Below are 57,671 nucleotides of genomic sequence, written 5' to 3' on the forward strand. Positions count from 1 at the left end.
TTGACCAAGTATCCAAGGAGCTTCTGCAGGCGGCCAGGGTTGATGGTGCTTCCGAGCTTAGAACGTTTATGCAAATTGTTACACCACTGTCTATTCCCATCTTCACAACGGTTGGTGTTATGACCTTTATTCCAGTATGGAATGAGTTTCTTTGGCCGCTTGTTGTTAATAGCTCGCCGAAATATTGGACTTTTACAGTTGCGCTCAACGACCTGCAGAATCAGCCAAGTGTGCTGCAGAACATGTTGATGGCCAGCGCGTTCATATCCATGTTTCCGCTGTTGCTTATTTTCCTTTTTGCACAGAAGTATATCGAGAAGGGCGTTGCATTCTCAGGCGTGAAAGGTTAATTGTTAATCGTTCGATGCACCGCGGAAAGTGAATCTCAGAGCAAGGAGGTAGGTTTGCGATATGAAAGGGAAGATTGCGATCGTGACAGGTGCTGCTGGTGGCATAGGCAGGGGCGTCGTTGAAGTGCTACTGCGTGAGGGATGTCGAGTTGCTATGCTGGATTGGAATGAGGCTGCCGGTCATGCTGCCATGCAGGAGTTGACTGTTGCAGGCGGAGAAGCTTTCTTTGTCCGTGCAGATGTATCCAGTAAGGCGGATATAGAGAAGGCGGTCAAGCAGACCGCCTCACAGCTTGGAGACATCGATATTCTAGTCAACAATGTAGGCACGCATTATTACAGGCAGGTGGATCAGATTCCTTCTGAGGAATTGGATCGGGTGTTCCGAACGGATCTGAAGGGACAGTTTCTGCTTATTCAACAAGTGCTTCCTTACATGAAACGAAAACAGTCCGGCGCCATTATCAATATTGCATCCGTGCATGCCCAGGTCACACTTCCAGGCTTCAGCTCTTATGCTGCAATCAAGGGCGGAGTTGCGGCCATGTCAAGGAGTCTGGCACTGGAGCTCGCGCCATTCGGTATTCGAGTCAATTGTGTTCTGCCTGGATTGACTCGGAATATCGGAATGGAGCGATACTTGCGTTCCATTGCTCCTGAGGAACGAGTGAGAAAGGAAGCTGAGCTGACTCGTAACATTCCGATAGGAAGAATGGCAGAGCCCGCCGAAATTGGCGAGCTAGTTGCCTTTCTTGCAAGTGAGAAATCATCGTATATGACGGGTTCTTCTATTGTCATTGACGGAGGAGTTTCAGTTCGGTTGCATAATGATTACTAAACTACGATACAAGACACTTCAGTGCTGTGTGCTGGAGTGTATTATTTTACGAAATATAATTTATATATAAAATTATATTTGACATAAAAAAATAATGAAATATAATTGAAGTAATTCAACGCAAGGGGGAATGCAGGATGCGTATAACAAATGTTCAGGTGCATGTCATGAAGTCGCTGCTGGAAGAACCTTTTTATTTCTCTCAAGGATGGGTGAAGCAACGTTCATCAGTACTCGTAGAAGTGGAGACGGATGAGGGTATTACAGGATGGGGGGAGTGCTTATGTCACGGCTTGCAGCCGCCGGAGATCGCTGCAGCATTTATTCGGCATGCCTATGCCCCCCTACTAATCGGAAGAGATCCATATGATACGGATGTGTTGTGGGAGGAAATGTACAATTTATCTCGTCCTTACGGTCAAGGCGGGTCAGCCGTTAATGCGATAAGTGGCATTGATATTGCTCTCTGGGATATTAAGGGCAAGAGCTGCGGTCTTCCTGTCAGCAAGCTACTCGGAGGTACATTCCGCACACAGGTCATTCCGTATGCGACGGGCTTCTACCGGACGGAGAAGGGAAAATATCCAACTGATGGTGTGAAAGAGGCCTTGCAGCATAAGGCGAATGGACTTCGTGCCATGAAGCTTAAGATTGGATTTGGCATTGAAGAGGATCTGACTTTGATTCGCTCCATTAGGGAAGCAGTTGGAGAGGACATTCTGCTAATGGCAGATGCCAACGGTGCTTATAACGCCGGATTAGCTAGAAGATTACTGTTGGAATCCGCGTCATCAAACCTATATTTTATGGAAGAATTGCTTGCCCCTGAAGACATAGAAGGCTACAAAGCGATTCGACATTTGACGGGAACACTAATTGCTTCGGGTGAAAATCTGTTTGGAAAGATCGGGTATCGAAACTGGATTGCGCAAGGCGCGCTTGATATCGTGCAGCCTGATCTGTGTTCTTCTGGTGGATTCACGGAATGCAAGAAGATCGCAACACTTGCTCAGGCTTGGAATACGATGATAATTCCGCATGTATGGGGTTCAGGAGTTGGTCTTGCAGCATCTCTTCAGTTTATTGCTTCACTGGCTCCTGCACCTTTGGGTCTTTTTCCGGAAGAACCGATGCTGGAATACGATCAATCCTCCCACCCATTCCGAGCGGATTTAATCGGACATGCCATTACCATGCAAGATGGAATGGTATCAATACCCGATGGACCTGGCATCGGAGTGGAAATTAATCGTGAGATTGTTGAGAAATATGCTGTGAAGGTTTGAAATGAGCAGTGAATTGGTGAAACTTGAAGGAAGGTATAGAATGAAACTGATCGTTATTGATTGCGGCACAACCAATTGCCGCATGAGACTGTTGGATGGCGATACACTGCTAGCAAGTATTACGAAGCAAGTAGGGGCAGGAGATACAGCACAATCTGGCAGCAACAATGGATTGAAGCGGGCATTGAAGGAAAGCTACGAAGAGCTAGCGGCTGCTGAGCCAGAGCTTATAAGTGAAGTCCATGACATTGTAGCTTCTGGGATGATAACTTCAAGCGCGGGATTGATGGAGATTAAGCACCTTCCAGGACCGATTAAGCTGTCTGATTTCGCAGGCTCGATTAGGCGATTCGCATTCCCGGAATTGTTCCCTCAGCCTGTATTGTTCATACCTGGCGTAAGATTCAGCGGGGAAAAAGAGACGGATCGCGATATGATTCGCGGCGAGGAGACCGAACTGTATGGTTATATGGAGCATATAGCACCGAAGGAAACGGGGGTCAAGGGACGTCTGTTCATGCATTACGGTTCTCACCACAAATGGATCAAAACTTGGGAACGATCCATCGTAAGCTGCAGCACGTCTATATCGGGCGAACTGATGATGGCTGTCATGCAGCATACGCTTCTGAAGGACAATACGTTATCACTTGACGAAGTGGTGCCAGATTCGGAATGGGTACGGAAAGGGCTGGAGACGGCTAGGCAATACGGTACTGGTCGAGCTTTCTTCCAAATGCGAATGCTGAACGTGCTGGACAAACATGACAAACAGGTTTCGACTAGCTTCCTGCTCGGGGTTATTGTTGCCCAGGATCTGACAATGCTGACCGATGAGATGCTGTGTGACGTGGAGGTTATCGTCTTATATGGAAGAAGTTTGTTTCCTTCCATCGTTGTACCCATTTTACAAGAATTTTACCCGAGCATTGCCATTCGGGTTGTGCCAGAGGAAGAGTCTAGCCGGTTAAGTGTTCGCGGTGCGGCGAGTTTATATCGGCAATATAAAGAGGAGATGAGCATATGTTAACTGTACAGCAACAAATCGAAACGAGTAAAGTAGTTGCCATTCTTCGAAATGTACCGCTAGACAGATTGCCGAGAGTTATGGAAGCACTTTATGAGGGTGGTATTCGTGTAGCCGAAATTACGTTAAATTCGGAAGGTGCCCTTGATGGCATTCGTATGATGAGGAAAACATACGAGGGAAGGATGGCGATTGGCGCTGGGACCGTTGTATCGATGGAGAACGTTAAGCAAGCCATTGACGCAGGTGCTGAATTTCTGATTTCCCCCCATACGGACGAGCGAGTTATAGAAGCAGCACTATCTCACTCCGCTATTCCTATTCCCGGAGCAATGACACCGACTGAGATTGTTCGCGCCACTGGAGCTGGGGCACGGTTTGTGAAGCTGTATCCATGCACTTCCTTCGGTCCAAGCTATATGAAGGAGCTTATGGCGCCCTTGAATACCGTCAAATTTATCCCGGTGGGAGGCATAACTGCCGATCTCGCAGCTTCATACATTAAAGCTGGAGCTATTGCGGTCGGAGCCGGAAGTGGTTTGGTTTCACATGGTGATGTGATGTCACATAACTATGCCGCCATCACATCAAATGCACGGAAACTTGTTCACAATATTGAATCTCTGGATTGAACAGTGGTAGGATAGATATATGCAACGTATGGAGGAATCGTTCACGCGATTCCTCTTTTGGCATGAATGGGACAAGAGGAGGTGTTGTTGCTCATGCAGCATAGCGTCTTATTCCGAACGGATCGAGTGCCTTTCGTGGACAATGTAGGTTTGTTCAGGACGAATGCGTTATGGTCTCATATGGACCGTGTGCTGCCTCACGACGTCATGATTTTTGTCAGGGAAGGGCTTGTTCACATTATTGAAGATGATATCGAGTACTCTATATCTCCTGGAGAGGTGTTTTTGATGAAAAGGGGAATCCGTCATTATGGCTTAAGAAAAACGTTGCCAGGTTCGGAGTGGTATTGGATCACGTTCGGCACTCCCGAGACGGAAGAGACAGGCTTGGAGAATGTGGATATGCGGGGGGAAAGCCTAATGATTGACCATCTGCCTCAAGCCATAGATCTGAAATGGTTGAAGGTAAGCGATTTTCAGGGCACCTGTGTCCGACTGAACAAGCTTCTTCATCACTACACGATGGGAACAGTCTATGACAAGCTGAAGTTGAATATTGGCACTCTTGATTTGCTTCTTGAATTATACCGGGATGTAACCGATTCCAATAAAAAGCGACATAAACTGCTAGATGATGTTAAAACGTTCGTGTATCGGCATCTCCACGAAGATATTCGCTCCGAGCAGCTAGCAGAGTCTTTGCAAATGAACTATTCGTATATGAGCAGAGTGTTCTCCAAAGAAGCGGGTATGTCCATCCGAAGATTCATTATGGAAGCGAAAGTGAAGGAAGCGATTCGCTTGTTCAGTGAAAGCAACCTCAATATCTCTCAGATCAGCGGAAAGCTAGGCTACAACAATCCGTATTATTTTACTCGGATATTCAAGCAGGTGACGGGATATAGCCCCACGGATTATCTTAAGAAGGGGTATTACGACAAAGGGATCTTTCAATAAACTTGGGTCTGTCCAAAAAGTCAATGGAGATTTGAACTGCTACCCGTCAAATAGACAACACAAAAATTAAAAGTCAGTTAAACGGCCTTGATCCTGAATTCCATGGGACTGAGGCCGTTTAGTTTAGCTTGTAGTCATTCGTAGAGCCGATATGACCAGCTTCGATCTCATGAATAATTGCAACTTTCTCTGAGGCTATATGCTCTTTTTTAGACGTAGAAATGCTCCCCTACAGTAACAGGTTTTATTGTTTCACCTGTCTACCGTATGGGGAGCATGTCAGATTGTTGGATAGCCTCAGTTTTCTGTTGCAATTAAAGGACTAATTGGGCATCCACAGCATATTGAACCTCATTAAATGAGAGGAAGCCAGACGGACATGTCGGTTTGTCCACGATTATTCCATGCATAATAAGGAACAAGCGTTATTTCGATCTCCGTCATATCAAGTGACTCAAAAGGAGTGTATAGTGTATTAGAATAATCCTTTTGTGCGATCTTCAAGGCAGTACCCTGCAATCGAGTGATGCCTCCAAGCAGTTCACGATCATAGCAAGCCTCGAATTGTGTGCTGATCGGTATGCGAATTTGATCGATGGCAACATCTTCAGGCAGATCTATACTTTCCAGGCAGTAGACAAATGGTCCATACATGAAGGCAACCTGTCCGCGATCTTCCTCTACCATCGGATTGGCTGCAATTCGTTTCACTCGCATAGGCAGTAGAAGCTCAATCTGATCATTGGCCTGCCACTTGCGTTTCAATTCGTGATAGGTGCCAGCTTCTACATCTCCCTGTTGAACACCATTGACCTTCACCGTTGCACCATCAGCCCACTGTGGAATGCGGAGATGGATGGACGTTTCAGTGTTCAGTGAGTTGTTAATCGTAATCGAAATCGTCTCCTCTGCAGGGAAGTCAGATTTCATCGTCAGGCTTAGTGTTTCACCGGATGACAGTGTTGTATTTAACTCATTACCACTATACAGATGAATATATAAACCATCGTTCGATTGTCCGTAAGCCCATTGATGGAGTCTGGCTATCGTACGAAGCACCTGTGGAGGGCAGCAATAACAGGTGTGTGTGAACCATCTTGCAGTTCTGAAATGTTGAGTTTGTGGTGAATGATGGTTGAATAGCTTGCCGCCTCTTGTCTCCAATGGATTTGTATAACAGAAATGATGGCCGTCAAGTGTCATGGAGCCTAGCAGGCTATTGTATACAACCTTCTCGAACGCATCCATATACTTCGGCTCCTGCGTTAGATTGAACATACGCATCGCCCACATAGCATTACCGATATTCGCACACGTCTCTGTATAAGCAGAGCGGTTGGGCAGATGATAGTCGGTGCCGAATGCTTCCCATATCTTGTCCCCATTTGGAGATAAACCATTGTAGATAGAACCGATACCGCCCGTAAGATACATCTTCTTGGTGTACATGTTGTTCCATATCTTTTCCAGAGCGCGCATAACTGCTTCTTCGCCCGTGTGAGAATATACATCTGCAGCGCCAGCGTACAGATAGACGGCTGTTACAGCATGTCCGGTTGCTTCTGTCTCTTCCCGTAGTGGAGTGCGATCCTGATTTTGATCCTCGCCGCCGTAACCTGCGCCTCTCATGGTCATAAAGATATCAGCGAGCTTAAGATACGTCTCATTGCCCGTAATGCGATAAAGATCTACAAGTCCCATAATATTGGAAGGATTCCAGCCATAATGGATGAGATGCTTCGGACACGGATTGAAGATTTCATTCAAATAATTGGCGGCCTTCACCGCAACATCTAGAAAGTTCGACTTGCCGGTTGCTGTGTGATGTACGCATGCGGCAGTTAGCAAATGACCAAAGTTATAATCTTCATGGTAGATGCGCTGTCCCCAGCGCTTCTTATGGCTCAATTGAATGTTGGTGCTGATATAGCCGTCGGGATCTTGTGCCTTGGCGATAAAGCCAATGTATTTATCCATTTTTTGATCCAACGCAGCATCCTTCGTAATGGAATAAACATGTGCGCAAGCTTCAAGGAATTTATAACAATCCCCATCGGACCAATCCTCGCCGTAATGCCGGTCTGATTTGAGTCCAGCAGCTACCTCAAAGTTAGGCAAATATGCGCCGTTTCCCTTGACATGAAGGGCCTTCTCCATGGATTCAATCATCTCTTCATGGCATAGATGGAAGCGATCCGCCCAGAACCCTGTGGTCCATTTGACATCGGTCATATTTAATGGTTTTACTCTTCTCATATCCTTTTCCACGATATAACCTCCTGTTAAATCTGAATTGTCGTTCTGTCTTCATTTTATCGATATTTTGGTACAAACAGCCATGCATTATACCATACAATTCTAGTACTTCTTTTACTACTTGAAAGGGGTGGCGTTGATTCATTTCGGCAGTTGTTACCTTCGGCCAATTATCACGCATCACATGAATTCACTAGTTCTATTAAAGAGAAAACGTGGGGACTATTAGTATTTGCCATACTCGGACCAGCTATTGTGTTTTACCGCAAACTCTAGTGTGCTATTAAAAAAACGTTGACATCCTCAAGTGACACAGCTATCATTTAAATATATATTATCATTTTATAAATGAAATGGAGCTGGAGGAAGCATGTACAAACATTATATTGGTGGTAGCTTGGTCGAAGGGCTTGGTTTGACATTAACTGTACAGAATCCGGCAACTGAGCAAAAAGTGGGTACTCTGCTTAAAGCAACGGGGGAGCAAGCGCAAGCGGCACTCGAAGCAGCTCAGCAAGCCTTTCCTATATGGTCCGGTTATTCGCTTAAGCAGCGTGGAGAATGGATGGAACGTCTGGCCAGGGCTATAGAGGATAATCGAGAGAAGATTCTGGATGTGCTAATGAATGAGACGGGCAAGCCGCTTGCTCAAGCAATCGAGGATATGGAAATGCTACCTAGATGCTTGAGGTATTACTATGAGGAAGCAAAACGATTGCATGGCCGTATTATCGAAGATGAGGATCGAGGCTTCATGAGCTTGATGAACAGGCAGCCTGTGGGCGTTGTCGTCGGCTATTTGGCCTGGAATTTCCCGCTGCTTAATCTGGGCTATAAGCTTGGACCTGTGCTTGCATCAGGCTGTACCTGTGTCATTAAGCCATCTCCGTTGACACCGCTTACAACTCTGCTGATCGGACAAATCGCGGAAGAAATTGGATTTCCTGCAGGTGTTATTAATCTGATTACGGGCGATACTATTGAACTGTCGTCAGTGATGAACACGAGCACTATCCCCCGCATGCTCACTTTAATCGGATCGACGTCAGCTGGCAAAGCGATAGTGGGGCAATCTGCGACATCAATTAAACGATTCTCCCTGGAGCTCGGAGGCAATGCGCCTGCCATTGTTCTTGCTGATGCGGATGTGGAAGCGGCAAGCGAACAATTGATTAATTTGAAATTCGGCAATGCCGGTCAGATCTGTGTGTCGCCAAACAGAGTATTTGTACATGAATCCATATATGAGGCATTTGTGGCGAAGGCCGTCGAGAAGGCTAACAAGTTTACACTTGGATGGGGACGTGATCCTAAGGCGATGATGGGACCGATGATAACGGAGGATCATCGATCCAGAGTTCAGGAACTGCTGGCAAGCGCAATTGCTGAAGGAGCAACGATTGTAGCAGGTGGGGGGATTCCTGAAGGATTTAGTAAAGGATTCTATTTAGAGCCGACCATAATTACCAATGTGACGCCGGCTATGCGAATCTGTCAAGAGGAAATCTTTGGCCCAGTTATGCCTATCATGCCGTTTAATAATCGTGATCAGGTTATTCAAGAGGCGAATAATACCGAATTTGGTCTTGCATCCTATGTATTCGGCACAGATATTAATGATATTCTTAATATAGCCGATTCGCTCGAGGTTGGCACCGTGTGCGTGAATGGACCGCATTACTCGGTGGAGCTTCCTCATGGCGGCGTGAAAGAAAGCGGAATTGGCAAGGACTGCTCTGTTTACAGCTTGGAAGAATATTATTCGGTGAAACGAATTACGATTCGGAAGGAGAAAGTGTAATGTCTGAGAGTAACAAACCGAATATTCTGTTTCTAATGACCGATCAGCAACGGAATGATACCTTTTCATGCATCAATCCGGAGGTCGTGACGCCACATATGGATCAACTAATTGCAGACAGTGTGTTTTTCTCTAATGCTCGCTGCGCAAATCCATCGTGTGTGCCATCCAGAGCGGCTATCATGACGGGAAAATTTCCTTCGGAGTGTGAGTGTCCGACCTTTATCACTCACCTTCCGGCTCACGAGACAACCTTTATGTCACGTTTGCAGGAAGCGGGCTATCATACGGCAGTTATTGGCAAACAGCATTTTGCTGGCTCGCCCATTAAGCGGGGATATGATGAAGAGATGATTATTGACGGACATAGCGCCTTGTACCCGGATGATACGATTCAGCCATATTTAGATTATTTGACAGATAATGGAATTGATAGAAAGCGTGTGATGAGCAAAACGTTAATTAGCGGAGGCACGTGGGAGGTGGATACCAAGTATCATCTGGATGATTATATTGGTGAACTTGGCAAGGCATGGATGAAGAAGAAGGGTGCTGCCGAGGATGAGGGCGACAAGCCGTGGTTCCTCACCTTATCGTTCTCCGGACCACATCATCCTTACGACTGCGAAGGAACAGAATTTGCGGAGCTCTATGATTACGAGAAGCTTTCGGTTCCTAAAACAAGCTACGCTGATTTGGATGAGAAGCCACCGCACTTCAAGCAGATGGGTTCTTATGCAGATATTTATCTCAAGCATTTCTCTGAAGAGACATTCAAGAAGACAAAACGCTCCTATTATGCAAATATAAGTTTGATCGATCAAAAAGTTGGAGAGCTTATCCGCATTATGAAGGAAAACAATTTATATGACAATACGTTAATCATCTATACTTCTGATCATGGGGATTTCATGGGGGACTTCGGCATGGTGGAGAAATTGCAATGTCTCTCTGATAGCTTGATGCGCGTACCACTTTTCATAAAACCACCGATTCAAGGATTTTCTGGTTTTGAAGTGAAGGATGATGTGTTGAATATTGACATAGCGGCAACTTGTCTTGAGGTTGCGGGGGCAGAAGTGCCCGCAAGCCTCTCCAATTATCCGTATACTTGCTACTGGGACGATAGTAAACAGAAGAAGGTGCGGGATGCGATCTACATGGAGGCTGGTTCCATTAGAGGGTGTATACATCAAGGAATCAAAACGGTTCATTATTTGGATCGCAGCTACGGTGAGCTGTACGATTTGAACAAGGATCCTCAAGAGAGCCACAACCTGTGGAATGATCCGGAGTATACCGAGCACAAGCTCGAAGGCTATCGCATCATTGTTAATCATATGTACCGGGCCATACCGAAATCTGATATTCCATGGAATGTGGGGACACCAGACATTTAGCTTATTTTGTAGGACCAATAGGTAAGAATGACATCATATCCAGTAAGAGGGTTTCCCTTATTGGATATGATTGTTTTTAAGGGATATTGTGCGAATGCAAAATAATTATGTGAAATTACTAGAACCGCTCTCGAATCGATACTTGTGATTCAAGTTTTCAAGTAAAGGAGCAGCAATAGTATGAGAATGAAGCTGGGTAAGTTGTCCTTGTTCTATAGATATTTGTTTTCCTACGCACTCTTACTTATACTTCCAATTCTTGTTACCGGTTTTTTTGTTTATCAATACTTTGTGGGGATGCTTCAGACGCAAGTGCTCCAATCCAATCATAGTATGTTGGAGCAAGTCAGAGATACGATGGATAGTCAGTTGTTGGAAATGAAGAATATTGCCATCCAGTTGTCGAACAAACGAGAATTCGATCCGGATCATCTTGGGCAAGCTTATGCTGTCTATGAGGCGAAAGAGAAGATCAGTCTCTATGCTGAAGCGAATACTTTCTTTACTGAGGTCGCATATAAGGCACATGGGATACCATTGCTCATTTCGTCGAAGAGCACATATCTCTTACCTGTGTTCCATCATATATATTTGATGGAGCAACTGGATTACGGACAATTTGAGGAGATGCTGAAGACATCTGAGATTCATGTTCAGGCTGCTGGTTTCATGGAAGGAGAACTTGATGCATCCAAGGATCTGTATATTTCTTATACCGTTCCAGTTCCGAAGGTTGGTTCTTTTAATGAAACGAAGGGCATACTGATCTATCTCATCAAAGAAAAGGAAATAAGACGGATGCTGGAGTCCTTCCTTCCATATGAGAAAAGTAATGTATATATTGTGGACCAGTATGGCCAGCTTATCACTTCGTTGTCCAATAAAATAGATTTGCCAAAGGAACTGCTTCATTCAGAGTTGGAGTTAAACGGGATCAGACAACTTGGTGGTGAACCCTATTATGTATCGAGAATCACATCCCCTTCCAGCGGCTGGACGTATATAACTGTCGTTTCGGAAACACAGCTTATGAAACCTGTTAATGAACTGAAATATAAAGCGACGATTGTATTGCTGCTTATTCTTATTATTGGCTCCAGTATCATCTATATCAACATGCATGTTCATTATAATCCGTTGCGCAGATTGATTGGCATTGTGGACGAGAAGTTACGTTTGACGGAGTGGAATTCATATCAAGGACTCGACAAGCTTCGGTCGGCATTCGATTATATGAGCAATCGGAGTCTTACCTTAGAGAAAGAGGTAGAGCTAAGCAAAGCAGCGCGCAGACAGCAATTGCTGACCCAACTGCTGCAAGGACAGACGGGAAATGAGGAGGATTTTCGCCAATCTTGTGAGGAGTTAGGGATTCGTCTCCGTGGAGAGTACAGAGTCGTCTGTATGGAAGCGCATCCATGCGATAGAACTGATTCAACGAATGCCTTGGCAGCCTTGTCATGCCCATGGAGAATGATTGTTTCTGATGAGATTGACATGTATCAGGTTGAGACCATACAGCTTCATCGCTGGATATGGATTCAAGCAGTGAGTGAACATGAGGCTTGGTCTGTATGGCATAAGCAACTGGATGATGCGACAGGCATGGCCTGGACCATTGGAGTCGGTGAAGTATGCAATGAACTTATCGATCTACCAAAATCCTATATTAACGCTCTGACAGCGCTTCAATTTCATCTAATAGTAGGGAGCGATCGCGTCATTTTGCCAGATCAACTGACGTCCAGAGAGGATAAATTCTCCGCATACCCTGCGAGAGAGCTGGAGATGCTCAGCTTCCATATACGCGAAGGAGACCTCGAGCAGGTAAGATGCTATCTGGGAGGTATGCTGAAGCAGATCCGAGCGCGAAGTAAGTCCTTGCTGTCCGCCAAATATATCTATTTCGACCTTATTCATACCATTCTCAAAGCCGTCTCCAATGAAAACATTCATCAGGGCGTATCAATTTCATATCCCGATATTATTGAGCTTACCCAATGCACTTCTTATCGGCAGATGGATGCGATTGTATGGACAACACTAGATGAGATCACCCCGATGCTTGAGAAAGAAAAGAAGCTGGAGGACAACGTGTTGCTTCACCAAATTATAGAGCTGCTGCATGACAAGTATTCGGATTCACAATTCAGCATTCAAAGCATGGCCAATCATTTCTCGCAATCTTCATCCTATCTTTCTCGGTATTTCAAGGAGCACACTGGTCGAACTGTATTGGAATATTTGAATGGTATTCGAATTGATGAAGCGAAGCGGCTATTAATTGAGACGAAGCTCACGGTAACGGAGATTGTTCAACGTATAGGCTATAGCGATCCATCAAGCTTCATTCGAAAGTTCAAGTCGGAGCTTCAATTAACGCCAGGAGAGTATCGAAAGCGTATGCAGAAACAGCACGAAAGACTGCCGCAATAAGCGAAAAATGCCCGAAACCATTGGAGTAAAAGCGAATTCGGACGGTTTTTATATTTAGCATATGGGTACAAAACTCGCTGATTGTACTCAAGGATTTCGCTTTATAAGATTAATGAGCACCTAGGTGAAAGCGTTTTATAGTATTGGGAAAACTATATCGCTCAACTGAAGAAGATGAACATTGGTAAGTATGTAGCTATTTATCAAAAGTATTATGATTTTTGCCAGGCAAAGTAAAAGTTAGTGTGGATGAATAGTAACCTAGAGTTTGTCATCCAGGTTACATTTATAACAGCTGTATTTCAAGATTCAAATGAGGTGGAAAAGACATGTTGCAAGTAACGAAATATTGGGACGATCTTGATGTCCTGCATGTGAATCGAGAGGAGCCGCGTGCTCATTATATTCCATATGCCGATGATCGCTCGGCGAAGTTGGCCAAGCGCGCACACTCGCCCTTCTATCAAACGTTAAACGGACAATGGAAATTTCGCTATTACAAGAGCGTGCATGAGGTGAAGGAAGCTTTCTATGAAGACGGTGTCGATGTCAGCGGATGGGATAATCTGATTGTACCTTCCTGCTGGCAGACGAACGGCTACGATCAGATGCATTATTCCAATGTCAATTATCCTTTCCCTTGTGACCCTCCATTCGTACCCGATCGCAATCCGGCAGGGTTGTATATCCGGGACTTCCGGGTTCGCGAGGAGTGGCTGCACAAGAAGAAGTACGTGGTTTTCGAGGGTGTCAATTCTTGCTTTTATCTGTGGGTGAATGGTTCCTTTGTCGGTTATAGTCAAGGAAGTCGTATGCCTGCAGAGTTCGACCTATCGCCCTATCTCCGCAGTGGAAGTAACAGAATGGCCGTTATGGTGCTGAAGTGGTCTGATGGCTCCTATCTGGAGGATCAAGACGCATGGCGGTATTCGGGCATATTCCGGGATGTTTATTTGCTGGCCCGCAGCGAGTGTAGAATTCGTGATGTATTCTATCAGACAGAACTTTCGGACAGTTTCGATAAGTCCGTGCTGCAATGTACGATTGACACGGTCGGTTCCGTAGAGGTATCGATTCAGTTGGTAGACGCTGACGGGGTGAAGCGGGGAGAAGCTTCGGGGACAGTTGATGGTTCCGCCACGTTCAATCTAGCTGTCGAGCAACCAAAGCTTTGGAATGCTGAACGTCCTTACCTTTACAGTTTGTTCGTCTGCGGCGGCGGTGAGGTACTGCATTTCAGAGTTGGTATGCGGAAAATAGAGGTTCAGGACGGCGTGTTCCTTATAAACGGGCAAGCGGTGAAGCTGAAGGGTGTTAACCGACATGATTCGCATCCTGAGCTTGGACAGACGATACCTCTCAATCATATGATTCAGGATCTGTATCTGATGAAACGTCATAATGTGAACACAATAAGAACATCTCATTATCCGAATGATCCCCGCTTCCTTGATCTATGCGATGAACTGGGTTTCTATGTCATAGATGAGGCGGATCTGGAGTCTCATGGTGTACTGCATGCGGGAGACTATCATATGCTGGCTAAAAATCCGACTTGGGAGAAAGCTTTCTTGGAGCATGCGATAAGGATGGTCGAACGAGATAAAAACCATGCGAGCGTCATCATGTGGTCTTTGGGCAATGAATCAGGCTATGGCATCAACCACATTACGATGGCCAGATGGACCAAAGAAAGGGATTCGTCCAGATTGATTCATTATGAAGGGGCAGCACTAAAGTATAACGGGCATCCCGATACGGATTGCCTTGATGTCAATAGTCGAATGTATGCAACGGTTCAGGAACTTCTGGACTATGCTACCGATGAGAGTCTGAATAAACCTCTGCTCCAGTGTGAATACAGCCATGCCATGGGCAATAGCTGCGGAGACTTGCAAGACTACTGGGATGTCATCTACAAGTATTCGAAGCTTATGGGTGGCTGCGTATGGGAATGGTGTGATCACGGGATTAAGAGTGTGTCTTCAGAGGGAGAGATCTTCTTCGCCTATGGCGGGGATTTTGGCGATATGCCGAATGACGGGAACTTCTGTATCGATGGACTTGTCAGCCCTGACCGTATTCCGCATACCAATCTGCTGGAGCTGAAAAAGGTTATTGCACCTGTGCTGCTGGAGGCGGAGGATGTGTCGAAGGGGCTGCTTCGTGTCACCAATAGGTATGATTTCGTGGACCTGTCCGAATGTGTCATTGCTTGGAAAGTTGAATGCGACGGCGAAACGATCGAGCAGGGGCAGCTGCCTCTTCTTCATACCGCTCCCAAGCAGTCCGAGATCATTGAGGTACCTTATTCATCTCCAGCTGCCAGCGGACGTTGGTTCTTGCATGTAACGGTTATGCAGCGAAACGATACACGCTGGGCGGCTGCTGGTTATGAGATAACTAGCGAGCAGTTCGAGCTGCCAGCGGCTCACTTGTGTGAGAATCAAGAGTCAACTGTTGCATGGAAATCAACTCTGACGGTCAAAACATATGGAGCGGAAGTGTGGATAGAAGGTTTCGATTTCCTCCATGTGTTCGATCTGCAGGCGGGCGCGTTCACACAAGTGACCAAACATGGAGTACCTCTGTTGCAAGGCATGCCGAAATTTCATATCTGGCGAGCTCCTGTAGATAACGATCGCAAGATCAAGATGTTATGGAAACAGGAAGGCTATGATCGTATTGAAACAAAGATTTACCGCTCCGAGATGACACAAGCTTCAATTGACAAGGTTAGATTCGAAGTAGAATTCTCTCTTGGCGGCTACATTAAGCTTCCGATCTTGAGAGGACTTGCGATATGGGAGGTTGATGGAGAAGGTGTCATTACGGTTGCAACCGAAATGAAGGTTCGTGAGGAGCTGCCTTATCTGCCGCGTATCGGTTTGCAGTGGATTATGCCGTCAGGCAATGAGGAGGTAGAGTACTTCGGTTACGGTCCACATGAGAGCTACATCGATAAGCGTCGAAGTGTAAGGAAAGGGAAGTATACCCTGACCGTGGATGAGATGTATCACTCCTATGTTGTGCCGCAAGAGAACGGTTCGCGTTATGGTACAGAGTGGGCTACGGTAAGTAATGCGCTTGGCATGGGGTTAAGGTTTACGAGCCCAGGGAGCGAATATTCCTTCCAAGCCTTGCATTATACACCGGAGGATTTGACTTCAGCTATGCATACACATGAGCTGAAGCGGAGAAAAGAGACGATTGTTCATCTCGATCATCGCATGAACGGCATTGGCTCCAGCTCCTGTGGAACAGATCTGTTGGAACCCTATCAGCTGAGTGACAAACAGTTTGCCTTCAAGCTGCAGATTGCTCCAATTATGAAAGAAGACGAATAATAAATGGAAGTGGAGATTCAACAAAAATTAAGTTGGCAGATGCTAATACAATGGTTCAAGTGAGTACTTCCGTTACCTTTGATGAATCCTTTGTAATTCCAAGCGGAATAAAGCTTCAGAGCTTCGTCACTCTAACTATTCAGAGCTCTATCCATGTATACGGCAAGCTGGATTATGCAAGAAGAAGTGTGCATGAAGGAATGTTGGTTGCTGAAATGAAGTATTCCAGTATTTATACCGGCTGTGCGCAAGAAGCGATCGGCGTCATTTTCGAATAATAACAGATGGATGTAACGCAAGGAAGCTCGAATTATTCCTCAGGGCTTCCTTGCGTTTGGTTGTGGTGTACGGTTTTGTGGAGTATAAACATAAGCTCAAGTAATAGCAGGATGGACGATCCTCCCCGTTATCCATTAGGGCCTCCTGTAGCCAAGCTGCTCGGAGATGACTTGTGAATACTGCAAGGCGAGCTGAATATACCGGTCAATCGTCTTCTTTGACATGCGGAAGATTGGACCGGACACACCGATAGCTCCTTCAAGCTGGCCGGTCGCATTTATAATAGGCACACCGATGCAACGTAGTCCTTCACAAGACTCTTCCATATCAAGAGCGTAGCCCTGTATTCGAATCTGTGCAATTTCATCTCTAAGCTTCGATGGGTCGGTTATAGAAGCGGACGTTGCGGGCTGGAGATCGTGATGAGCCAGATAAAGCTCCAGTTGGTCCGGACTAAAAGCCAGCATCGCTTTGCCTAAGGCTGAGGTATGGGAGGGGTATTCCAACCCGACAGTTGAAAGAAACTTGATAGGTTCCAGACTTTCAAGTTGGTCGAGCACAAGCGTTGTGCCAAACGATCCAGGTTTCGTTAGCAGGGTCGTTTCCCTTGTCTCGTCTCGAAGGGCGCGCATTGAAGGCTCTGCAACCTGTTTTAGTGTAATCCTGTTGGCGATAGAGCTGCCAAGATAGTACAGCTTGCCGGTTAATTGATAAGTGCTGTCCGTTTCCTTCTTCTGAATATACCTTTTTTCTTCAAGCTCCTTCAATATCCGAAAGACGGAATTTGTCGTAATAGATAACGTATTGCTGATCTCGGTGACCGAGAACGGCTTATTCTCTCTGGCCATAAGTTCTAAAATATCCAGCACCTTCTCGGCTGCGGGAGCTTTGTACTTTTTGTTTTTCATGACTATGAAATATCCTCCAAACTAAAGTGGATTAATAGTTCTATAGTATGCCATTTTATTCGAAGGTTCAAGTAGAAGGAATAGACGATGTTGTCTGACACAGTCACCGTATCATATTCAGGTCGGAATAATTCAACTATTAGACTTGAAAGTTCAAATACAGAAGCATAAATATCACGTATTATAAGCAATATTAAATAACTTTTTAATGGAATAGGTGATGTCAAAATGTCGGATACAACCAATATGTTGGAGGAGAACTTCAAAAAGTCCATGGATAAAACTCATAAATGCGCTAGGACAACTTGTCGTGCGATATGTCCGTCTGCTCAGCGTTGTCATGGGTCGAGAGCAATTGAGAGGGAACGAACGGTAATTGATAGAACCGCATCAACTAGAAGGGAAAACACTGTAGTTTAATACCGAGCCGACTATGCTGTATTGAATCAGAAATGCATTTGTTGATGGGCGACATTTGATTCCCAAAGAGTTTACATTCGGTAATGTGATCCTTGCATAGAACGTGGCGAAGTTTGATGTGTTTTTTCTGAACACTACAATTGTAATCTTAACGGTTCTATTGTTGGTATTGCTCATTTCTGCTCCCGAACTAAGAATGTTTGGAATTGGCATGTATGCCTTTTTCGGAGAGTATTCCTCTGATCGGACTGCACTGGCTGCTGGTGCTATGATTACATTAGTGCCAATCATTATTGTTTTCTTATTTTGCCAGAGATATTTTAACGAGGACCATTCCGACGTAGTGAAAGGTTAATGATGGGAAAGGAATGAATGCAGGATGAAAATTACAGCGGTAAATGTGTTACATGTAAAGCCAAGATTCACCTTTGTAAAAATATCAACAGATGAAGGGATCACCGGTTGGGGAGAAGCCGTTGTGGAAGGAATGTCTCGTACGGTAGAGACGGCGCTTCAAGAGTTGAAGGAGTTTTTAATCGGGGAGGATCCAACAAGGATTGAATTTTTGTGGCAAGCGATGTACCGAGGTTTGTTCTATCGGGGCGGTCCTGTTCTGTGCAGCGCGATAAGCGGTGTGGATCAGGCACTGTGGGACATACTAGGCAAGTCGTTAAACGTGCCAGTCTATCAACTTCTTGGCGGTTCCGTGCGAAGTCGCATACGCATGTATAAGCATGTGATTGGGGATACAACGGAAGAAGCGGTGCAAAGCGCCAAACAGGCAGTGGCAGAAGGATTCACGATGGTCAAAGCAGGTTTAGAAGCCAAGCCGCGTTTTGTGGAAGGTCCGGCATTTATTTCTGCTCAAGTAGAACGAATGGAAGCCATTCGTGAGGCGATTGGTCCGCATATCGACTTTGCCATTGATTTCCATGGGAGGGTTAGTCCGACATTTGCGATCCAACTGGCCAAACGGTTTGAGAAGCTTGATCTATTGTTTATTGAAGAGCCTTGTTTGCCTGAAAATGTGGACGCGATGGTAACTGTTGCTCGTTCTACATCCATTCCGATTGCAACAGGCGAACGTTTATATACGAAATGGGGATTTCGGGAATTACTGGAAAAACAAGCTGCGGCAATCGTGCAGCCTGATCTTGCACATTGCGGAGGCATTTCCGAGGGAAGACGCATTGCAGCGATGGCGGAAGTGTATTATGCCGGTTTTGCGCCGCACAATCCGTTAGGCCCGATCAACCTGGCAGCCAGTCTTCAGGTTTCCGCTCATGCCGCCAACTTCGTGGCTCAGGAGCATGTGACATTAGGGGAGGGGTACTTGAAGAAGCCGTTTGAGGTCAACGAAGGATATATTGAACTGTCAGATCAGCCAGGACTAGGGATTGAAGTGGATGAAATTCAGTTGAAAGACATGATGTATGAAGGGAATTGGCGCTCCCCTCGATGGTTCCACGACGATGACGGCTCAGTAGCAGATTGGTAGATAGGAGTAGGGGAAATGATAAGATGAACAAAACAGAGAGACCGAATATTTTATTTATTCATACAGACCAACAGCGGGCAGATTCGTTAGGATGTTATGGAAATACAGTGATACGAACGCCGAATCTGGATCAGCTGGCTGCATCGGGTACGTTGTTTGAAAATGCTCACTGTACACATCCGCTGTGTATGCCTTCACGTGCAACACTGCTTACGGGCAGATACATGCACGCCCACCGTTTATATCGCAATGGGATCCCGCTAAGCAAGCAAGAGCAGACCATTGCCCATTTATTAAGTAAGTCCGGGTACGCAACAGCTTTAATTGGTAAAGCTCACTTTACGCCATACAAAGGAGATCCCAAAGTCAATCCGGAGTCGGTGCAAATCAATAATGGTGTTGCGCCAGAGGAATGCTGGGCGTACTGGCAGCGATTTGAGGGGCCTTATTACGGATTTGATCATGTACAGATGAGTATGGGACACGGCGATTACGGCATGATGGGCGGCCATTACGGTTTATGGGTTCATGAGCAGCATCCAGACAAGGTGCCTCTCTTTGATCAGGACATTCATGGAGAGCCATCTGATGGTGTATATCGTAGCTGGAAGTCGGCTGTGCCACTGGAGATTCATTCGTCCACATGGACGACAAACAAAGCGATCGAGTTCATCAAACAAAACAAGGATCGTCCGTTCTATGCGTGGATTGGATATCAGGAACCGCATGAGCCGTTTAATCCGCCAAGACCATATTGTGATATGTACGACCCGCAGGAGATTCTCTTGCCTGTGGGTCGCGATGGAGAGTGGGGAAGTGAACCGCCAGAGCATGTACAATATTATTTGAATCGAGGAAAATGGAAGGATATTCGCGAGGAGAAGGTTCGGGAAATTATTGCGCATTATTATGGCTGCGTTAGTATGATCGATGATTGTATTGGTCGCTTGATGAAGACACTAGAGGAAGAGGGACTGGCAGACAACACGATTATCGTATTTACTTCTGATCATGGGGAGTGGCTTGGTGATCATGGACTATGGTTGAAGGGAGCGGTCCATGCAAGAGGGTTAACGCGCATTCCTTTGATGATCAAGTGGCCGGGTACGACAGTAAGTGGCAGACGTGTGTCCAATGTGGCCAGTCTAATTGATGTTATGCCGACATTGCTTGATGCAGCAGGGGCAGAAATTCCATATGGTGTGCAAGGAACGTCGTTGCGCAGTGTTTTGGCAGGTGAACAAGACAAAGTGAGGGATTATGCACTGATTGAACATCGGCACGAACCGTATCATCTCAACATTCAACTTGAGAAAGAAGAGTTGGTCATCAATAAAGGAAGAGAAGAATGGCATATGAAAACGATTGTGACCGACCGCTACAGGTTGAGCTACATTCCGTCAGCCCAATACGGTGAGTTGTACGATCATCAAACAGACCCGGATGAGCTGAATAACTTATGGGATAAGTTTCCGGAATTGCGTGTTCAACTGCAGCTACAACTGTTGGATAGCTTGATCGAAACCGAAGAAGTATTGCCAAGGCGCATCTGGCAAGTTTAATGAGGAGCATTGAACAAGCTAGGAAAATTAAAATTGAGGCTGGGACAAAACCTACCTAAACCAAAAATTCCGAGTGTACTACGAAAGCAGGACGCTCGGAATTCATTTTTTAAATGAGCATTTTGCATTAATCTAAGCCCTTGATCTACAAGGGGTTTCAAACATAAAAAAGGAACTTCACTCTAATATGGGGAAGTTTTCTAGTGACCAAACCAAAAAACTCCGATAGGAAGTGAAGTCACTATGTATATTCTCCAAGAAAGTCTATTTTCCTTTGATGAACTACAAAAACTTGAATCTAAGGAATGTTTGCCTATCTTTTTCAGTGCCTTGAACTTACGTCCTTACGCCAAGGAATTGAGAAGTCGTTCCCCCCGAGGGGCAGATGAACACTGTAGGCAGGGGATTCTTCGTGCATTGCTTGCTGCACCGCTTGAAAATATCGATACCTTTACGAGGCTACAGCATCGTTTGGAGGTGGATCTTCTATTTCGTTATCAATGTGGGCTTCCACTCGATCGTAAAGCTCCGTCTATCGCTACATTAAGCCGTGTTTTCACTGAATTAACCAGCAAAGGATTAGCTAAGCGCTTGTTTGATGATCTGGTTACCCAATGCAAACAAGAAATTATCGACGGAAGTCATGTTGTGATCAATAGTGCAGCCATCCATGCCTATGAGAAGAAACTAACGAAACGAAAAAGCGAGCTGACTGGTAATGCTAATTGGGGGGCAAAATTCGACTCATTTGGCAACAAGATGAAGTGGTTCGGCTATAAACTTCATCTTGCCGTGGACACTGCAAGTGAGTTATCGATGGAGCTCTCCGTTACACCAGCTCATGTCAATGACGGCGATATGGCTCCGTCCCTCATCGCTCAAGTGATTGCTAAGACGAAAGTAAAGTTCTTTATGCTTGATGCCGGTTATGACCAACTGAAAAACTACGAAGCAGCATGGAACGTAAGGGCACAAGCGATTATTCCAATGAACCTTCGCAATGAGAAGAAACCGCCTGCTGGCATGACATCAAGTGGTACGCCTTGCTGCTCAATGGGGTTTGCTATGACCTATTGGGGAGCCAATGGCGATTACCTGAAGTTTCGCTGTCCTCATGCCACAGGCAAGGTGGACTGTCCACTGGGAATGGCTTCATGTTCAGCTTCCAATTATGGCATGGTCATCAAAGTCGATACGAAAAGCGATGTACGACGCTACTCAAGCCCACATCGGGACACCAATCGCTGGAAGGAACTGTATAACGAAAGAACCAGCGTAGAACGATGTAACTCCCGATTGAAAACGTATCTGACCGCAGACGCCATGCACGTTTGGGGTATTCAGAAGGTGACAACACATCAATACTTAAACGCCATTGTCTTGCTCGCTTCTGCATTAGCGATGGCTCGTCCGTCTAAGAAATTCGTCACGAACGTCCTTGAGACATCGGCAGAAAAGATTGCCGAGATGTATCAAGAGCGTTGGATGATCGAAGTGTTTTTCTGTTGGGTGAAACAATACTTAAACATTCCGATTTTGTTTGGCACCACCTAGCACGCGGTATACAACCAACTCTTTGCGGTATGTATCGTAGGCTCACCATTAACGCATAAACTTATCGGTTCAAACAGTTGGAATTGCCTTCACCATCCGTAATAATATGTATTATTTTTTGAAATGCATCGCTAGCTTCAGGAATCGGAAAGAGGACAAAGACATGATTCATTTTTGGATATACAAAGGTTTGCTGTTCAATCCCTTGATCGTGCAACTTCCTGGCAAAGCGAATCGCATCTGGATATAGGGCTTCGTGGGTACCAATAAATTGTGTGATTCTAGCAATTCCATGAAAATCACCGTACATCGGACTGATAATTGGATCATCTAGAGTTTTATCCGCTGCCCACATACGCCGAACGACATCAAAGCCGGCCAATGCTAGCATCGGATCGACCCGTTCATACTTTGGTATATCTGGATGATCGAGTACCATATCGACATTACCAGAGAGTAAAATGATTTCCTTTGGTTGAGGGATATCCTGTTGTTTTAAATACTGCGCTAAACCAAGGGATAAATTTCCCCCTGCCGAATCCCCCATGACGATGATTTGCTGTGGATCTACGACAGAAGCCAGGATTGTTTTGTATAAATGAATGAGATTGGGATATGTATGTTGATAGTTGGAATGCGGTAACTTTGGATATATGGGGGCGATGATTTTCGCATTTAATGCTTGGGCGATCTTATCTATGAACTTCCAGTGGAAACTTAGAGGCTGGTTCGTATATGCACCACCATGAAGATAGAGAACCACTTTTTGCTTTGAAGAGGATTGATCATTTAGTGTAAATATTTGCATATCTTCAAAGGAGCCTTCCACTATCGAACTTTTCAACTTTACTTTCTCGATTGTATACGGCTTGCTATTTTCTACAGCCCTTTGTTCTAAGGCTTTCTTCATATTTTCTACGCTCTTAAACATCTTTTTGGTATTTAATAGTTTAAGAAATTGCTCGAACAATACACTTTTGAAGGATCTCCTTTTATCATGTACATATATATTCATCGCTTAACTCCTTTAAGTTATTTCCATTATTAGGGTTGCTGTTCATTGTAAAATACAGTTGCCCTAATCTAAATGATTTCTGTGAAGTACCCTTCATTTGGAAAAGCTTAAATTCAAATTTTATCAACTCGTTATTCATATGTTAATTGTCGATAACATTCATTACCTCTATGCCTTTTGCTAGATTAATAAACTTTTACAAAAAAGTTTCAATATATATAGAAATGCTTCTTCGTTTATACATTAATTTTACAAACTATAAATTATTCTGTCTACAAGGCTTTTCTTTATTGAACTACGCCTAATTGTTACCTGAATCCGTGACACACCTAGTTTGCTAGGTTCCAGCCCAGCAATATTATGGAATTTTGTTTTGAGATGATTCATTTATTTTCGTTACATTGGTGAATTTCTTGCAGAGTGTGTGATGATCGTTGACTTTACATTTTCAGCCCAGCACAAAACAGCCATGGCCGATGGACGGAATGGCTTCTCAGCAATTTTTTCATTTTAAAATACTCAACGTTAGAAACTGAAGGCTTGGTAAAGCCCCCTGACTACGGAAAACCATGGGCTGGCGTAGCCGAAGTTCAAAGAGGTCTTTCTAGCATGACGGGATACGCGTGCTGCAATGTAAATGATGTTCTGAATAACGGTGCGAATTCGTCGACGTTTCACATTGTTTCTTATTGGTGAATCCTGTTCTTTCAAGCTTTCTTGTCCTATAATTCGTAGGAGATTGTAGGCGAATACGCCTGCATGCAGCACCATTTTGACTATGTGTACTTCCTTCTCGTAATTCCGTATTGACAGCATCCCCTTCCTGTCCGAGATAGGAAAAGATTGGTGCGTAACCATCGACACCTTTATACGTGCGCGAAACATCTTCTTTTTTCGTACCTGAATTGTCAAAGGGCGAAATATCAATGTCCAAAGGAATGTAGCGATATTCACCAGCTTCAACATTCGTGACCGTAGCATCGATTTTACGAATTAATGTTGCAGATTCTTGCAATAATACCTCGTTCCAGTTGACATCAAGTGTTTGGGCAGCAGCATCTAATCGTTGACGAAGCAGCCCAAGATAGCTTTTCATCACATCACCATGAGAATGAAGGGGAAACTCCATCCCTTTGAGCTTGGATTTGTTTAAGCGCTTGGTTAAATCTGTATGAGCAAGCAACACCCCAACCGAAGCTAGACCTGCATGAGTTGTTAAAAGAAGTTCTTTGGATTGTTTAAATTGGAATTTCATCATAGGCACCCCTGTGGTGAAAAATTAGAATTGGGATATACCTAGGGCTTGCTGAACAAGATCAATTTAAGCTGCTCGCAACGCATGAGCCTAGACCGTGATTTTCTTTGCAGTTTTCATGCAAAAAATCGGACGGAACGCAATGAATCTGAAAAAAGAGAAAAAAAGAACCCGCAGTCGCCGTTCCAGGTTCATAACCAGAAACTGGATAGCGATGACAGTTAAACTTGTATGAGCACCGCGGGCGCAAATTCGGCCCAAACCCAACTTGCGTTTGCCTTCGCCGAACTTTCCTTCGATCGCATTGCGCTGTGCAGCGTCTTGCTTCTCTTGCTTTCGATCATCGGCGTCACGTTGTTCTTTGGATGGCCTGCCAAGCTTCGGTCCGCTAAGACGAATCCCACGTTCCTTGCAGTAGTTCAGGTTATCGCGATTGCGGTAGATCTTGTCGGCCAGAATGACGGCGGGAAAATATCCGAACCGCTGTTTGTACGCTTCCACCGAATCCTGCAGCGTGGTCGCCTCGTTGAAGCTGTCCCACCCAGCCGTTTCGATCCAGGCGTAGCCATCAACCAGACTGGCGGCGATTTTAGCGCCGAATTCCACGTTAGCGCCGGCTTTGCCGCGGACGATCGGACGAACATGCGGCTGTTCGATGCTCACAATGCGATCCGGTACGGTATGCGTCTTGTTCTCCATCATGTCACGCTGCTGCCGGTATAGCTCCGAGATCACGAGAAGCAAGCGATATTGTCTTTTGCACAGTACCGCAAGCGGCGTGTGCTTTATGAGTTCTTCAATGATTCGCAAATCTCTGCCCACATAGCCGAGTTGCTTCTTAACGGCTTTTCGAATCACTTTGCCTGACGCTTTGCGTTGTTTGGAGACGCCCAGGAACGCTTTTCGGGCTTGCTTGCGGTAGGTTCGCGGTTTTTCCATCTGTCCGATATGGGGATGGTGCAACACATCGATGATATCTTCGAGGATTTCTCGGGCATGATTCAAGAGCCCCAGATCCGTTGGATATTTGATGTCCGCAGGTGCGCATGTAGCGTCCAGCATGAGGGTTCCCTTATTCATGGCGTTTGCTGTCGGCTCGCACGCGGGCGGCAAATCATGGAACCGTTTTGTCGCGTTGCGGTGATTCTTAGCCGGGGCATGAACTTCCTCGGGAATGGTGAGAGCTTTCTCTGACTCCATCATGGTCAACTGAGAACCGCCGGTGTCGTCGTCATCGTTGTCTCGTCTCGATGGTTTCTTGGATTTAGATGTTGCAGCTTCTTCTTGTTCCGCTTTCAATGCCGCTTGTGCAATCCAATCATTGACCTCCGCAAGGATCTCGATGCTGAGTCGTTCCCGAAAATGCGTCATAAGCGAATGATGAAACGGCTCTGCGTCCACGTACTCCTTGTAGCCGAGAAAAAACTGCAAATACGGATTTTCCTGGATCTGCAGCGTGGTCTCCCGATCACTTAAACCAAGGCGCTCCTTGATGATGAGGGCACCGAGTGCAATGCGAACCGAATATGCTTTTTGACCGATGCCGATCGATGAGAAGGATTGGAAGTATTTCTCTTCCACTTTATCCCAAGGGATGAGTGCGGCAAGCTGTACCCAGCGATTCCCAGGATTAAGCTTCCCGCCAAAGGGTAAGTAGAAATTTTCCAACAGATCTGCCATATCCCGATTCGGCACGAACACGTTCGCTCACTCCATCTGCAAGGTTTTTTGCCAATTTTCTATGTTTTCCTTGCAGATAAATTCGACAAAAGTAGCTCAAATCCCTTGTGGAATAAGGATTTTTTGTTCGTTCAGCAAGCCCTACCTATGATTTCTGCATAAAAACGTCAATTCCCTCTAGATTTCTCTTGATAAACAAAAAAGACCCAATAAGATGATCTTTTTCAAGAGTCCATCTTATTGGGTACATTTTATAAAATGTGATTTTTCTCGTCCAACCTTTTTACTTTAGGAAGCTTACTTGACAGCCCTAGCATTTTTGTTGTTAGGACGTATTGGACCTTCTCCTTTACATCATTTCACCCTATTTCCATATTATTATTGTTGTCGCGTACATTGCGTGATTCCCCCATCAGCTTGAAGTGTATCGGCAACCTTACTCCAATTGTCAGCTTGATCGAGGATGAATTTATAGACTTGATTCATATTCGCTTGCTTTAATCCGCGATAGTCAGCGAGCGCTCCCAAACTCTGCTTCCAACTTTCAAGCTTGGACAGCATTTCTTCCTTCTGAGCGGCATACTTCGGATTATCGAACAGATTATGCTGCTCGTAAGGGTCGCTGAGCAAATCGTAAAGCTCTCCTTCTACTAGTGGCAGGTCGAAGAACGATGAGTATTTCAAGTAATGGTCTCCATAAAGCTTCTCATGGATCGATTCTTGCTCCGGATAGATTGTCAGCTTCCATTGGTGATCGCGGATCATAAGTGCTGGCTCTCTGTGAAGAGAACCACAGAAGTATTGGCTATGGGCTTCTGTTCGATGCTCCTTCGATTCACCGCGGCATACGGGCAGCAAGCTTTTTCCCTGGACCTCTTCCGGTACTGCAATTCCTGCAGCATCCAATATAGTAGGCAGAATATCTATAATTTCTGCAAACGTATCGAGTCGCATGCCACCGTTTACATTTTGTGGCAGCTTTACTAATAACGGAATTCGAACGACAGGCTCATACATGTGTCCCCATTTCTCCACGAAACCATGCTCCCCCATCATCGAGCCATGATCTGAGGTGAAGATAATCAAGGAGTCATCATAAAGCTCCAGTTCCTTCAATCTGGCGATCACTTTTCCAATGCGATCATCAACATGGGTGACCAATCCATAATAGCTGGCTAAGCTTTTACGGTAATCTTCTTCGGTCAGTTTGTCAAAGCCACGCACTTTGTGAAAATACCGATGGGTGATCGGTTTATCATCGAGTGATCTGCCTGCGTTTGGCGGAAGCGGCATTTGTGCTGGATCATACATTTCAGAGTATGGTTTTGTTGGCATGTATGGTGTATGTGGGTCATGCAAGGATAGATGATGGAATATCGGTTTATCACTTCCCGGAATTTCTGATATGCGACGAATATAATCTTCTGTTAACCGAGAGCATGGTGTTTGATCGGGATGGGTTGGGCTTTCTCCGTGGATAACTAAAGGAATATCTCCTTCATTTTTTTTGTAGCTGGACTTTTTTCGCATTTCGGGATCTTTAATGCCGAGAAAACTTGTATAAGGATCGCCATATCCACTTTGAAATTCCTCGAACCCAATTTCTTCAGCGGAGCGATGAACATGAAGCTTACCAAAGAGCGTTGTTGTATAACCGTTTTGGCGAAGTAAATCAGGAAGAGGCTTTTCATCGTCAATCATAAGCATCGCATTATCCAAAACACCATTGCTGATCGGATTTCTGCCTGTCATCATGCTTGCTCTGGCAGGTACGCACATCGGGCAATTGGTATAGGCGTTCTCAAATATGACGGCATCTTTAGACAGGTTGTCAAGATGAGGGGTTTTCACAATGGAGTTTCCCATATAACCAAGACTGTCTGCTCTGAGCTCATCGCACATTAGAAAAAAAACGTGTGGTCGTTTGTTTGTTTGCAAGTGAATCACTCCTTATTTAAATAGTATTAAATTAAACATACATCTAATTTTAAATATAGTCAATTATTATATATATAGTATTGTATAAAAAATAATTGACAATGTAAGCGCTGTCGTTTATTGTTTAAATACAAAACATTGTTATATATATAGTTAAATAGGGGGGTGCAAACATAATATTAACGGTTTTTAAGGCGCAACTAGGAATGATGATGACAGCAACAGCAAATGTTGTCGAATGTTCGTTCCATGCAAGGCATGTGTATGCAGATGTTTGTGCAACCGCCGATCAAATGCTGTAAAGGTTTCCAGGTGCCGATGAAGTCAACGATATCGATAGTGTTGAAACTTATCTGGAAGCGGCGCAGGATCCAATTCCAGCGAAAATATGAAAGCAAGGTATATCAACGGGGAGATTCGATGCGGAGTCAAAACGGTTCATTATATAAATAATGAATATGGTGAATAATATGACTTGAATCACGATCCGGAGGAAAAATGTCTGGGACCATTAAGCTTACGAGAAGTATAAGCTGGAAGGCTATCGCGACATTGTTAATCATATGTATCGTGTGATTACTAAATCAAATATTCATTGGAACATCGGTACACCGGAGATTTAGGCTCTTGTTGAAGAAAAAAGGGAGGAGAATATGAAAACAAAAAGAAAGATCACGCTTAGAGACAATTTGGTCGGGTATTCCTTTATTTTGCCTGCATTTATCGGATTCATGTTATTTATGGCTTATCCACTGTTTAACTCTTTATATATAAGCTTCATGGATTGGAACATGTTCAAAGGGGCTGAAGGATCTACATTTATTGGTCTTGAAAATTATAAAGAGGCTTTTGATAATGAATATTTTCGAATAGGTTTTGTCAACAACATCTTGATTGTGATCATGGCAGTCCCAATTTTATTGTTTCTGGCTTTGGTAATCGCTTCTTTGCTCAATACGAAAATCATGGGTAGAGGCGTGCTGAGAGCGATGTACTTTGTGCCGTATATCACGACAATTACTGCAGCAGCTCTAGTTTTTTCGGCTATCTTTCATCCCGAATTTGGACCAGTCAATGCATTATTGCAATCCCTTGGTGTCGATCCAGTACCTGGATGGTCAACTAGCGTGAAATGGGCCTTGCCTACGATTGCATTATTCTGGATCTGGAAAAATGTTGGTTATTGTATCGTGATCTTTTTGGCTGGGCTACAAGGGATTTCCCGCACTTATTATGAGGCGGCATCCATCGACGGCGCCAATAAACTGCAACAGTTTTTCAAGATCACCGTGCCCATGATTTCACCAACTACATTTTTTCTGGTTATTACTTCTGTGATTTCTTCATTCCAGATTTTCGCTGAAGTAATGGTGATGACTAATGGCGGACCGGGTACTTCAACGGTAACTATGGTCTTTCATATTTATGATACCGCATTCAAACAATACAATATGGGCTATGCTTCAGCGGTATCCTGGTTGTTCTTCATTATGGTTGTCATCATTACGATGATTCAGTGGATTGGGCAAAAATACTGGGTGAAATATGTGTAGGGAGGGAAGGTCATGAATATTCGCAGGGAAGGGCTTTCCATGCTCATTTTAACGTTAATGTTAGCTGTGTTTGGTGTCTTGATGGTTTTTCCATTGGCCTGGATGATGTCAGCTTCGCTAAAGTACGAAAGTGAAGTGTTCAAAATGCCAATTGAATGGATACCCTCCAAGATCAATGTAAGCAATTATATCACGGCGATGACAGAATTTCCATTTCTGAATTGGTATATGAATACGGCCTTGGTTACCTTGTATATTGTTTGTCTTGTTTTATCTGTAAGCACCATTGCCGGATATGCATTTGCCAAGCTGGAGTTTAAAGGGAAAGATGTAATTTTTATGATATTTATCGCTACGATGATGATACCAGTCGAAGTGCGGATCATTCCACAGTTTATGATTTTTAAGTCACTCGGTCTGATCAATAATGTTATAAGTGTAGCATTACCATGGATGTTTAATGCTTTTTCTATCTTCTTGATGCGTCAATTTTTCACATCCATTCCTAATGATCTGCTTCAGGCAGCAAGAATCGATGGTTGTAATGAGTATAGTACTTTTTTTCGGATTGTGTTGCCACTAGCCAAGTCACAGATTACCGCTTTATTTATTTTGGCGTTTACGTGGGGATGGAACGAATATTTAAGCCCGTTGATTTATATCAGTGATGTGAAAAATCAAGTGCTGAGTGTAGGGATTGCCAGTTTCAAGGGAGAGTATTCTACGAACTTCGCTGTACAGATGGCTGGTGCAACAATGGCGTTAATTCCGATTATCATTGTGTATTTGTTTGCCCAGAGACATTTTGTTGAAGGGATCGCCCTCTCTGGCGTGAAAGGGTAATTTTCGCTATGTGATGTGGTTATTAAGCGGGCAAAGCTGCTTAATGATAAATATGATAAAAGGGGAGAATGAAAATGAAAAGAGGCATGATGTTGTTCTTGGTGTTGTCAATGCTCCTGTTCATCATGGCTGCTTGTGGCAATAATAATTCAGTCAATGATGGTAACGCAGGTCAGAATGATAACAAAGCAGCGAGCAATCAAGGTGGGCAAAAAACAGATGAGCAGTCCGAGAAGAAGGATCCGATCAAGATGGTTATTCATCTAAGTGGCATTGATGAAGATATTAAAATGCAGGAAGCGATGAAAGAAATTCAGACGTTGGACAAATATAGTCATGTAGAGTTTGAATTTCATGGCAGGGAAGCAGATTACCTTACGTCTGTTCCGATTGCTATAGCTGGTGGCAGTCAGGTCGATATTATGATTGTTCCCAATCCGATGATTCAGCAGCAATGGGCTGATGCAGGCACGATCGTCCCGCTGGATGATCTCGCGAAGGAAATCGGTGTCGATTTCGATAAGGAATTTGGACCATACGTAGAGAATGCTTCTAATAATGGTGAAATTTTCATTGTGCCACATAACATTACCAGATGGGCGCTTTATTACAACAAAGATATTTTTGATAAGGCTGGTGTGCCGTATCCAGATGATAAAGTACCGATGACTTGGGATGAGTACCGTGAAGTGGCTAAACAGCTGACAAGCGGTGAAGGTTCTGATAAAGTGTATGGCGCATTTTATCTGCCATGGGGAACATTCTGGTATGGAGATGCGATCATGGAACTTGGTGGCGGCGAACACTTCTATAACGAGGAAGGATTGTCCAATATTGAACAACCGGCCTTCGCAAGAGGATTGGAACGCGTCTACAACATGATGCATGTGGATAAAAGTATGCCGACCCATGCGAATACTGTAACTTCAAAAATTGATCCTCCAGCGTTTATGAATGGTCAATACGGTATGAATATTCAAGGTGGTTGGGTGTTGCCATGGGCGGCTGACAAGGATAATTTCCCTCGTGACTGGAAAATCGGCGTTGCTCCAATGCCAGTGGACAGTGGTGAGAAGATGAAAACGTGGGGAATCGTGAACGGTTTTGGTATTTCCCCTTCTTCTGCAGATCCGGAGCTTGCTTTGGAAATTGCCATTGATTTGAGCAGAATTTCAGCAAAATATGCTGTGTCTTCGGAATCAGCCAACCGTACGGTTGCACAAGACAACTTGTTTAATCAATTTGGTGAGTTGTTGGCAGATGATGATATTACGGTAGACCATCTCAAATATATTTTCACAAGTCCAGAAGCTGAGTTTGTAGGTGAAAAAGTAATGGGACCAAACAATGTCCAATACGAGAAGGTTATTACCGAAGAAGTTGAAAAATATCTGGTCAAAGAGCAAGATCTGGAATCCACGATTCAAAACATCAAAGAACGCGGCGATAAGGCGATTCAAGATAAATAGATTGATTGAGATAACAAGCTACAGCAACCATATCCAGTGCGAGTTTATTGCACTGGGTATGGTTTTATTACGTGAAATATCGAAATGTGGTGAAGAGTGTATTCAGGATTTTCGGGGAAATAAAGGAAACATTTTGTTATTCTATGAATATTTGGCCTTCTATATGCCACTATTGATTTTTCCAGTATTTATAACCATATTCTTTTCGGATCAATATATGGTTTCCATGATGCAGAAGCAAGTACTGCAAGTGAATTGAGGCATGCTGGAGCAGGTTCGGGATACGATGGACAGTCAATTGGTCGAAATGAGAAATATTTCGATTCAGCTGTCTATGCGATGTGAATTAAATCCCGATTCAATCTGCGTCCTCAAAGGACAAGGGGCTCTGGTCGACATGGCATAGAAAACTCGTTAAGCTGACGAAAATGTCTTGGACTATTGTTATTGGGGAAACTTACGAAGATTTGTCTATGCTGTCGTAATCTTATGAAACATTGTCCATTCTCAGAAAGGGAAATGATTTCAATAAAGCAAAGCATCAAATTGCACATATCCTTAATCATATTTACAATCGAAGCCTCTCACTTCTTTATGATAAAAGTTAATAAAGCCTGAAATCCCTTGATACGACAGGGATTTCAGGCTTTATTTTTTTCGCATATGATTCCGAATTTCACCGATTGCAAGCAAGAAAATGACTTGCTAAGATTACGATGCATGCGACATTCTGAAAGCGCTTAAGAATTGGAGAGCTTATGGAGAGTACAGTTCAACAACAAGTTTAGAAGATAAGATTGGAGGGGAAGAACTTGCTAGCACGATGGAAACGATATTATGATTTATACTTATTGCTTCTGCCGACGCTTCTTTATTTTGCAATTTTCGAATATGGTCCGATTTATGGTTTACAAATTGCGTTCAAAAACTTTTTGCCGTTCAAAGGGATATTGGATAGTCCCTGGGTTGGATTTGATAATTTTCAGCGTTTTATCGAAAATTACAAATTCTGGGAAATATTACTTAATACTATAACGATTAGTATTTACGAGCTAGTTCTTTTTCCAATACCAATTATATTGGCATTGCTGATCAATCAGCTTACAAGCCGGAAGTTTAAAAGGATTGTACAAACTGTCACTTACGCACCACATTTTATTTCCACAGTTGTCATTGTGGGTATGCTTTACTTATTTATGAATCCAAGAAATGGTATTGTAAATCAACTGTTGGAGGGATTGGGGTTTCATAGTGTATATTTCATGGCCAAAGCGGAATGGTTTACCTCCATCTTTGTTTGGTCCGGTGTCTGGCAAAATGCAGGTTGGGGAACGATTATATATTTGGCAGCACTCACATCAATTAATCCAGAGTTGCATGAATCGGCTGTTGTAGATGGAGCAAGTAAAATAAAGCGAATTTGGCATATAGATTTGCCAGGAATTATGCCGACAGTGATTGTATTGCTTATTCTGAATATTGGCAATTTTATGTCAGTTGGTTTTGAGAAGGTGTATTTGATGCAGAATCCATTGAATATTTCTACAGCTGAAATTATTCAGACTTATGTCTATAAGAGTGGGCTGTTAAATGCACAGTATAGCTATTCTGCAGCAATTGGCATGTTTAATTCAGTTATCAATTGTATCTTGCTAGTCAGTGTGAATTTTATTGCCAAGCGTTTCTCGCAAACAAGTCTGTGGTAGGGGGACAGCACATGGATACTTTGAGTAAAAGTAAATCGGATAAATTATTTGATGTGATGAATGTCATATTTTTCTGTGGGGTTTTGTTTATTGTTGTGTACCCTTTGTACTTTATTATCATTGCTTCTATCAGCGATCCGGACCTAGTGAATGCAGGACAAATCCGATTTTTGCCCCAGGACATTACATGGATAGGCTATGAGCGCATTTTGAGCGATGATGAGATATGGAGAGGGTACTATAATACGGTGTTCTATGCAGTGTTTGGCACAATATTTCGAGTTAGCCTTATTATCACAGGGGGCTATGCTCTTTCACGGAAGGATTTGCCGCTATCAGGTCTTTTTATGATTTTGATTTTGTTTACGATGTTTTTTAACGGTGGATTGATTCCGACCTATTTGTTGGTCAAAAACCTTGGGATGGTTAATACTGTGTGGGCGATGATTGTTCCTGGTGCAGTGAGTGTCTATCAATTGATCATTGTCAAAACTTTTTTCCAGAGTACGATACCCAAAGAGATGCTGGAGGCGGCGATGATGGATGGGTGTGGTAATATTAAATTTTTTACGAAAATGGTTCTACCACTTTCTTTGCCGATAATAGCTGTTATGGTGCTGTTTAACGTAGTTGCAATGTGGAATTCCTACTTTCAGGCACTTATTTACTTGAATGATGTAAATCTTCATCCGTTGCAAATGATATTGCGCAAGATTTTGATTGTTAGTGAGGCGCAGCTGGATATGATTAATGATTCAAACGATGCAGTAGAGGAACAGAAGGTTGCAGGTCTTGTGAAGTACGGAATGGTGGTTGTTTCAAGTCTTCCTGTTCTTGTCTTGTATCCATTCCTGCAACGATATTTTGTCAAGGGTGTCATGATTGGTTCGGTGAAAGGCTAACCGGACTTTCATGAATAAATCAAAAATTTCTGGGTATTCGGATTTTGTGGTGGAATGGCTGGAAAAAGAAAAGACGCTCATTTACGAGCGTCCCGGTAGTCTTCAATCTGCTTTCTCGTCCATATCGGTCCACTCGCAAGCCGCTGTATAGGTTCTGGAAATGTCCCGCGTTTCAGATACGTCCCTACATGCCGTTTATCCCATCCTAGGATCTCGGCAGCTTCAGCGTATCCCACAAGATCTTCGTAGTCGGAAATATCAATAGGTCTGTATTTCCGACCAGATGGGGATATAAGCTCATCTTGTGTGAGAATCCAACCCTCCCATGCTCCTGATAGCACCATCACTTATACCCCCCTAGACGTTTCCGGTCTTGCGTCATTACTTAACTCCAAAAGCTTCGTCAAGCGCCTTTAGTTGTTCGCGGGCTTCATCTTGATAGTCGAGCTGATCAATTCCTTTGAGAACCTCTTCCACCGCATCTCTTCCGTGCTCATTACTCAGTTCGGCGATGCGATCTTCCAAGGTTTGATACATTTGAATCGTCTCGACCCAAAACTCATAATCATCATGGCTCACAAGGTAAGCTTCTTTATCCTCGTCGTACACAAACTGTCCATCACTCAACGCTCCCGTGTTACCAATGAAGTCTTGCGCCCAATTAATGCCCGTTTTAGAGTCAACCAACACCAGAGTATCCTTTACGCCTGTTTCCTTGATTACTATTTTCATCTTCATTCATCCTTTCCGTCCTCATCCGGCATCTCCGGCTTGTTGGCTTGTGTTTGTCTCGTTGTATGTCTTTATCATACATCAACTGTATGTTAAAGTCAACATCTGGCTGGAAATTATTTTTGAGTTTCCACCACAAAATCCGAAGAGCCATTAATCCTACACTTAGTGATTTCACAAAGGTAATTGACTCCGCATTAGCTGCAGTGGACTAAACACTCAGAAAATCATAGCTCAGGGCGAGATTTATTGGATGATAGAAATGGAAGGAGTACAGGTTTGTGAACGTAACAAAAATCAATCTCATGATTAATAAGTGTCGAAGCCATTATCATAAATGGATGACAACTTACCACCTTAATATGCTTGAGTCACTCATGCCAGGATCTACAGTGCAGCATACATATCATTGCGACTGTTTGATCTATCACCAATCGAGGTTAAATCTACTCGAGGGACACAAATAATCTCATCTGAAATGTACGAGGCAGATAGGAAGGGTTAGTACGATCCGAAGTGTGTTTTTGGGATGTTTACATATGATGTGTAGACAATTATAATTAAATTAATTGCATACCCGGATACGAGGAAGCACCTCGCACATAGGCTTAAGCCTGTGTAGCGAGGTGTTTTTTGTTTCAGCCGAAGCGGGATGCAACATTTAATTGTTCTTTGAAAAATTCATATATGGAGGATTAACATGAAGAGGAAAAGAAGACTACAGGCCGTATTAAAGTGCGGTTTGATAGCGGCGATCCTAGCATCGTCAATCCCTTCATTCGGAACGGCATACGCTGCTAATGAAGCGCAAACCCCTCAGCTAAACGCTTACCAGCTTGGTAATCATGTGAAGCTTGAGTGGGGCGTTGATATTCTGGATACGGATGTATTGAACAGAACGTCATACGAAAACGGGGATGAAATCCCGAACTTCTATGGCGGCGGGATGGACTGATGACGCTTGAGCGGATGTAACAGGCCTGATAGATTAATGAATATAAAAGATTCGATCGCGAATTCTGCCAGAAGGATAAGCGAAGCCGCGCGAACCATTAAGAATATAATGAAAAAAAGCCTTTGAGAAGTACATCGGGTGAAGATTTGAAGGGTGACGGGCCTCTAATTGCATCCTTGGGAAGTTTGTGAGAAAAGAGTTCTTGCGGCCCGAGTCATCACCCGACGTACCAAACAGGATCTGGAGACGCTCGAACATATACTGTGGGGAGAACTCGGAACCAAAGAGGATTATGAACGGGAATATAAAGATTTACCGGTAACTAAGCTTGTGCGTACGGTTGTGGGGCTTGATCAGGAGGCTGCGAATGAAGCATTCATGATATTTCTCCAAGAAAATCGCTTGAATGTCAATCAACTACGGTTTGTGAAGTTGATTATCGAGTATGTAGTTAAAAACGGTATCATTGAAAAATCTGTACTCCAAGAGGAGCCGTTCCGTTCGGTTGGCAGTATAACGGAACTGTTCAGTAATAATCTGGACGATGCACGGGCAATTATCGGTATTATTGATACGATTAATAAGAACGCTGAGGTTGTTGGGGCTTAGTTTTTACGAATTCTAGACACTAATAAATTAATTACTTGCATCTGGGCGTAACTAAAATGGACATCTATTTTAGTTACGCCTTTTTTAATTAACGGTTACGGGGTGATAAAAGTAAATGATTAAAGAGATTTCTATTAAGAAGATTGCGACCTATAATAATACAGGTGTTGTCTTTAGTGGGTTAAAGAAAATAAATTTTTTCTACGGTTCCAATGGAAGTGGGAAAACTACATTGTCGAATGCTATGAAAAATATTGAGAACTTCACGGATTGTAATATTGATTGGGCATCACAGCCATTAAAAACATTGGTATATAACCAGATATTTGTGGAGGAAAATTTCCATCAGGATTCGAACATCAAGGGTATATTCACATTAGGTAAGGAGTCAACTGAAATAAAAAATGAAATTACTGAAAAGAAGAGGCTTGTTGATAAATTTGACGAAGAGATTCGAAGAATGCGCACTAACTTGTTCAATAAAGAAGAGGAATATAACGCGAATGAAAATGAATTTATAGATGATTGCTGGGAATTAAAAAGAAAATATGATAATGAGTTTTTACAAGCTTTTTCAGGAGTCAGAAATAATAAAATAAACTTTATGAATAAATGTAAACAGTCGCATTCACTTGAAGTTCAGTTATGTGATTTAGAGGATTTACGTGCTCGTTCAAATAAATTATTTAATGGAAGCTTAGTGAAAATCCAAACGTTTCAATCAATAAAAAACGATGAACTGAATGCTGCTTGTTCAAATGAGATATTCCAGAAACAAATTGTTGGTAAGCAGGAGGTCGATATTGCTGCTCTCATTTCTAGACTGGCTTTAAGCGATTGGGTAAAAAAAGGATATGACCATGTACATAATTCAGAAGGAATGTGCCCTTTTTGTCAACAGTCATTGCCGGATGGTTTTATACATCAATTAGAAGAATATTTTAATGAAACTTATGAGAATGAAATGAAGGAACTAGCAAATTATGTTGATCAATACATGGAATCTTATAGCAATCTCGAATCTTCAATCCAGGACCTATTGTTAAATGAATTACCGTATATAGATAAGGAGAAGATTAGTCAACAATTTGAACTAATCAGATCGAAAAATGAAATCAATCTCGAATTAATTGAACAAAAACAAAAAGAACCGAGTAAGGGAATTGTTTTAGTTCCTGTTCATGAGTATATAAAAAATATAAATCTGGAAATCGAGAGAATAAATCAGGAGATCCAAGCACATAACAGGTTGGTTGATAACCGAGCCCAGGAAGAACAACTACTTAAGGATCAGATATGGAGATTCATAGCAAATGAAAATCTGCATAATCATGAAAAATATGTACGAAAAGAATTTAGCATTAAGAATGCAATAACCGGGATAAAAGATGGTATCACGTCAAAAACATCTGAGAAAAATAGATTAATTTCCGATATCGAAGGTTTAGAGGCACAAATTACAAGTGTAAATCCATCCATAAATGAAATGAATCGTCTGTTAAAGGCGTATAATTTTACAAATTTCAAATTTGCACATACTCAAACTCAGGGGAATTATCGTTTGATACGATCTACTGGAGAAGATGTAAATCAGACTTTAAGTGAAGGAGAAAAAACATTCGTAACATTCCTATATTTTATGCACCTGTTGAATGGAAGCAATAACAGAGATCTTATTACAGAGAATAAAGTAGTTGTGATTGATGATCCAATTTCTAGCTTAGATAGCAATGTACTATTTATCGTTAGCAATCTCATTTTGAAACTTATTGATGATATCAGGAACAATAGAAACAATGTCGTTCAATTATTTGTTTTAACCCATAATGTTTACTTTCATAAGGAAGTAACTTTTGATAAAAGGCGCTCAAAAGGCGGAAAATTACACGATGAAACCTTCTGGATTATTAGAAAAGTTAATAATGTTACAGATGCTCAGCCCTATGATACAAATCCAATAAAAACTTCATACGAATTAATGTGGCAAGAACTTAGATCCGCAGCACAGAGCAGTTCCACAACAACGGTTCAAAACTTGATTCGTAGAATTATAGAAAACTATTTTAAAGTATTTGGTAATATTAGTGAAGCTGATATTCTGAATAAATTCGAAGAAGAAGAAAAGGTATTATGTAAATCGCTTTTATCCTGGGCAAATGATGGGTCACATTTTGCAAGCGATGATATATATATTGAACATCCACTAGATACAAATGCAAGGTACCTTAATATATTCGAGAAGATATTCAAGGTTACAAACCATCATGCACATTACAAAATGATGATGGGTATTGAGGAAGCGAATGAGATTCCTCAAGCGCAAGTATCATGATTGATTCAGTCTTTCTCGTAAAAAATATTCAATGATACTTACCCAAACAAAGCGATTATTTTTGGCTTTGTTTGGGTTTTTTCGTATTTTCACAGGACTTACTACCTATATTGTCGAATTATTACTAAAGGGATTTTATTCCATAGGAACGTATATTCGATGACAACCTATAGTCTAATCATTATGTTTAAATAGGATCAACAGACATTAGCGATGGAGGGATTGGGTATGGCATTTCTGAAATGCTCGGAATGCACCAATATGCTGAAGGCGATTCAAATTTCCAATAAGATCAGCCAAGCCGGGGAACAACGATTGCTTGAATATTCGCCAACCGGGATCAAATGCTCAGACTGGACTCCTGTAATTGAAAAACTCCGTGGATTCGAGGAGGGAATTTACTGTCCGTCTTGTTTTGCAATTGTTCCATTGGAGAAAGAAGAATTTATTTTATGTGAGGATAACCGGATTCCCGGCGTAGTAAGTCATGAATTTTCATCCGATGATGTACTGGATAAGCTGAAGAAGTTGGCCGAGGAAGAAGTTGCCGAGATTTATGTTCATACACTTCCTGCGAAAGAAGCTACTTTTGCGGATATTCCTGAATCAACGCCAGAGCCCATCAAGGACGCCTTACATCGAATGGGAATTACGCAGTTATATTCTCACCAAGCACAAACAGCCGATGCAGTCCATTCTGGGTCGAATGTTGTCTTGGTCACTTCAACATCATCCGGAAAGACGTTGTCCTATAACCTGCCGATTCTTAGTCGTTTATATAACCATCCTGAAGAACGTGGATTATACATATTTCCAACAAAAGCGTTAGCAAATGATCAGTTGGATCAAATTAAACGTTTTGGCATGCAACGAACGGAGAATAATTCTTCCTTGGATGAGTGGTTTGAAACTCAATTGCACTTAGGAGATCGCCTGATTCATATCGGCCGGCTGGATGGTGATACCGAGAATGGGCCGCGGCAGCGAATCATGGAAAAAGCACAGGTATGGATGACGAATCCGGATATGATTCATTACTCCATTCTCGGGCAAGTTCAGAAGGTGAAGTACGCGACCGCACACCACATTCGAAATTATCTGCGGAACCTCAAATTTATAGTGCTTGATGAGATGCATATGTACCGAGGTACATTCGGAAGTCATGTCGCATTGGTACTCAGACGCCTGCTTAAGGTTTGTCGAGAACTTGGTAATACTCACAACATCCAGATTATTACGAGCTCAGCAACGATTGAAAATCCTATTAGATTAGCAGAGGATCTTACAGGTCTTAGCGGATTCACCCTCATCAATACAGATGGTTCCGCCCATCAGAAAAAGGGGATCGTCCTCTGGAATCCCGGTATGTCAGCCGATGAACAAGTCCGCCGCGCGCCTTCTACCGATGCCATTACGATGGCGAAACAGATCATGACTGTTGATCAGAAAGTGATTAAGAGCATCATTTTTCAACCTTCTCGCAGCCAGACTATGGTATTTACCCGTTATATCAAAGACGTCTTGCGCCAGCCTCTCCGACTACCAAAAGAGAAAGTGGAAGGAGAAAAACTCGCGGCATTTTATACCGGAATACTGCCGAATGATACTCGGAAACGGATTATTGAGAGACTCAAGTCCCACGACATTCATGTCATTATTACTACCAATGCCCTTGAAGTCGGGATTGATATCGGTGATTTGAGTCTTGCCGTTCTTGTTGGTTATCCCGGATCGAAAGCGGCATTCTCCCAACAGATCGGACGTGTTGGCCGCAAAGGCGAGGGTGTTGCCATACTGATCTGGCAGGATGAACCGCTTCAGCAGTATTACATGCGTAACCCGCTTGAATTTATCCATAAAGCTCCCGAGGTAGTTAGGATTAATCCAACAAATTACAAGTTGTTAGCCATGCACATCCCGTTACTAAGAGAAGAGCTCGGGAGAGAAGTCACGAAGGAAGACTTGCAGGACATGTTTCCTGGATTACTCGAAGATTATATTGAGACTGTACTGCAAGTAGCTGCAACAGCTAACGATGAGGCGACCGTTGATGACAAGTTTAGTCTTCGATCAATGTCTGGTAAAAATTACAGCGTAACCATTCGGGGACAAAATCAAACGATAGTAGACAGTTTGGATGAGTGGAGTGCTCTTCGTGATTTTTATGAAGGCGCGATCTATTGGACTCCTGGAGAGAAAGGCTATCGAGTAGACTCTATCAATCGCAGAAAAGGTGAAATTATTGTATTGCCTATTCAGGAACTAACCTATTACACTCAATCTACTTATCGCGATATCATCGATATTATGCAGACTTATCAGAAGCAACACATCGAAGGAATCGATATGGCTTATGGTGAACTGGAGATTAAGCGGAGTGTCTTCGGTTATAAAAAAGTTTACTTCGGACAGAAGCATGAGTCTGAGCAGGTTCAATTGGATCATCCGTCCGTCACCCGATTCACTCCGGAAGGAATGTGGGTTACACTAACGGATTCTCAATGGAGCCAATTGAAAAATGGCATTCAGGAGTTAGCGGATGAGGGCAGATCCATCGACTTATTGGCTGAAGCTTCCCTTCACGCTGCAGGTCACGCTATGACTTCGGTTATTCCTGACCTCATTATCTGCGACGCTAATGATTTTACAGGGTTTTCGGCGAGCGGGATGACGGCTTTTGCCAATAGACCTGTTATCGGCTTCTATGGCGAGAACGGGTCCGGTCTCGGGACCATCGAAGCGATCTATGAGAAACTTCCGCAAGTGCTTCGAAAGGCTCTTGAACTTATTGAGAGCTGCCCTTGTGCCGAAGGATGTCCTAGCTGCGTGCAGCTCCCAGGTAAAGGGAATATTGAATTGTTCAAACCTGGAGCCAAAATGCTGCTGAAGATTTTGATAGAAGGGATCGATTAAGAATGCCTGTAATCTGTTCCGCTTGCGGAGGCCAAAGACCTTACGGGGACTTCATTCAAATCAGCTATAAGGCGGATCCAAAGGGCTATTACCGTAAGATCCATCAACGGGCAAACGGGATTCGAGTTTCAGAATGGCGCTCCCTTGAACCCGATACGGAGTCCTATATAAACAAACCATCCGGCGTTTATTGTTCACATGATAGACATTCAATCTTGGACGACATGCTGACACCGGAAGAAATGGAATTGCTCACAGACCGAAGACTTCCTGTTCAACATGTATTCGATAGTGAAAAACTCGTCCAGAATTTGCTCGAACTCGGAACTCGTATTCGAAGTGACGTCCACGTGCATCAAATTGACGCCAACCAAGGCGCTTATGCTGACCAAATCCTTATGCCCAGTTGGCTGCAGCGGAAGCTTCATTCTCTGGGGATTAATAAACTGTATGAGCATCAAGGGGAAGCTATACAGAACATCCGTGAAGGCAGAAATGTCGTTCTCTGCACGAAAACCGCATCTGGAAAATCATTGGCGTACAATGTTCCCATCATCGAAAAATTGGTTGCTGATCCGAATGCCTGTGCGCTTTATTTGGCCCCGTTCAAGGCATTAGTCGAGGACCAGTACGCTCACTTGAAAAAATGGGCTGATGATGTAGAAGAGCAGGGGAATCAAATCTCGCTTAATGGATTTTCTCGATTCTCTGTTAATGGACAGCAATTATCCGTTGGGGTTCTCCACGGGCAACGTAACGTTCCAGAGCATATGAGAAAAGATCAGGCATCTAGCTTCGTGTTCTCTGAGGGGCGCTATTGGCTGACCAACGTACACTATCTGCATTTAATTCTTCAAGGTGCAGGTTCGCCTAAGGGAAAAGGCCCTGGGCTGTTGCGCTTTCTGCAAAATCTTCGGTTTGTCGTTATTGATGAGCTTCATCAATACTCAGGCTTGTTAGGTTCAAAGGTTTCTTTGGTCCTTCGCAGATTAAGAATGTTATGTGACAGGTTGGGAAATAAAAACGTCCAGTTTATTGCCTGCTCGGCTACAATTGCTAATCCAAAGTATCTAGCTGAAGAATTAACAGGAATGCGTGGAATGAAAGGATTTCATGAAATATCGGGAGTACAAGCGCCAGTAAAGAAGAAAGCGATTTTGATGTGGAATCCGGGCTTATCAGACGATGAGCAAAAGAAAAGGGCCGTTGTTTCCGATCTCTATGAGATTCTGCGCACGATCTACAAGGATGGAAGATGGCCGAGAAGTATCATTTTCACAAGCAACCGCCAGCAAGCCCAGCTTTTAAGTCGTGAAATAAACATGATACTGCGCAGCCACCTTCATGATCATGGCGGGCTTTCGGCAGACGAACCACATGAATTTTTTCTGCCGTACCATGCATACCTCACGCAAGAAGTTAAAGAACGAACCATACAAAAACTTGAGCAAGGCGAGATCCTTGGAGTGGTCACTACTAGCGCCCTAGAGGTCGGGATTGATGTGAAGTGTCTGGATGTATGTATCTTACTCGGATACCCTGGCTCCCAGGCTTCCTTTTGGCAGCAGGCTGGACGTGTGGGACGCAGCAGAGACGGTGTGGTGATTATGATGCTTCAGGAAGAGCCATTGCAGCAATACTTTGCCCGCAATCCTGAAGAATTCTTTAAGCTCCCGCCTGAATCAGCAGCGATTAATACAACGAATCCCAAGCTATTAAAGGAGCATCTCGCATACGCAGCTCACGAACTGGGAGGAACGTTGACCAATGCTATGAATTATGTTCGCTCTTCGGCGCTTCGCAAGGTGGTTGCGGAAGCAAGCGACCAGTGGCAGCAGATTGAAGGGAAACTCCTCTATCATGGTGAAACGCCAAGATATCAAACTTTGTTTACAATGGGGGCTACTTATACGGTTGTAACCAAGAACGGCTGGAATGAGGACATCTTGTTTCAAAGTGTAGATGAGCGTTCCTTAATAAGAGATTATCACGTGGATGCAGTATTTCTGGGACCTGACAATCGTACCTTCTATAAGGTCAAGTGGGTCAACGGTAAGCAACGCAAAGTGGTTGTGGAGCCGGTAAGAACGGATTATCATACCCGCGGAATTGTTCGCGATAGCATTGAAATCCATGACATAACCAATCCACTGAGAAGTGACGCGGCGATCAAATCCAATCTTGGAAACATCATCGTAAAACGAAGCACATTTGGCTACAAAAAAATCTACAATCACGGCGCAACGCCTCCCGAAACCGTGCAATTGACAAACACATATCCTGTCAGTTTCCAAACCGAGGCGTTTTGGCTGATGTGGGATCACCAAGGAAGGGATGAACTTAAAGGTCTGCTCAATGATGTACTGGATCGCGATACCATTGACTTGGAGACCATGGCTGAGGGAAGCCTTCATGCGGTTGAACATGCCATAGCTTCGGCGATACCGGCCGTTGTAAGGTGCAGTATGGCTGATTTTCAGCACACCTCTTTTTATTCTGGCTCAGCATTGTTTGGAATGCCCGGAATGTTCTTCTACGACAGCCAAGCAGGAGGCGGTTCAGGTATAGTCGAGGTCGTTGCGGAAAAATTCGGGGTTCTCTTGGAGAAAGCCCAACAGATCATTAGCAGCTGTGGTTGTTCGGACGGCTGCCCATCCTGCATTCAGCTGTTTCATTGTGAGAAGCAGAATGAGCCGCTGCATAAGGCTGGGGCTTTGCTGGTTCTTAATCACCTGCAAAAATATCCGGTTTGCAACCATTCATGAGAAACTGATCTTTGAAATTGAAGGGAGGAAACCGTGTCCATGACTTTAATCGATAAGGCAATTGAGTTTGCTGCCGTTGCACATCGGGAACAGCGCCGAAAAGGCACAGAGATACCATACATTAGTCATCCTTATGCTGTGGGCATGATTTTGCAGCGGGCAGGTTGTTCGGAGGAAGTTGTCGCGGCTGGAATTTTGCATGACACGTTGGAAGATACCGATACAACGGAGGAGGATTTACTGGCCTTCTTCGGTCCTAAAGTATTGGAAATCGTAAAAGGCTGCTCAGAACCGGACAAAGGTGCATCATGGGAGGAAAGAAAGCAGCATACGCTCGATGAACTTAAACATGCAACCGTTGCTATTCGGCAGACGTCCTGTGCAGACAAACTACACAATATTCGTTCGATTAAGAGGGACTTGAAGCAGTACGGTGAGGAGGCATGGTCTCGTTTCAAACGAGGACGTGATAGTCAGGAATGGTACTATAAGGGGCTGGTGGAAAGCCTCGGGTACAAATCACGGTTTAAGTTGCTTGAAGAGTCCCGAAATATGAGGCAGACTTCGATCGTCTAGCTAACTATTTGGTGGAACGCGGGATCGAGTTTCAGTCGAATAGTGAAGGGCCAATCATCCTGATCGGCTTCTGCACAGCGCTGATGCAGCTATTGAACTTATATCCGCATGAGATTTATCATCATTTCAATAAATGAAATCGAGGAGATCCAATATGAGCAAAGTATATTTCGGAAAGTTTGACAGTAAGAGACCGCATCAAATCCAGGAGAAATATTACGCTGCGGGAGCCAAAGGGAGTTCCTGGTACGGGGGGATTGAACCTGGGGATTATGTCTTTGTAGTGACCAATGCCAAAGTAATTGCGTTATGGAAAGTGAGGGAGTATGGGCAAAAAGTAAATCCTATTAATCCGTCAGATACGGGTGTTGTTTTATTCGACGAAATCAAGAGGCTCTCGAATCCTGTACCTGTCGTGCAATTTATTAAAAGTCCATATTTTAATTTGGACCTAAACCTGCTTAATAAAATTAACAAAGCTACTCCAGGTCACGGTTTCTTTCCCATTGAGACGACCTCGGCGTTTCCCATGGAAAACTGGGATCAGCTTTCTTTTACATCGGTTCGTCGTTATTACGTCACACTAAGTTCTCAACTCCCGCCAGTTGCAGAAAACGACATCATGGTTGTAATCGACAATCTCGTAACATCAAGAATAGTCGGGATATTGGAATGGAAGAATGGACAATCCCAACCTTATGCCAGTTTGCAGAAACTGTACGAGGACAAAAATTCCGTCAATGAACGGTATACATTGCTACAGTTGCTTGAATTTGCCGAAGAGGAAGCGCCGATTAAACGTAACTATTTGAAAAGCGTCCTGAATGAATTGGAAAAGCAAGGTTATTTTGTAGTGGATAATCCTATTCGCCTTTATGACAACGTCTTGGTTGGCCGCCGCAAGACACCGATCAGCAAACCGAATATGGAAGTTGGAACTGATGGGAAAACGCCAATCACGCATGCGTTAGAATCTTCGGATATCGAGGACGCGCCGGAATTGTTTGAACAATACCGTGCGTATGCTGAGTTGCTGGATTTCAACCCCAATTTGATTTTATACGGACCGCCGGGAACAGGGAAGACGTTCGCTACGAAGAACATCATTGAAGCGTTTGAGTATACATTCCGTAAACGATATATCCCGTTCGTCCAAGTTGAACGGGAAGAACGGGTACGTTTCATCACTTTCCACCAGTCATACTCGTATGAGGAATTTATTGAGGGTATTCGCCCCCAATTGGAAGAAGACATGAAGCAAGACGAAGCAGGTGGTGAGATTCGGTACCGCGTGGAGCCTGGCGTTCTGAAAAAGATGGTGGAAGACGCGTCAGCACAAATTATCAAAGCGGAATCTGAGTCCTCCGGTATTTCGGGAGCCGAGTTCATACATTCGGGATCCCGGGTCTGGAAAGTATCGCTCGGCCGCCGCAACAGCGATCACATTTACAACCAATGTAAAGCAGGCAAACAAATAGCGGTCGATTTTCTCGATCACATCGACCTTACAGACAAATCATATGACGAAATTTATTCCTTGCTTGAGAATGAGCGGGATGATGGGGCTCAAAAGCCTACAATGGATGCCAATACGCTAGATACTCTCATTAACCAAATGGAACGAGGTGATATCGTATTTGTCTATGATGGCCCTCGGACGATTCGGGATATTGGTGTGATAACAGGGGATTATGCTTACAGAAAGGGACATGTGGCGCCACATGTCCGGCCGGTTGCGTGGTTGAAAGAATTTACGGACCCCGCGGATATTTACGATATGAACGGCGGAGTAAGTCTTACTCTCAAAACGATTTACGAGCTTCCCCGAATTCAAATGTCCGACGTTCAGAAATTGATCGGTATTTCCAACGATATAAATAAAACGGTTAAGACACAGCAGCATCAGCAAAAACCATACTATTTGATCATCGATGAAATCAACCGAGGTAACATCTCTAAAATCTTTGGCGAACTGATAACATTGATTGAAAAGGACAAAAGGCAAACGGTCAGCACGATCTTGCCCTATTCCAAAAAGCCTTTCTCGTTGCCTAGGAACCTGTATATTATCGGTACGATGAATACTTCCGATCGATCGATCGCGATGCTGGATACCGCGCTAAGAAGACGGTTCGTATTCGCGGAAATGGAACCAGATTATGCGGTTTTCGAACAAAATACAGCAAAAGTGGGCTCGGTGGAACTTGCAAGTCTTTTGCGCAGCCTTAACGAAAAAATATCGGAGAAGCTGGATCGAGACCATCGGATCGGCCACGCCTATTTGATGGATGTTTTAACGATCGATGATCTTTTTAAGAGCTGGTATTATAAAATTTTGCCATTAATCGCTGAATACTTCTACAACGATGTCGCTGCTATTCAGTCGGTTGTTGGAACCAAGTTCTTCGAGAAATCCGGAAGCATGCGGTTCTTAAGCACGCAGCCTTCCGATAAAGATACGGTTTCCGACTTCGAGAAGGCCTTGTTGACCCTCTATAAAGGAATAGAAGACTGATGCCGAAACTCATCACCGTCTTTGAAGACAGGTATTCGTTGGAACCAATCTCGAATGAACATAGGATGGAATTATCTTCGTTGGAGTCCATTTGGGGAAGGCAAAATATTAGCTTCAGTGTAGATAACCGAGTGCTGCTAAGGAAGTATGTTGGATTTATCGCCACTCCTTCCTTGCAGCTACAGATTCTGCCCAAACTTTATGAAGATGCGGCATCCGCTGAAGACTTCGAAGAGGAAAAACGTTCGTCCGTTCGGATGCTGTTCCGTTTGCTGGCATCTAGCGGGTTCCTTTCAGTCAAAGATATTCCGGAACCTCAACTTATAGCGGCTATGAACGGAGATTTGCTGGAGATTTTCATTCACATTTTCATTAAGAGGTTCTTGGAACTCTTTCAGAAGCAAATTCATCGTCAATATGAAGATTTTGAGGGCAACCTGGCCTTCATTAGAGGAAGGATCCTTTTTCAGCGGCAGTTGCTCAGGAATGGGGGATTTAAGCATAAGCATTATGTTAGTTATCAGGAATTCACGGAAGACAATCTGCTTAACCAAATCATTAAAGCCACAATGATTTCACTTAGAACATTGACGAAAAACGAGGAAAACAAAACTAGTTTGAGCCATGCGCTTTTGCTTTTAGAGGATATTTGTCCCATCCGGCTTACCGAATCGATGTTCCAAAGAGTACGATTCAATCGGTTAAACGAAGACTATCGGCCGGTGTTTGAACTCGCTAAGATGTTTTACCTTAACCGTCAACCTGGGGTCCATGCGGGCGACGAGCGTACCTTTACCTTTTTGATCCCATTGAATCAATTATTTGAGTTCTCGTTATATCAATGGTTGGATAAGGGGTTATCTTCGGATGATTGGGTGGTCCGTTATCAGACGCCACAACGTTACTTGGATGCTGAAAAAGAGGTTTTTCTGCTCAGACCCGATATTACAATCGCATGCAGCCGAGCAGGATCAGACACGCCAATCGAAATGATTGTAGATGCGAAATATAAAAATCCCATTTCTGAAGAGAATACTCGACTTTCGGAGTCGGATGTTTACCAAATGTTGGCCTATGCAGTCCGTTATCAATGCAATCGGTTGTTTCTGGTATACCCAGTTTTCCGTGCGAATAAATATTTCCAGAATCCGCTAGCAACCTCACAGCTGACGCATGAAAATGTTTGTAGGTCTTGCGAATGGCTAAAATGCCGTTTTTACGGGGTATCCTATGAACTTTTCCGGAAAATATCCGGCTGTACGGCTGCATCACCACCTTCTCGTGATGTACTTTCTTCTTTGAGCGTACTTTTTTTCCTTATAATGGACAGACGTGTTGCGTCGCACTCTTGGATTCTTTATGCACATTTGCAGGTCATGAAGCAAAACGCAGGTACCTCTTCTGTTCCTGAAGTTCCCGCATCCGTACGAGGTCTAACCACGGACTCGCAATCGTTTCCCGCAGCAGCCGAAGAAATCCGCGAATGCCGAACTGAGAAGTTAATGCCGCCACAACTTCAACCAGTCCGGCCAGTTCATTCATCAAATGGGCCAGATGCATAAGGTAGTGGTATCCTCTCATCGCGTTCCAATCATAGGCGAAAACATGCTCGTACTGGTACCCTTGCCGTTTCTCTTGCAGGATGTCGTTCTCCAGTCCCCAGCGGCTCCGGGCCATCACGTTGCAACGCACATGCAGGTTGCGCTCATGGAGCGGTTCGCTGGAAAGCCAGGCATGGCGGGAGGTTTTCGTGACGATCTTGGCCTGCTCATCTGCTTCTTCCCACGTTTCTTCACAGACGACGACGTGTACGGTCTGCTTCAACCGTTCATTGGAGCCATAAACGTATTCGATGTCATTCGTATACCGGAATGTCTGGGCTCTCCCCTTCCAAGTGCGGGTGACGGTCTGCTCCGGATGGAGCTTCATGAGCGCATGTGCTTCCTTCCATACGCTCAGCAGCGAATCGTTCTGCAGCACGATCATAAATTCCCACCGGTTTTTGCGGCAAAGCGCCATCACCGGACCGTTGGCATACAAGCCATCCAGCAGAAGCGTCACGGGCAAGCGGGGAAACGCCGCTTTCAGTCGTGCCGCCAGCCGGTAAAACGCCTTTAATTCACAATCCTGTTTGCTGCTCCCTTCATCGACCGTGTTATCCAGAAATTCGCTCATCAGCGGCAACACCAACCCGCTGGGAAACACCAGCTTCGCTTCCAGCAGATACACATAGTATTCCGGCTCTTCTTTGCCGCCCGGTTTCCGGTGCAGTTGCTCTTCGGACAAACACGTTTGCGTCACCAATTTTTGTGTGCCGTCTACCGCGATCAGATATCGTTTCTTCACCAGATCGTTTCGAAACTTTTTGCTTCGGATGAGCCGCCGAAGCAGCTTCAGGTGCGCCTGCTCAATCTCCTGTACTTCGATCCGCTCCAGCAACCGGCACAGCGTATCGTGATGCGGCAAACTTTCCAGTTCGGGAAACAACGCCTTTAGATTCTCGTACAGCACAGGACGGCTCATCTCGCGTCCGGCTTCCCGCCGCGACGCATATTGAAACACAAACGCCAGTATCCCGTACAGCATCAGCACGGTGAGCTTGTGCTTGACTTTGTTGGGATGGCGCGGATCCTCGATCTTCCCCAGGTCATGCAGCAGCCCCGGCAGCAGTTGCCGGAATACGTTCAGGGTTCCCTCCACCGCCTGCTGTCTTCCCGCCTTTTCCTCTTCCGGCGTCTTCCATATGCTGTTGCGATTCGGAAGCGTTGCTTTACGCGGCATGGCTATGCCCTGCTTCTGCTGACGGACTCGGAGCATCTTCTGGCTTCTTCTTTTGGCTTTGCGGCGTAACTGGGCTGCGGACACCGGTTTACTCATCCCGCTCACCCCCGGATACGGGCAGCGAACACAGCTGCGCTCGAAAATCCCGCCGCAGCGGATAGACAAAGATGCGTTTCCGGCTTAGCGCATGCTCGTGTGTTCGGTCCATGCGCCCCCGTCCGGCGGTAAGACCAAGATCGATCCAATTGGCCGCCCGGTAACACGTCCCTGCGTAATGCGCCGTGTCCACGAATGTCTCCAGCAGTACGGGTGCATAGCCGTATCGCTCCTGCCAATCGACGACGATTTGGCATGATGCTATCGCCAGCGCTTTGCTCGCCAGGTTCTTGATCTTCACCCATGGAAAGATGAGAAACCGAGTATTGTTCACGACCAGATGCAAACGCTGGCTGCGGTCTTCCCTGCTCCAGCCAATCCAGTTGTCGCGTTCAGCCAAGGCCCATGCCGACGCAGAAAACAGCAGACATCCGAGCCGACGCTTCGGTTCGGCGCTTGACCAGATAAAGTAGCGCTGATGGGCGCCAAACGGGCGTTTGTAGCCCAGCATGTGGTAACGTTCAATGAAACTGTTCCAAAGGCGAACATCGGCTTGGTCTTGAACGGGTTCCAAAGCGATTGGGGCATATTGAGATACAGTGCCGGAAAGAACTGCTTGCTCCTGAAGTTCATCACTTTGCGCGAAAGGAACATAAGGATTACGAACGACCGTCTTCCGCTTTGCCGGAAGAACAATCTCACCCTTGGCTTCCAACTTCTCAAGCAATGCCATACAGGCATCTCGCTTATACTTTCCGTTAGGAGCGAACCATTCAAGCCCCTCACAGATGGTATGTGCCAACTCTGTTCGGGTTAAGTGCTTGAACCGGCGTACGATGTACTTGATATCTTCCAACTCTTGCTTGGTAAATATCCGTCCAGCTAACAGCTCCGAGTCCTGAGTCATAAAGATTTCGCCCCCCCCCACAGGTTCCCACACTATTATCGCATAGTGTTTTTGCCTTGTCCAGCACGGGATTGCGAAAAAGTTTTTTCGACGATCTATGAAAACCCGCGTCAAATGTTACATCTCAGTTTCATGCGTCAGTACTGTAGCAACCTATTTGATACATAACGGAAATCAGGAGATCCGGATATCAGCTCTTCATATTGACATTGCTTCCGAAGACCTGGATCAAATACAAAAAGAGTTCATAAAGTTAATATGCCATTTTTTTGAGAGTTAAGAAGGGAGCATGAAATGAAAGTTCCGGAAGAGGCTAGTCCTTATGAGATACGAGAACTAGCCGAGCAACAGTGACCTTTGCTATTATTGATTTCAAAGCACATCCACTATATAATAAATTTGTTCCTTCTATCGCTTCTGTTCCCAACGGAAGCCTAATGAGTGGCCATCCTCTGGCCCAAATCATGTCCTCGCGGGACAGTTGATTGATACCATTTCCTCGAGCCAGGTGCTTTCGGTATCCAATTCCCTTTATGGTGATTAATTACAACACGGGAGTAGTCTGTCCTTGTGTACTATAATTGTTCAAATAATGAACCCGAATGAAGCATTTTTTCTTTGCTTTCTTCGGGTTCTTTTTGTTGTTATTGAAGAAGATCGGAACACGCGTCATTCAGCAGCTTCGCAGCGTCAACTGGAGGAACATATCGCAAAGTTGTTGATAACTGCTTATGGCGTAGTTGTCGTTTTATAGCGATAATGTCAATCCCGCTGCTCTGCATCAAGTATGCCGTTGTATGTCGAAAACTATGGGCAGTGACTGTCTTTTGTATGCCGGCCTCTAGGCAAAGATTCTTGATGATTCGGTTTAATGCTGCTTTTGTTAGTGGTCGATTGTTTTCAAAGAAAACCTCGGAATGTCCGGAATTCCGCCATTCTTCTACAACCGGATGATGCAAATAACGCTCCAACTCAACAACGAGGGAATCGGGCATATAAACGACTTCGGAGGAGGTTTTCTGCCCTTTGTTCACCAGAATAACCTTGCGCTCAAAATCAATCTGTTCGTACGATAGCTGTATAATCTCCCTGTTTCGAAGAGCGGTCGTTGACATTAGCAATATGAGGATGTAGAACTTCCGGACAAATGGATCGGCTTTAAGCGCTGCTTGAAATAATCGTTGACATTCACCAATGGAGAGGGAACGATCTATTATTCGGCGTTCATAATACGGATTCGGATAGTTTTTCATGGGGTTATTTTTAATCATCCCAAGACCGTGGAGTAACGTGAAGAAGTGTTTCAGGTAAACAATGTTATTGAAAATGGTATTCTTTGATGCCTGAAAATTTTGCTTCAGGAACTGAATATAACCATCAATGCAATCAGCATCAATAGGTCGATAGGTCTCAGATTCCGTGTCGTAGTAAAATTTGTCGAAATCCAATTCTCCCTCAAAGTCTAAGCTCAGATATTGTTCAAACTTCATGAACTGGCGGCTATATGTGTAAATTGCTGAATCCTTGAGGTGAGTATGCTTCTTCCAGTTGGCATAGTATGTGGAATCCAATAATAAACGGTTCATTTGTTCTCCAGCCTTTCTCTTATTTTCTGAACAACCTCTTGAGCGAATGGGTGTTTGTTTATGGCGTCTCGCAGTTGATCGTCGAAAAGTCTCAAGTACTTCATCGTACTGTCGAGCGATTCATGACCGAGAAGCTTTGCAAGAGTATAGATATCGATTCCCGCTTCAAGGCCTTGAACGGCAAAAGAATGACGAAAAGAGTGAGGACCTAAACGATCTTTGTCTTCCTCTTTTATCGACCGAGACTCGCGAATAATACGTTTCATAAATTGCTGAATGGCTCTAGATGTAATGGGTTTATCCCCGGCAGTGCTTGAGAAGATATAGAGCCTCTGATAATCGGAATCTGGCATCACCTCGCGAGCGCGACTGTATTTTTTCTCTATAAAATCTGTGAGCATCATTAGGGCGAGCTCGTTGATTTTTCGGACTTTCTTGGTATTCTCAGCCCCTTTGGGTGTTACCTTGATTGTTTGAGTATCAGGAGTGATATCACCGATCCTTAGATGGCAGAGCTCGTTTATGCGAATTCCACTCCCAAGGAAAGTCCAGATAATTGCAGTGTAAAGGCTATCGTGGTTACGAGCTTGAGCGATCTGCAAGATTTCCGCGATCTGCACTTTAGTAAAGGCTTTTGGTGCGTCATCGTTTGACCATCGAACGCGTAGTATAGTCTTCAAGTCCCCGAGATCCTGATGACCAAAGAATATTTTGTATGTGGTCTTTATGAAGGTTCGAAGAAAGGAAGACTTCTTGGCTTTTGTATTAGGATCCTCATTAAGCTTAATATAGTCGGACAAGAATTCGCCGTTTGATACCTTTTCAAACTGCGGATCGTCGCCAAACTTTTCCTTCACATGTTGCTGGAAAAGTTTCATCTCTGACCGATACGTTGTTTGCGTGGTCCGGCTAAGTCCAGAAAACTTGCTGCTTTGATAGAAAGCATCAACGGCTTCGAGAAATGAAACGTTCCGCACTGCCGGGGGCATATTAGGTTTTGGCTGTGTCTGGACAGGCAAGGTTTCCATAACTTGCCGCATTTTCTCTGGACCATAAAGACATAACAGCTGATTCAGTTGTTCTTTAAGTTCGGTATACTTTGTATCGTTGATTACTTTAGGCATGGGAACCTCCTCAGTAATTGATTTTGTTTACAGCACTTGTTAATTGATTGGGGCTCCGGTGGACGTATCGTGCAGTATTTTCTGGCCGATTATGCCTTGCCAAGTACATAAGCAATTGTGACGGGCAATCTGTACGTTCCGACAACCTGCTGATGAAAGTGTGCCTCAGTAAATGGGGCCCCCCTGGATATTTCCATCCCGAGACAAAAGAATAAAGTTTGTACTGTGCCCTTAATTTGCGAATAGTTGATTGGCTGTTGTTTCCAAACAGATGGACATCTTGACCTTTGTTGACAACAAGCTTTTGAAAGTAATTCTGTAGCGGATCAGGTAAGGGTAGAATGGCCGATTTCTCGTTTTTTCCGAAGACAGAGATGGTTCTATTCTCGACATTGATATCCTGATAGCGAATGTTAGCAACTTCATGAATTCGCAAACCGAGACAAAGCATCAACCCAAAGGCTGCCAGTTCCAATGTGGGATGATCAGAATAGAGTTGGATATTATGAAAAAAACACTGGAGTTTAGCATCTGTTGGTAACTCGCGATAATAGTATCTCTCGTACGGGATTCCTGTAACATCCATTGTTATGTCTTTAGCAAGCCAGCCCAATTTATAGAGGTTAGCCAGAAGAAATCGGATATCGTAAAAACAATTGCTAACCGTTTGCTTGGTATATATCCCTTTATTTTCCAAACGGAGTAAATATTGCTTGAATTCGAGTAAATGCTCCTCAGTAACTAATGACAATGGTAATTCGTCGCATGAAGTGCTCTGGAACTGAACGTATGTTTTATTCAACCAGTTTAAAAATAGGGCGTAACTGATTTTATATTTACCGTTAACGCTTTTTTCCTTGACTCCTGAACGGTGTAAATCTTTAATATGCGCAGTGATAGCGGGATGATTTATATCTTGAGTCCTCTTTTTTGTAGAAATACCGTTTGTTGATTTCTTTAATTCGAACCCATTAGAGATTAATTTTCGAGCTATTGCTAGAATCATGTCACGTTGAACGAAATTGTAGGAAGAATGCTCAATGAAATTAATAAGTGCATCTTTATTTGCCAATTCTTTGTTTTGAATGGATCTAGCATCAAGCCCATAACGGGTTTTAAAAAAATCAATGAGCTCTAGTGCGTATTCCATCAAAGAAAAGTAGCTGGTGGATTTGATCGACTTTTTATTATCAAGGTAATCCAGTAGCACGGGGGCAAAGATTTTGCCTTGAATCTGGGTTGAAAAGATCCATTCATTTAATGCAAGAGAACCACTTTCTGGTGAACATATCTCGACGTCCTCTTCAGGCCAACGAAATGCATACATTGTATTCAAGAACAACAGCACCTTCTCCCAACTTAAGCTCTTGATATCATGATTGCCATTTGGGGCGGTTTGTAAACATTCTTGCGAAGTAGAGTTCTCATAAGAAGCATTCTCTGAAGTAGTTTTCGCATTTTGCTTCCAATGACATGAATTCATGAATCCCAAAATATCGATATCTCTAATATTCTGAACGTTATCCATCTACATCTCTCCCTCAGATTCTGTTTCATCGACCGTTCAGACCGCAGTTTTTGCTTAGAAAGGAGGTGGGGCCCGATGGTCCACATCATTGATGTAAAGGTATCATTTGCTTTGACTTCTGTCCCGGTTGCTCCACATTTGGAGCAAAAACACGTTGATTTTCGGGTTGTGCGAGGATTTTGGTCGAAAGAAACAAGAATCTGCTCCATTTGTGGAGAGTTGATGATGGATGCATTGATACGGGATTAAGATGATGGAGTGTAAAGCTTAGTTGAAGGACGATCTTCTTCAACTAGCTTTTAAATTCATCCATGATGAAATAGACGAAATCACTTATATCAGCAGGCACGATCGAGACTGGTATGAGGTGAAAGAACTGGCAGCTACCGACCCAATAACTTTCGGTATTCTGCTACGGAAACTTTCCTTGCCTAATCGTCGAAAAGCATTGATACAGGCATTTGATTTAAGGACATCGGAGTTAAGAACACTCTTGCTGGGGGATTTTTCGGAATCTTCTTCAACTATTTCTGACCTATATCATCCAGTGAAATATAGAAGAAGATTCAGCAATGAATTGCTGGCCAAATTTGGCATTATCCACCGCGTGCCTTTTGATTGGGTATATAAGGATGGGCTTGTAATGGAACGATGGGATTTTAAAAATTTTGATTTTAGCGGGACAGTTTTAACTTGTATGGAAGACATAGTTCCGTTATTGAGACTGGCTAAGGATCGTAGCAGAGATGTAAATGGATATGTTCTTCAGCCAAATACGGATCAAGAACGTTTTATCCGATTAGAATCACGAGCGGATGTGATCGTCGTAGATCTTTATCATGGTGACTTATTAAGTTTGGATCATCTAATGACTACTCTAAAAACCACTTCCTTCAAATGGTCAGGATCTATTAGTCAATCCGTTGTACCTGGGCACCGGTACTGGACATTCATTGGGGCGGATAATGAATCGGCTATTGTTCGAATCATGGAAACGGAGTTCAAGTATATCCAAAACACCATGCGCTTGTGATAGGACAAACCGCAGACGGAATAAGGTGTATTGAGGTGAAAAGTATGGAGCGAATGCCGACAATCAAAATCGTATATGTGCCTCATACTTTATGCAGTGATACAGCACAAATCTCAAACACCTTATCCGCTGCAGAAGCCAAAAATGCCGTTATAGATTACATCTTAAAGCGTTTGATCTTGAAACCGACTGAATAAGCCGGTTTTTTTGTTTCTCCCTTTGTCCATACTGGGAAGTATTAGCAGTAAGAAAGGAGAGTGGTGATACTCCATGTATACGGCCATATATCCACGGGTCTCTACAGGGA

Annotated in this window: 39 protein-coding genes and 4 pseudogenes (2 of these 43 running past the window's edge); 30 read left to right on the forward strand and 13 right to left on the reverse strand. The window is 43.9% G+C overall.

Annotated features, from left to right (window positions below; all coding sequences use genetic code 11):
• From ACL02P_RS01515 to ACL02P_RS01540, 6 genes are all read left to right on the forward strand, one after another.
• A protein-coding gene (locus ACL02P_RS01515) for a carbohydrate ABC transporter permease (RefSeq protein WP_412836683.1) crosses the window boundary here: on the forward strand, nt 1-350 show its final stretch. 964 nt of this gene lie to the left of the window's left edge; the window shows 350 of its 1,314 coding nt (coding positions 965-1,314); its start codon lies off the left edge, out of view; the stop codon is at nt 348-350.
• Between the two features lie 61 nt (nt 351-411).
• On the forward strand, nt 412-1,188 hold the full coding sequence (locus tag ACL02P_RS01520; RefSeq protein ID WP_412836684.1) for an SDR family NAD(P)-dependent oxidoreductase: 777 nt from the start codon (nt 412-414) through the stop codon (nt 1,186-1,188).
• A gap of 137 nt (nt 1,189-1,325) precedes the next feature.
• Entirely contained in the window at nt 1,326-2,474 is a 1,149-nt protein-coding gene (locus ACL02P_RS01525) for a mandelate racemase/muconate lactonizing enzyme family protein (protein WP_412836685.1), read from the forward strand.
• 40 nt (nt 2,475-2,514) lie between these two features.
• Nucleotides 2,515-3,504, forward strand: a complete 990-nt coding sequence (locus ACL02P_RS01530) for a 2-dehydro-3-deoxygalactonokinase (protein ID WP_412836686.1) — start codon at nt 2,515-2,517, stop codon at nt 3,502-3,504.
• Nucleotides 3,498-4,133 carry a bifunctional 4-hydroxy-2-oxoglutarate aldolase/2-dehydro-3-deoxy-phosphogluconate aldolase gene (locus tag ACL02P_RS01535; protein WP_412836687.1) on the forward strand — a complete coding sequence of 212 codons (636 nt, stop codon included), beginning with the start codon at nt 3,498-3,500 and terminating at the stop codon, nt 4,131-4,133. The genes ACL02P_RS01530 and ACL02P_RS01535 overlap by 7 nt, the downstream gene beginning before the upstream one ends.
• A 93-nt stretch (nt 4,134-4,226) precedes the next feature.
• Nucleotides 4,227-5,090: a helix-turn-helix domain-containing protein gene (locus ACL02P_RS01540; protein ID WP_412836688.1), complete on the forward strand. Its 864-nt coding sequence runs from the start codon at nt 4,227-4,229 to the stop codon at nt 5,088-5,090.
• Between the two features lie 354 nt (nt 5,091-5,444).
• Here ACL02P_RS01540 and ACL02P_RS01545 read toward each other — a convergent pair whose 3' ends face one another.
• Nucleotides 5,445-7,358: a glycoside hydrolase family 127 protein gene (locus tag ACL02P_RS01545; RefSeq protein ID WP_009225445.1), complete on the reverse strand. Its 1,914-nt coding sequence runs from the start codon at nt 7,356-7,358 to the stop codon at nt 5,445-5,447.
• Between the two features lie 358 nt (nt 7,359-7,716).
• On the opposite strand from ACL02P_RS01545, the gene ACL02P_RS01550 reads away from it, so the two are divergent.
• The 5 genes from ACL02P_RS01550 (at nt 7,717) to ACL02P_RS01570 (ending at nt 16,608) form a co-directional block, all read left to right on the forward strand.
• The gene (locus tag ACL02P_RS01550) at nt 7,717-9,147 is read left to right on the forward strand and encodes an NAD-dependent succinate-semialdehyde dehydrogenase (RefSeq protein ID WP_412836689.1); all 1,431 of its coding nucleotides are present in this window, start codon (nt 7,717-7,719) and stop codon (nt 9,145-9,147) included.
• Nucleotides 9,147-10,547: a sulfatase-like hydrolase/transferase gene (locus tag ACL02P_RS01555; RefSeq protein WP_412836690.1), complete on the forward strand. Its 1,401-nt coding sequence runs from the start codon at nt 9,147-9,149 to the stop codon at nt 10,545-10,547. The genes ACL02P_RS01550 and ACL02P_RS01555 overlap by 1 nt, the downstream gene beginning before the upstream one ends.
• Nucleotides 10,548-10,727: 180 nt before the next feature.
• Entirely contained in the window at nt 10,728-12,983 is a 2,256-nt protein-coding gene (locus ACL02P_RS01560; RefSeq protein WP_412836691.1) for a helix-turn-helix domain-containing protein, read from the forward strand.
• Between the two features lie 329 nt (nt 12,984-13,312).
• The gene (locus ACL02P_RS01565) at nt 13,313-16,330 is read left to right on the forward strand and encodes a glycoside hydrolase family 2 TIM barrel-domain containing protein (protein WP_412836692.1); all 3,018 of its coding nucleotides are present in this window, start codon (nt 13,313-13,315) and stop codon (nt 16,328-16,330) included.
• Nucleotides 16,331-16,380: 50 nt separating this feature from the next.
• Entirely contained in the window at nt 16,381-16,608 is a 228-nt protein-coding gene (locus tag ACL02P_RS01570; RefSeq protein WP_412836693.1) for a hypothetical protein, read from the forward strand.
• A gap of 135 nt (nt 16,609-16,743) precedes the next feature.
• Here ACL02P_RS01570 and ACL02P_RS01575 read toward each other — a convergent pair whose 3' ends face one another.
• On the reverse strand, nt 16,744-17,517 hold the full coding sequence (locus ACL02P_RS01575) for an IclR family transcriptional regulator (protein ID WP_412836694.1): 774 nt from the start codon (nt 17,515-17,517) through the stop codon (nt 16,744-16,746).
• 799 nt (nt 17,518-18,316) lie between these two features.
• Here ACL02P_RS01575 and dgoD point away from each other — a divergent pair.
• From dgoD to ACL02P_RS01590, 3 genes and pseudogenes are all read left to right on the forward strand, one after another.
• Nucleotides 18,317-19,435 (forward strand): galactonate dehydratase, encoded by a 1,119-nt coding sequence (dgoD, locus tag ACL02P_RS01580; RefSeq protein WP_412836695.1) that lies wholly within the window; start codon nt 18,317-18,319, stop codon nt 19,433-19,435.
• A 23-nt stretch (nt 19,436-19,458) separates the two neighbouring features.
• Entirely contained in the window at nt 19,459-20,997 is a 1,539-nt protein-coding gene (locus ACL02P_RS01585; RefSeq protein WP_412836696.1) for a sulfatase, read from the forward strand.
• Nucleotides 20,998-21,240: 243 nt separating this feature from the next.
• Nucleotides 21,241-22,548, forward strand: a pseudogene (locus ACL02P_RS01590) (transposase); the annotation flags it as partial.
• Nucleotides 22,549-22,612: 64 nt separating this feature from the next.
• Here ACL02P_RS01590 and ACL02P_RS01595 read toward each other — a convergent pair.
• The 4 genes and pseudogenes from ACL02P_RS01595 to ACL02P_RS01610 form a co-directional block, all read right to left on the reverse strand.
• Entirely contained in the window at nt 22,613-23,566 is a 954-nt protein-coding gene (locus ACL02P_RS01595) for an alpha/beta hydrolase (RefSeq protein WP_412836697.1), read from the reverse strand.
• A gap of 769 nt (nt 23,567-24,335) precedes the next feature.
• Nucleotides 24,336-24,506 (reverse strand): annotated as a pseudogene (locus tag ACL02P_RS01600) (IS1380 family transposase); the annotation flags it as partial.
• A gap of 405 nt (nt 24,507-24,911) precedes the next feature.
• Entirely contained in the window at nt 24,912-26,501 is a 1,590-nt protein-coding gene (locus ACL02P_RS01605; protein WP_051425225.1) for an IS5 family transposase, read from the reverse strand.
• A gap of 378 nt (nt 26,502-26,879) precedes the next feature.
• Nucleotides 26,880-28,448, reverse strand: a complete 1,569-nt coding sequence (locus ACL02P_RS01610) for a sulfatase (RefSeq protein ID WP_412836698.1) — start codon at nt 28,446-28,448, stop codon at nt 26,880-26,882.
• Between the two features lie 644 nt (nt 28,449-29,092).
• Here ACL02P_RS01610 and ACL02P_RS01615 point away from each other — a divergent pair.
• The 5 genes from ACL02P_RS01615 to ACL02P_RS01635 all read left to right on the forward strand — a co-directional run bounded on the left by ACL02P_RS01615 (nt 29,093) and on the right by ACL02P_RS01635 (nt 34,912).
• On the forward strand, nt 29,093-29,992 hold the full coding sequence (locus ACL02P_RS01615; protein ID WP_412836699.1) for a carbohydrate ABC transporter permease: 900 nt from the start codon (nt 29,093-29,095) through the stop codon (nt 29,990-29,992).
• 12 nt (nt 29,993-30,004) lie between these two features.
• A complete protein-coding gene (locus ACL02P_RS01620) occupies nt 30,005-30,835 on the forward strand; it encodes a carbohydrate ABC transporter permease (RefSeq protein WP_412836700.1) in 831 nt (276 codons plus the stop codon).
• A 74-nt stretch (nt 30,836-30,909) separates the two neighbouring features.
• Nucleotides 30,910-32,304 carry an ABC transporter substrate-binding protein gene (locus ACL02P_RS01625; protein ID WP_412836701.1) on the forward strand — a complete coding sequence of 465 codons (1,395 nt, stop codon included), beginning with the start codon at nt 30,910-30,912 and terminating at the stop codon, nt 32,302-32,304.
• Between the two features lie 812 nt (nt 32,305-33,116).
• Nucleotides 33,117-34,010, forward strand: a complete 894-nt coding sequence (locus ACL02P_RS01630) for an ABC transporter permease (protein ID WP_412836702.1) — start codon at nt 33,117-33,119, stop codon at nt 34,008-34,010.
• Between the two features lie 11 nt (nt 34,011-34,021).
• Nucleotides 34,022-34,912, forward strand: a complete 891-nt coding sequence (locus ACL02P_RS01635) for a carbohydrate ABC transporter permease (RefSeq protein WP_412836703.1) — start codon at nt 34,022-34,024, stop codon at nt 34,910-34,912.
• 77 nt (nt 34,913-34,989) lie between these two features.
• On the opposite strand, the gene ACL02P_RS01640 is transcribed toward ACL02P_RS01635, so the two are convergent.
• Complete coding sequence (locus ACL02P_RS01640) at nt 34,990-35,256, reverse strand: DUF3653 domain-containing protein (RefSeq protein WP_412836704.1); 267 nt, start codon at nt 35,254-35,256, stop codon at nt 34,990-34,992.
• Between the two features lie 37 nt (nt 35,257-35,293).
• The gene (locus ACL02P_RS01645) at nt 35,294-35,644 is read right to left on the reverse strand and encodes a hypothetical protein (RefSeq protein ID WP_412836705.1); all 351 of its coding nucleotides are present in this window, start codon (nt 35,642-35,644) and stop codon (nt 35,294-35,296) included.
• A 700-nt stretch (nt 35,645-36,344) separates the two neighbouring features.
• On the opposite strand from ACL02P_RS01645, the gene ACL02P_RS01650 reads away from it, so the two are divergent.
• The 8 genes and pseudogenes from ACL02P_RS01650 to ACL02P_RS01685 all read left to right on the forward strand — a co-directional run bounded on the left by ACL02P_RS01650 (nt 36,345) and on the right by ACL02P_RS01685 (nt 49,871).
• Nucleotides 36,345-36,599, forward strand: a complete 255-nt coding sequence (locus tag ACL02P_RS01650) for a hypothetical protein (protein ID WP_412836706.1) — start codon at nt 36,345-36,347, stop codon at nt 36,597-36,599.
• 228 nt (nt 36,600-36,827) lie between these two features.
• Nucleotides 36,828-37,208: pseudogene (locus ACL02P_RS01655) on the forward strand (type I restriction-modification enzyme R subunit C-terminal domain-containing protein); the annotation flags it as partial.
• Nucleotides 37,209-37,323: 115 nt separating this feature from the next.
• Nucleotides 37,324-39,540, forward strand: a complete 2,217-nt coding sequence (locus ACL02P_RS01660) for an AAA family ATPase (protein WP_412836707.1) — start codon at nt 37,324-37,326, stop codon at nt 39,538-39,540.
• Nucleotides 39,541-39,768: 228 nt separating this feature from the next.
• Nucleotides 39,769-42,453 carry a DEAD/DEAH box helicase gene (locus tag ACL02P_RS01665; RefSeq protein WP_412836708.1) on the forward strand — a complete coding sequence of 895 codons (2,685 nt, stop codon included), beginning with the start codon at nt 39,769-39,771 and terminating at the stop codon, nt 42,451-42,453.
• Between the two features lie 224 nt (nt 42,454-42,677).
• A complete protein-coding gene (locus tag ACL02P_RS01670) occupies nt 42,678-45,218 on the forward strand; it encodes a DEAD/DEAH box helicase (RefSeq protein WP_412837303.1) in 2,541 nt (846 codons plus the stop codon).
• A gap of 39 nt (nt 45,219-45,257) precedes the next feature.
• Entirely contained in the window at nt 45,258-45,794 is a 537-nt protein-coding gene (locus tag ACL02P_RS01675; protein ID WP_023554869.1) for an HD domain-containing protein, read from the forward strand.
• A 154-nt stretch (nt 45,795-45,948) separates the two neighbouring features.
• Entirely contained in the window at nt 45,949-48,309 is a 2,361-nt protein-coding gene (locus ACL02P_RS01680; protein ID WP_412836709.1) for an AAA family ATPase, read from the forward strand.
• Nucleotides 48,309-49,871, forward strand: a complete 1,563-nt coding sequence (locus ACL02P_RS01685) for an McrC family protein (RefSeq protein WP_412836710.1) — start codon at nt 48,309-48,311, stop codon at nt 49,869-49,871. Before ACL02P_RS01680 ends, ACL02P_RS01685 begins: the two co-directional genes overlap by 1 nt.
• Before the next feature lie 841 nt (nt 49,872-50,712).
• Here ACL02P_RS01685 and ACL02P_RS01690 read toward each other — a convergent pair.
• The 5 genes and pseudogenes from ACL02P_RS01690 to ACL02P_RS01710 all read right to left on the reverse strand — a co-directional run.
• Nucleotides 50,713-51,186 (reverse strand): annotated as a pseudogene (locus tag ACL02P_RS01690) (transposase family protein); the annotation flags it as partial.
• The gene (locus ACL02P_RS01695; RefSeq protein ID WP_412836711.1) at nt 51,179-52,093 is read right to left on the reverse strand and encodes a DUF4338 domain-containing protein; all 915 of its coding nucleotides are present in this window, start codon (nt 52,091-52,093) and stop codon (nt 51,179-51,181) included. The gene ACL02P_RS01695 and the pseudogene ACL02P_RS01690, both read right to left, overlap by 8 nt.
• A 644-nt stretch (nt 52,094-52,737) precedes the next feature.
• Nucleotides 52,738-53,679 (reverse strand): tyrosine-type recombinase/integrase, encoded by a 942-nt coding sequence (locus tag ACL02P_RS01700; RefSeq protein ID WP_036715667.1) that lies wholly within the window; start codon nt 53,677-53,679, stop codon nt 52,738-52,740.
• On the reverse strand, nt 53,676-54,803 hold the full coding sequence (locus tag ACL02P_RS01705) for a tyrosine-type recombinase/integrase (RefSeq protein WP_412836712.1): 1,128 nt from the start codon (nt 54,801-54,803) through the stop codon (nt 53,676-53,678). The genes ACL02P_RS01700 and ACL02P_RS01705 overlap by 4 nt, the downstream gene beginning before the upstream one ends.
• 10 nt (nt 54,804-54,813) lie before the next feature.
• Entirely contained in the window at nt 54,814-56,331 is a 1,518-nt protein-coding gene (locus ACL02P_RS01710; protein ID WP_412836713.1) for a tyrosine-type recombinase/integrase, read from the reverse strand.
• Nucleotides 56,332-56,406: 75 nt separating this feature from the next.
• Between ACL02P_RS01710 and ACL02P_RS01715 the strand changes: the two genes are divergently transcribed.
• The 3 genes from ACL02P_RS01715 to ACL02P_RS01725 all read left to right on the forward strand — a co-directional run.
• Nucleotides 56,407-56,580: a hypothetical protein gene (locus ACL02P_RS01715; protein WP_156124784.1), complete on the forward strand. Its 174-nt coding sequence runs from the start codon at nt 56,407-56,409 to the stop codon at nt 56,578-56,580.
• 22 nt (nt 56,581-56,602) lie between these two features.
• Complete coding sequence (locus ACL02P_RS01720) at nt 56,603-57,364, forward strand: hypothetical protein (protein ID WP_216540041.1); 762 nt, start codon at nt 56,603-56,605, stop codon at nt 57,362-57,364.
• Nucleotides 57,365-57,634: 270 nt separating this feature from the next.
• Nucleotides 57,635-57,671: the 5' end (the start) of a recombinase family protein gene (locus ACL02P_RS01725; protein WP_412836714.1), read on the forward strand. 1,607 nt of this gene lie beyond the right edge of the window; 37 of the gene's 1,644 nt are visible here — the first part of the coding sequence; it begins with the start codon at nt 57,635-57,637; its stop codon lies off the right edge, out of view.

Origin of the sequence: Paenibacillus sp. MB22_1 (genome assembly GCF_047200555.1) — a bacterium.
Classification (GTDB): domain Bacteria; phylum Bacillota; class Bacilli; order Paenibacillales; family Paenibacillaceae; genus Fontibacillus; species Fontibacillus phoenicis.

Coding starts and splice junctions, on each gene's coding strand:
- ACL02P_RS01670 (WP_412837303.1), top strand. CDS start 42,678: ATGCTGACACCGGAAGAAATGGAATTGCTCACAGACCGAAGACTTCCT.
- ACL02P_RS01635 (WP_412836703.1), top strand. CDS start 34,022: ATGGATACTTTGAGTAAAAGTAAATCGGATAAATTATTTGATGTGATG.
- ACL02P_RS01695 (WP_412836711.1), bottom strand. CDS start 52,093: ATGACTCAGGACTCGGAGCTGTTAGCTGGACGGATATTTACCAAGCAA.
- ACL02P_RS01570 (WP_412836693.1), top strand. CDS start 16,381: ATGGTTCAAGTGAGTACTTCCGTTACCTTTGATGAATCCTTTGTAATT.
- ACL02P_RS01520 (WP_412836684.1), top strand. CDS start 412: ATGAAAGGGAAGATTGCGATCGTGACAGGTGCTGCTGGTGGCATAGGC.
- ACL02P_RS01675 (WP_023554869.1), top strand. CDS start 45,258: ATGACTTTAATCGATAAGGCAATTGAGTTTGCTGCCGTTGCACATCGG.
- ACL02P_RS01710 (WP_412836713.1), bottom strand. CDS start 56,331: ATGGATAACGTTCAGAATATTAGAGATATCGATATTTTGGGATTCATG.
- ACL02P_RS01685 (WP_412836710.1), top strand. CDS start 48,309: ATGCCGAAACTCATCACCGTCTTTGAAGACAGGTATTCGTTGGAACCA.
- ACL02P_RS01555 (WP_412836690.1), top strand. CDS start 9,147: ATGTCTGAGAGTAACAAACCGAATATTCTGTTTCTAATGACCGATCAG.
- ACL02P_RS01560 (WP_412836691.1), top strand. CDS start 10,728: ATGAGAATGAAGCTGGGTAAGTTGTCCTTGTTCTATAGATATTTGTTT.
- ACL02P_RS01615 (WP_412836699.1), top strand. CDS start 29,093: ATGAAAACAAAAAGAAAGATCACGCTTAGAGACAATTTGGTCGGGTAT.
- ACL02P_RS01540 (WP_412836688.1), top strand. CDS start 4,227: ATGCAGCATAGCGTCTTATTCCGAACGGATCGAGTGCCTTTCGTGGAC.
- ACL02P_RS01575 (WP_412836694.1), bottom strand. CDS start 17,517: ATGAAAAACAAAAAGTACAAAGCTCCCGCAGCCGAGAAGGTGCTGGAT.
- ACL02P_RS01665 (WP_412836708.1), top strand. CDS start 39,769: ATGGCATTTCTGAAATGCTCGGAATGCACCAATATGCTGAAGGCGATT.
- ACL02P_RS01625 (WP_412836701.1), top strand. CDS start 30,910: ATGAAAAGAGGCATGATGTTGTTCTTGGTGTTGTCAATGCTCCTGTTC.
- ACL02P_RS01530 (WP_412836686.1), top strand. CDS start 2,515: ATGAAACTGATCGTTATTGATTGCGGCACAACCAATTGCCGCATGAGA.
- ACL02P_RS01700 (WP_036715667.1), bottom strand. CDS start 53,679: ATGAACCGTTTATTATTGGATTCCACATACTATGCCAACTGGAAGAAG.
- ACL02P_RS01640 (WP_412836704.1), bottom strand. CDS start 35,256: ATGGTGCTATCAGGAGCATGGGAGGGTTGGATTCTCACACAAGATGAG.
- ACL02P_RS01660 (WP_412836707.1), top strand. CDS start 37,324: ATGATTAAAGAGATTTCTATTAAGAAGATTGCGACCTATAATAATACA.
- ACL02P_RS01550 (WP_412836689.1), top strand. CDS start 7,717: ATGTACAAACATTATATTGGTGGTAGCTTGGTCGAAGGGCTTGGTTTG.
- ACL02P_RS01650 (WP_412836706.1), top strand. CDS start 36,345: ATGAAGAGGAAAAGAAGACTACAGGCCGTATTAAAGTGCGGTTTGATA.
- dgoD (WP_412836695.1), top strand. CDS start 18,317: ATGAAAATTACAGCGGTAAATGTGTTACATGTAAAGCCAAGATTCACC.
- ACL02P_RS01595 (WP_412836697.1), bottom strand. CDS start 23,566: ATGAATATATATGTACATGATAAAAGGAGATCCTTCAAAAGTGTATTG.
- ACL02P_RS01645 (WP_412836705.1), bottom strand. CDS start 35,644: ATGAAAATAGTAATCAAGGAAACAGGCGTAAAGGATACTCTGGTGTTG.
- ACL02P_RS01535 (WP_412836687.1), top strand. CDS start 3,498: ATGTTAACTGTACAGCAACAAATCGAAACGAGTAAAGTAGTTGCCATT.
- ACL02P_RS01585 (WP_412836696.1), top strand. CDS start 19,459: ATGAACAAAACAGAGAGACCGAATATTTTATTTATTCATACAGACCAA.
- ACL02P_RS01565 (WP_412836692.1), top strand. CDS start 13,313: ATGTTGCAAGTAACGAAATATTGGGACGATCTTGATGTCCTGCATGTG.
- ACL02P_RS01605 (WP_051425225.1), bottom strand. CDS start 26,501: ATGGCAGATCTGTTGGAAAATTTCTACTTACCCTTTGGCGGGAAGCTT.
- ACL02P_RS01705 (WP_412836712.1), bottom strand. CDS start 54,803: ATGCCTAAAGTAATCAACGATACAAAGTATACCGAACTTAAAGAACAA.
- ACL02P_RS01715 (WP_156124784.1), top strand. CDS start 56,407: ATGGTCCACATCATTGATGTAAAGGTATCATTTGCTTTGACTTCTGTC.
- ACL02P_RS01680 (WP_412836709.1), top strand. CDS start 45,949: ATGAGCAAAGTATATTTCGGAAAGTTTGACAGTAAGAGACCGCATCAA.
- ACL02P_RS01620 (WP_412836700.1), top strand. CDS start 30,005: ATGAATATTCGCAGGGAAGGGCTTTCCATGCTCATTTTAACGTTAATG.
- ACL02P_RS01525 (WP_412836685.1), top strand. CDS start 1,326: ATGCGTATAACAAATGTTCAGGTGCATGTCATGAAGTCGCTGCTGGAA.